This is a genomic window from Pseudonocardia sp. ICBG162 (assembly GCF_020496225.1).
Classification (GTDB): Bacteria; Actinomycetota; Actinomycetes; order Mycobacteriales; family Pseudonocardiaceae; genus Pseudonocardia; species Pseudonocardia alni.
In genome coordinates this window covers 1,889,866-1,947,536 of record NZ_JAHLJD010000013.1, presented here as the reverse complement: position 1 = coordinate 1,947,536, position 57,671 = coordinate 1,889,866, and the positions used below count along the sequence as shown (strand labels likewise).

The 57,671-nt window shown below is 74.5% G+C and carries 53 protein-coding genes and 2 pseudogenes (2 of these 55 only partly in view); 45 read left to right on the top strand and 10 right to left on the bottom strand.

Going from position 1 to position 57,671, the window contains the following annotated elements:
• Window positions 1-259, top strand: the 3' portion of a protein-coding gene (locus KPL60_RS12140) for a MaoC family dehydratase (protein ID WP_226355903.1). The gene continues 206 nt to the left of window position 1, outside the view; the window shows 259 of its 465 coding nt (coding positions 207-465); its start codon lies beyond the left edge, outside the window; its stop codon occupies window positions 257-259.
• A gap of 62 nt (window positions 260-321) precedes the next feature.
• On the opposite strand, the gene KPL60_RS12135 is transcribed toward KPL60_RS12140, so the two are convergent.
• On the bottom strand, window positions 322-1,716 hold the full coding sequence (locus KPL60_RS12135; RefSeq protein ID WP_255655850.1) for an aminomethyl transferase family protein: 1,395 nt from the start codon (window positions 1,714-1,716) through the stop codon (window positions 322-324).
• Window positions 1,717-1,973: 257 nt separating this feature from the next.
• Here KPL60_RS12135 and KPL60_RS12130 point away from each other — a divergent pair, with 257 nt between their 5' ends.
• The 4 genes and pseudogenes from KPL60_RS12130 (at window position 1,974) to purU (ending at window position 4,967) form a co-directional block, all read left to right on the top strand.
• Window positions 1,974-2,327: a protocatechuate 3,4-dioxygenase gene (locus KPL60_RS12130; RefSeq protein WP_226365874.1), complete on the top strand. Its 354-nt coding sequence runs from the start codon at window positions 1,974-1,976 to the stop codon at window positions 2,325-2,327.
• Window positions 2,320-3,171, top strand: coding sequence for a class III extradiol dioxygenase subunit beta (locus KPL60_RS12125; protein ID WP_226355906.1), 852 nt, complete (start codon window positions 2,320-2,322; stop codon window positions 3,169-3,171). Before KPL60_RS12130 ends, KPL60_RS12125 begins: the two co-directional genes overlap by 8 nt.
• On the top strand, window positions 3,168-4,058 hold the full coding sequence (locus KPL60_RS12120; protein WP_308016733.1) for a methylenetetrahydrofolate reductase: 891 nt from the start codon (window positions 3,168-3,170) through the stop codon (window positions 4,056-4,058). The genes KPL60_RS12125 and KPL60_RS12120 overlap by 4 nt, the downstream gene beginning before the upstream one ends.
• 31 nt (window positions 4,059-4,089) lie before the next feature.
• Window positions 4,090-4,967 (top strand): annotated as a pseudogene (purU, locus tag KPL60_RS12115) (formyltetrahydrofolate deformylase).
• A gap of 27 nt (window positions 4,968-4,994) precedes the next feature.
• On the opposite strand, the gene KPL60_RS12110 reads toward purU, so the two are convergent.
• Genes KPL60_RS12110 through KPL60_RS12095 form a run of 4 tightly spaced genes read right to left on the bottom strand, consistent with a single transcriptional unit; the run spans window position 4,995 to window position 7,397 of the window.
• Window positions 4,995-5,270 carry a muconolactone Delta-isomerase family protein gene (locus KPL60_RS12110; protein WP_062401312.1) on the bottom strand — a complete coding sequence of 92 codons (276 nt, stop codon included), beginning with the start codon at window positions 5,268-5,270 and terminating at the stop codon, window positions 4,995-4,997.
• Window positions 5,270-5,974 (bottom strand): alpha/beta fold hydrolase, encoded by a 705-nt coding sequence (locus tag KPL60_RS12105; protein WP_226355908.1) that lies wholly within the window; start codon window positions 5,972-5,974, stop codon window positions 5,270-5,272. The genes KPL60_RS12110 and KPL60_RS12105 overlap by 1 nt, the downstream gene beginning before the upstream one ends.
• Entirely contained in the window at window positions 5,971-6,672 is a 702-nt protein-coding gene (locus KPL60_RS12100) for a 4-carboxy-4-hydroxy-2-oxoadipate aldolase/oxaloacetate decarboxylase (protein ID WP_226365873.1), read from the bottom strand. Before KPL60_RS12100 ends, KPL60_RS12105 begins: the two co-directional genes overlap by 4 nt.
• Window positions 6,669-7,397: a PIG-L deacetylase family protein gene (locus KPL60_RS12095; protein ID WP_226355910.1), complete on the bottom strand. Its 729-nt coding sequence runs from the start codon at window positions 7,395-7,397 to the stop codon at window positions 6,669-6,671. Before KPL60_RS12095 ends, KPL60_RS12100 begins: the two co-directional genes overlap by 4 nt.
• A 190-nt stretch (window positions 7,398-7,587) precedes the next feature.
• Here KPL60_RS12095 and KPL60_RS12090 point away from each other — a divergent pair, with 190 nt between their 5' ends.
• From KPL60_RS12090 to KPL60_RS12000, 19 genes and pseudogenes are all read left to right on the top strand, one after another.
• Entirely contained in the window at window positions 7,588-8,169 is a 582-nt protein-coding gene (locus KPL60_RS12090; RefSeq protein ID WP_226365872.1) for a UGSC family (seleno)protein, read from the top strand.
• On the top strand, window positions 8,166-9,209 hold the full coding sequence (locus tag KPL60_RS12085; RefSeq protein ID WP_226355912.1) for a hypothetical protein: 1,044 nt from the start codon (window positions 8,166-8,168) through the stop codon (window positions 9,207-9,209). Before KPL60_RS12090 ends, KPL60_RS12085 begins: the two co-directional genes overlap by 4 nt.
• A complete protein-coding gene (locus tag KPL60_RS12080) occupies window positions 9,206-10,219 on the top strand; it encodes an ABC transporter ATP-binding protein (RefSeq protein WP_226365871.1) in 1,014 nt (337 codons plus the stop codon). The genes KPL60_RS12085 and KPL60_RS12080 overlap by 4 nt, the downstream gene beginning before the upstream one ends.
• A complete protein-coding gene (locus KPL60_RS12075; RefSeq protein WP_226365870.1) occupies window positions 10,216-11,193 on the top strand; it encodes an ABC transporter ATP-binding protein in 978 nt (325 codons plus the stop codon). The genes KPL60_RS12080 and KPL60_RS12075 overlap by 4 nt, the downstream gene beginning before the upstream one ends.
• On the top strand, window positions 11,190-12,152 hold the full coding sequence (locus KPL60_RS12070) for an ABC transporter permease (protein WP_226355915.1): 963 nt from the start codon (window positions 11,190-11,192) through the stop codon (window positions 12,150-12,152). Before KPL60_RS12075 ends, KPL60_RS12070 begins: the two co-directional genes overlap by 4 nt.
• A pseudogene (locus KPL60_RS12065) lies at window positions 12,149-13,000 on the top strand (ABC transporter permease); the annotation flags it as partial. The gene KPL60_RS12070 and the pseudogene KPL60_RS12065, both read left to right, overlap by 4 nt.
• A gap of 148 nt (window positions 13,001-13,148) precedes the next feature.
• The gene (locus KPL60_RS12060; protein WP_226365869.1) at window positions 13,149-14,075 is read left to right on the top strand and encodes an SDR family NAD(P)-dependent oxidoreductase; all 927 of its coding nucleotides are present in this window, start codon (window positions 13,149-13,151) and stop codon (window positions 14,073-14,075) included.
• Window positions 14,072-15,658, top strand: a complete 1,587-nt coding sequence (locus KPL60_RS12055) for an ABC transporter substrate-binding protein (protein ID WP_226365868.1) — start codon at window positions 14,072-14,074, stop codon at window positions 15,656-15,658. Before KPL60_RS12060 ends, KPL60_RS12055 begins: the two co-directional genes overlap by 4 nt.
• Window positions 15,655-16,605 carry a thioredoxin-disulfide reductase gene (gene trxB, locus KPL60_RS12050; RefSeq protein WP_226365867.1) on the top strand — a complete coding sequence of 317 codons (951 nt, stop codon included), beginning with the start codon at window positions 15,655-15,657 and terminating at the stop codon, window positions 16,603-16,605. The genes KPL60_RS12055 and trxB overlap by 4 nt, the downstream gene beginning before the upstream one ends.
• A gap of 136 nt (window positions 16,606-16,741) precedes the next feature.
• Window positions 16,742-17,851 carry an NDMA-dependent alcohol dehydrogenase gene (locus tag KPL60_RS12045; RefSeq protein ID WP_226355920.1) on the top strand — a complete coding sequence of 370 codons (1,110 nt, stop codon included), beginning with the start codon at window positions 16,742-16,744 and terminating at the stop codon, window positions 17,849-17,851.
• Between the two features lie 10 nt (window positions 17,852-17,861).
• On the top strand, window positions 17,862-19,340 hold the full coding sequence (locus KPL60_RS12040) for an aldehyde dehydrogenase (RefSeq protein ID WP_226365866.1): 1,479 nt from the start codon (window positions 17,862-17,864) through the stop codon (window positions 19,338-19,340).
• Window position 19,341: 1 nt separating this feature from the next.
• Window positions 19,342-20,289: a TIGR03560 family F420-dependent LLM class oxidoreductase gene (locus KPL60_RS12035; RefSeq protein ID WP_226366071.1), complete on the top strand. Its 948-nt coding sequence runs from the start codon at window positions 19,342-19,344 to the stop codon at window positions 20,287-20,289.
• Window positions 20,290-20,336: 47 nt separating this feature from the next.
• Window positions 20,337-21,461, top strand: a complete 1,125-nt coding sequence (locus KPL60_RS12030; protein WP_226366070.1) for an NDMA-dependent alcohol dehydrogenase — start codon at window positions 20,337-20,339, stop codon at window positions 21,459-21,461.
• 26 nt (window positions 21,462-21,487) lie between these two features.
• Window positions 21,488-22,786 (top strand): phenylacetate--CoA ligase family protein, encoded by a 1,299-nt coding sequence (locus KPL60_RS12025; RefSeq protein WP_226355922.1) that lies wholly within the window; start codon window positions 21,488-21,490, stop codon window positions 22,784-22,786.
• A gap of 18 nt (window positions 22,787-22,804) precedes the next feature.
• Window positions 22,805-23,365: a UGSC family (seleno)protein gene (locus KPL60_RS12020; RefSeq protein WP_226355923.1), complete on the top strand. Its 561-nt coding sequence runs from the start codon at window positions 22,805-22,807 to the stop codon at window positions 23,363-23,365.
• The gene (locus KPL60_RS12015; protein ID WP_226365865.1) at window positions 23,362-24,414 is read left to right on the top strand and encodes a hypothetical protein; all 1,053 of its coding nucleotides are present in this window, start codon (window positions 23,362-23,364) and stop codon (window positions 24,412-24,414) included. The genes KPL60_RS12020 and KPL60_RS12015 overlap by 4 nt, the downstream gene beginning before the upstream one ends.
• Window positions 24,411-25,277, top strand: coding sequence for an SDR family NAD(P)-dependent oxidoreductase (locus tag KPL60_RS12010; protein WP_226365864.1), 867 nt, complete (start codon window positions 24,411-24,413; stop codon window positions 25,275-25,277). The genes KPL60_RS12015 and KPL60_RS12010 overlap by 4 nt, the downstream gene beginning before the upstream one ends.
• Window positions 25,274-26,383, top strand: a complete 1,110-nt coding sequence (locus KPL60_RS12005) for a zinc-binding dehydrogenase (protein WP_226365863.1) — start codon at window positions 25,274-25,276, stop codon at window positions 26,381-26,383. The genes KPL60_RS12010 and KPL60_RS12005 overlap by 4 nt, the downstream gene beginning before the upstream one ends.
• 9 nt (window positions 26,384-26,392) lie before the next feature.
• Window positions 26,393-27,397 (top strand): amidohydrolase family protein, encoded by a 1,005-nt coding sequence (locus KPL60_RS12000; RefSeq protein WP_226365862.1) that lies wholly within the window; start codon window positions 26,393-26,395, stop codon window positions 27,395-27,397.
• A gap of 65 nt (window positions 27,398-27,462) precedes the next feature.
• Here the strand turns inward: KPL60_RS12000 and KPL60_RS11995 are convergent, their stop codons facing one another.
• Window positions 27,463-28,191, bottom strand: coding sequence for an IclR family transcriptional regulator (locus KPL60_RS11995; RefSeq protein WP_226356695.1), 729 nt, complete (start codon window positions 28,189-28,191; stop codon window positions 27,463-27,465).
• 468 nt (window positions 28,192-28,659) lie between these two features.
• Between KPL60_RS11995 and KPL60_RS11990 the strand changes: the two genes are divergently transcribed.
• From KPL60_RS11990 to KPL60_RS11930, 13 genes are all read left to right on the top strand, one after another.
• Window positions 28,660-30,276 (top strand): ABC transporter substrate-binding protein, encoded by a 1,617-nt coding sequence (locus tag KPL60_RS11990; protein WP_226365861.1) that lies wholly within the window; start codon window positions 28,660-28,662, stop codon window positions 30,274-30,276.
• A complete protein-coding gene (locus KPL60_RS11985; RefSeq protein WP_226355929.1) occupies window positions 30,273-31,289 on the top strand; it encodes an ABC transporter permease in 1,017 nt (338 codons plus the stop codon). Before KPL60_RS11990 ends, KPL60_RS11985 begins: the two co-directional genes overlap by 4 nt.
• Window positions 31,276-32,142, top strand: a complete 867-nt coding sequence (locus KPL60_RS11980; RefSeq protein ID WP_226365860.1) for an ABC transporter permease — start codon at window positions 31,276-31,278, stop codon at window positions 32,140-32,142. Before KPL60_RS11985 ends, KPL60_RS11980 begins: the two co-directional genes overlap by 14 nt.
• The gene (locus tag KPL60_RS11975; RefSeq protein WP_226365859.1) at window positions 32,139-33,188 is read left to right on the top strand and encodes an ABC transporter ATP-binding protein; all 1,050 of its coding nucleotides are present in this window, start codon (window positions 32,139-32,141) and stop codon (window positions 33,186-33,188) included. The genes KPL60_RS11980 and KPL60_RS11975 overlap by 4 nt, the downstream gene beginning before the upstream one ends.
• Entirely contained in the window at window positions 33,185-34,240 is a 1,056-nt protein-coding gene (locus KPL60_RS11970; RefSeq protein ID WP_226355931.1) for an ABC transporter ATP-binding protein, read from the top strand. Before KPL60_RS11975 ends, KPL60_RS11970 begins: the two co-directional genes overlap by 4 nt.
• Window positions 34,237-34,482, top strand: coding sequence for a hypothetical protein (locus KPL60_RS11965; protein ID WP_226365858.1), 246 nt, complete (start codon window positions 34,237-34,239; stop codon window positions 34,480-34,482). The genes KPL60_RS11970 and KPL60_RS11965 overlap by 4 nt, the downstream gene beginning before the upstream one ends.
• A 15-nt stretch (window positions 34,483-34,497) precedes the next feature.
• On the top strand, window positions 34,498-36,009 hold the full coding sequence (locus tag KPL60_RS34640; protein ID WP_226365857.1) for a sensor histidine kinase: 1,512 nt from the start codon (window positions 34,498-34,500) through the stop codon (window positions 36,007-36,009).
• Window position 36,010: 1 nt separating this feature from the next.
• Window positions 36,011-36,961 carry a LysR family transcriptional regulator gene (locus KPL60_RS11955; protein ID WP_226365856.1) on the top strand — a complete coding sequence of 317 codons (951 nt, stop codon included), beginning with the start codon at window positions 36,011-36,013 and terminating at the stop codon, window positions 36,959-36,961.
• Between the two features lie 70 nt (window positions 36,962-37,031).
• Window positions 37,032-37,526, top strand: coding sequence for a Rieske (2Fe-2S) protein (locus tag KPL60_RS11950; protein ID WP_226365855.1), 495 nt, complete (start codon window positions 37,032-37,034; stop codon window positions 37,524-37,526).
• Window positions 37,523-38,626, top strand: a complete 1,104-nt coding sequence (locus tag KPL60_RS11945) for an amidohydrolase family protein (protein ID WP_226365854.1) — start codon at window positions 37,523-37,525, stop codon at window positions 38,624-38,626. Before KPL60_RS11950 ends, KPL60_RS11945 begins: the two co-directional genes overlap by 4 nt.
• Window positions 38,623-39,663, top strand: a complete 1,041-nt coding sequence (locus tag KPL60_RS11940; RefSeq protein ID WP_226365853.1) for an amidohydrolase family protein — start codon at window positions 38,623-38,625, stop codon at window positions 39,661-39,663. The genes KPL60_RS11945 and KPL60_RS11940 overlap by 4 nt, the downstream gene beginning before the upstream one ends.
• Window positions 39,660-40,550 (top strand): alpha/beta fold hydrolase, encoded by an 891-nt coding sequence (locus tag KPL60_RS11935; protein WP_226365852.1) that lies wholly within the window; start codon window positions 39,660-39,662, stop codon window positions 40,548-40,550. Before KPL60_RS11940 ends, KPL60_RS11935 begins: the two co-directional genes overlap by 4 nt.
• 57 nt (window positions 40,551-40,607) lie before the next feature.
• Window positions 40,608-41,666, top strand: coding sequence for an ABC transporter substrate-binding protein (locus KPL60_RS11930; RefSeq protein ID WP_226355938.1), 1,059 nt, complete (start codon window positions 40,608-40,610; stop codon window positions 41,664-41,666).
• Window positions 41,667-41,987: 321 nt separating this feature from the next.
• Here the strand turns inward: KPL60_RS11930 and KPL60_RS11925 are convergent, their stop codons facing one another.
• Window positions 41,988-42,581 (bottom strand): hypothetical protein, encoded by a 594-nt coding sequence (locus KPL60_RS11925; protein ID WP_226365851.1) that lies wholly within the window; start codon window positions 42,579-42,581, stop codon window positions 41,988-41,990.
• A 171-nt stretch (window positions 42,582-42,752) separates the two neighbouring features.
• Entirely contained in the window at window positions 42,753-44,864 is a 2,112-nt protein-coding gene (locus KPL60_RS11920; RefSeq protein ID WP_226365850.1) for an ATP-dependent DNA helicase RecQ, read from the bottom strand.
• Window positions 44,865-44,963: 99 nt separating this feature from the next.
• Between KPL60_RS11920 and KPL60_RS11915 the strand changes: the two genes are divergently transcribed.
• Together KPL60_RS11915 and KPL60_RS11910 are read left to right on the top strand one after the other, a co-directional pair.
• Window positions 44,964-45,857 carry a MoxR family ATPase gene (locus tag KPL60_RS11915; RefSeq protein ID WP_226365849.1) on the top strand — a complete coding sequence of 298 codons (894 nt, stop codon included), beginning with the start codon at window positions 44,964-44,966 and terminating at the stop codon, window positions 45,855-45,857.
• A 146-nt stretch (window positions 45,858-46,003) separates the two neighbouring features.
• Window positions 46,004-46,876 carry a serine protease gene (locus KPL60_RS11910; RefSeq protein ID WP_226365848.1) on the top strand — a complete coding sequence of 291 codons (873 nt, stop codon included), beginning with the start codon at window positions 46,004-46,006 and terminating at the stop codon, window positions 46,874-46,876.
• Here the strand turns inward: KPL60_RS11910 and KPL60_RS11905 are convergent.
• Entirely contained in the window at window positions 46,873-47,883 is a 1,011-nt protein-coding gene (locus tag KPL60_RS11905; RefSeq protein ID WP_226365847.1) for an IS481 family transposase, read from the bottom strand. The genes KPL60_RS11910 and KPL60_RS11905 overlap by 4 nt on opposite strands.
• Window positions 47,884-48,292: 409 nt before the next feature.
• On the opposite strand from KPL60_RS11905, the gene KPL60_RS11900 reads away from it, so the two are divergent.
• The 5 genes from KPL60_RS11900 to KPL60_RS11880 all read left to right on the top strand — a co-directional run bounded on the left by KPL60_RS11900 (window position 48,293) and on the right by KPL60_RS11880 (window position 56,822).
• A complete protein-coding gene (locus tag KPL60_RS11900) occupies window positions 48,293-48,751 on the top strand; it encodes a hypothetical protein (RefSeq protein WP_226365846.1) in 459 nt (152 codons plus the stop codon).
• Complete coding sequence (locus KPL60_RS11895) at window positions 48,748-50,271, top strand: glycosyltransferase (RefSeq protein ID WP_226355944.1); 1,524 nt, start codon at window positions 48,748-48,750, stop codon at window positions 50,269-50,271. The genes KPL60_RS11900 and KPL60_RS11895 overlap by 4 nt, the downstream gene beginning before the upstream one ends.
• The gene (locus KPL60_RS11890; RefSeq protein WP_226365845.1) at window positions 50,268-51,869 is read left to right on the top strand and encodes a glycosyltransferase family 39 protein; all 1,602 of its coding nucleotides are present in this window, start codon (window positions 50,268-50,270) and stop codon (window positions 51,867-51,869) included. The genes KPL60_RS11895 and KPL60_RS11890 overlap by 4 nt, the downstream gene beginning before the upstream one ends.
• A gap of 41 nt (window positions 51,870-51,910) precedes the next feature.
• Entirely contained in the window at window positions 51,911-53,353 is a 1,443-nt protein-coding gene (locus KPL60_RS11885; RefSeq protein ID WP_226365844.1) for a VWA domain-containing protein, read from the top strand.
• A 61-nt stretch (window positions 53,354-53,414) separates the two neighbouring features.
• Window positions 53,415-56,822 carry a BTAD domain-containing putative transcriptional regulator gene (locus KPL60_RS11880; RefSeq protein WP_226365843.1) on the top strand — a complete coding sequence of 1,136 codons (3,408 nt, stop codon included), beginning with the start codon at window positions 53,415-53,417 and terminating at the stop codon, window positions 56,820-56,822.
• On the opposite strand, the gene KPL60_RS11875 is transcribed toward KPL60_RS11880, so the two are convergent.
• Window positions 56,783-57,457 carry a hemerythrin domain-containing protein gene (locus tag KPL60_RS11875; protein ID WP_226365842.1) on the bottom strand — a complete coding sequence of 225 codons (675 nt, stop codon included), beginning with the start codon at window positions 57,455-57,457 and terminating at the stop codon, window positions 56,783-56,785. The genes KPL60_RS11880 and KPL60_RS11875 overlap by 40 nt on opposite strands.
• Before the next feature lie 179 nt (window positions 57,458-57,636).
• On the opposite strand from KPL60_RS11875, the gene KPL60_RS11870 reads away from it, so the two are divergent.
• Window positions 57,637-57,671, top strand: partial view of an SPW repeat protein gene (locus KPL60_RS11870; protein ID WP_062401380.1) — the 5' portion only. The gene runs 334 nt beyond the window's last position; the window shows 35 of its 369 coding nt (coding positions 1-35); its start codon is at window positions 57,637-57,639; the stop codon falls past the right edge of the window.

The following is a 57,671-nucleotide window of genomic DNA, read 5'->3' as shown; positions in this document are numbered from 1 at the left end:
GACGTTGTCGCTGGTGCCGCGGCTGCTGCCGGACATCCTGCGGCTGGACGGCTTCTCGATGGTCGTGAACTACGGCTGCGAGAAGGTGCGGTTCCCGTCGCCGGTGCCGACCGGGTCGACGCTGCGGGCGACCGCGGTCCTCGACGACGTCACCGAGGTGACCGGGGGCCTGCAGGTCACGATCACGATGACGATGACCGTCGAGGGCGCCGCCAAACCCGCCTGCGTGGTCACCTTCCTGACCCGGCACCTGGCGTGAGAACGGGGCGGGCGCGCCGCCGGCGCGCCCGCCCCGTGACCGGGACCGGGACCGGGACCGGATCAGGAGGTCGCGGTCCGCCAGCCGGGCCGGTAGTCCTCGCGCGCCATCTCGCTGTACGGGGCGGGGCTGACGACCGCGCGCACCGCGAACTGCTGGTGCGGCTCGACGGTGGTCTTGCGGGTCCCGCCGTCCGGCTCGCCCCAGACGACCCGCACCTCGGCGCCGAGCGGGACGCCCGGGTCCACCGTGGCCAGCGACAGCGCCTTGCGCTCGTTCGCGCTGTACCCGGTGAACATCGACAGGCCGACCACGTTGTCGTCGGCGTCGACCACCGCGTCGAAGTTGGACGACCCGAAGTTCGCGTTGGGCAGGTCGAAGAACTGGTACTCCGGCCCGTCCGAGACGGGGGAGGCGAGCAGCGTCGCGACGTCCTCGGCGTTCCAGGCGAGGGTGACCTTGCGGCGCTCGGCCGCCGGGTCGATCCGCTCCAGCGCGGAACGGCCGACGAAGTCGTGGTCGAACTTCACGAAGCCGCCGTAGCCCAGCTCCCACGGGTTCGTGTAGTAGTCCTCGACGTCGGCGGACACGAAGCTGCCGGCGACCGCGTTGTTCGCCTCGTAGGAGTCGGCGCCCAGCCACTCCCGGTAGGCCTTCAGCTCGTCGCCGGTGTAGATCGCGGGCAGCGGCGACGGGATCCAGCCGGACTCCAGGGTGTTGCAGGAGTAGGCGCGCGCCCCGGCCGGTTCGATCCCGAACTCGCGGCCCGCCTCGAGGATCGTCTCGCGCACGGCGCCGTAGCTCTCGTACGGTCCCCAGATCTCCAGCCCGGGCGCGCCGGCCATGCCGTGCCGCAGCGTCCGGACCGCCACCCCGCCGACGTTCATGTGCCCCATCCGGAAGAACTTCACCTTCTCCAGCGGGCCGCCGTTGACCTTCTCGATGACCTCCCAGGCGCGCGGGCCCTGGATCTGGAACCGCCAGACGTCGCGGGTCACCTCGCGGCCGTACGGGCGCGACGGGGAGCGCTCGTCGCGGCGGATGTCGACGTCGTAGCCCTGGCCCTGGAAGGTCAGCCAGTTCGCCACCGGTGCGCGGCCGACGAAGACGAACCGGTCCTCGGCGAGCCGGAACAGGATGCCGTCACCGATCACCCCGCCGCCCGGCGCGACCGGCACGAACTGCTTCGCGGAGTCCACCGGGAAGTTCGCGGTGCTGTTGATCCCGGTGTCGGTGAACAGCTGCAGCGCACCCGACCCGGACACCCACAGGTTGACCATGTGGTGGGTCTGGTCGAACAGCACCGCGGTGCGCTGCCAGGCGCGCACCTCGCGCCGGAAGTTGCTGAACTCGGAGGGGACGACCGGGTAGATGTAGGCGCCGAGCTGGGCGTTCCGCAGCAGGTCGACGGTATCGCCGGCCCGGTCCAGCACGTCCTGCAGGTTCTTCGCGCTCATGGTGCTCCAGTCCTCGACGACGATCGGACCCACGCTAGGAACGCCGGGCTCGGTCACGGCAGCGCGGAACGACGGCAGCGGCCCTGCCACGGCGGCCGTACCGGGCGCGACGGATGACGTAGCGACCCGCCGCTACGTCATCCGTCGCGGGCCGGACGGGGCGCGGCGGCCGCGACCGGTCGGGACATCCGGGCGATGGCCGTGACCCGCCCGGCTCCTAGCGTCGGTGCCGAGAGCCGACCGCGGGGGGAACCAGCATGACCGGCAGGAGTGCCCCACGGGGGACCTACGTCTTCGACGGTCCGGCCGGGCGCCTCGGGCGGCCGCTGAACCGGATGCTGCAGTCGCTGTGCACCGAGGGGGCGCGGACGGACTTCCGCGCCGACGAGGCCGCGTACTGCCTGCGGTTCGCGCTGTCGGCGGAGCAGACCACGGCCGTCCTGGAACGCGACTGGCAGGCGATGCTCGACCTCGGAGGCAGCATCCTCTACGTCTACAAGCTGGCCATGATGGACGGACGTTCGATGCAGTACCTGGGCGGTGTGTTCACCGGCATGACCGAGGCGGAGTTCACGGCCGCGATGGCGGCGGGGGGACGGACCGATGTCTGAGGTCATCTGGGGCCTGGGGACCTCGCACGTGCCGTCGATCGGCGCCGCGATGGACCGTGACCTCACGGCCGACCCGCGGTGGGCGCCGCTGTTCGACGGCTACGCCCCGGCCCGGGCGTGGTTGGCCCAGCGGACCCCGGACGTCGCGATCCTGGTCTACAACGACCACGCCAACGGCGTCGACCTGGACATCGTGCCGACCTTCGCGATCGGGACGGCCGAGCGGTACCGGGTCGCCGACGAGGGGTACGGCCGGCGCGCGGTGCCGGACGTCACCGGGGACCCGGACCTGTCGTTCCACCTGCTGGAGCACCTGGTCGACGACGGGTTCGACCTCACCGTGTTCTCCGAGCTGGACGTCGACCACGGCTTCACCGTGCCGCTGTCGGTGTGGACGCCCGACCCCGGCGACGCCTGGCCCTGCCCGGTCGTCCCGATCATGGTCAACGTCATCCGCTACCCGCAGCCGACCGCGGCCCGCTGCTACGCGCTCGGGCAGGCGATCGGGCGCGCCCTGGCCTCCTACGACGGCGCACGCACCGTCGGCATCCTCGGCACCGGCGGGATGTCGCACCAGCTGGCCGGCACGCGGGCCGGGTTCGTCAACCCCGGCTTCGACCACATGTTCCTGGAGGCGATCGCGGACGACCCGCAGCGGCTCACCGCCCTGCACCGCGACGAGTACATCCGGCTCGCCGGGTCCGAGGGCATCGAGCTGATCATGTGGCTGGTCATGCGCGGGGCGATGAACGAGCGCGTCCGCACGGTGCACACCGCCTACCACGTCCCGGCGTCGAACACCGCCGCCGGGCTCGCCCTGCTGGACAACCGGAGCACCCCGTGACGTCGTTGCTCGATCCTCCCGACCGGGGCACCGGGCCCCGGCGCACCGACCGGCGGGCCGTGCTCGCCCGGGTGCTGCGCGAGGCCACCTACGAGGTCCTGCCGTTCCCGAGCGCCGCGGACAAGGTGCTCGCGCACGTGCCCACCGGCACCGGGCTGAGCGTGACGACGACCGAGGCGAAGGGCCTCGGACCGACCGTCGACCTCGCCGTCCGGCTGACCGGGCACGGCTACCGCGTCGCGCCGCACCTCGCGGCCCGGCTCGTCCGGGACCGGGCGCACCTCACCGACCTGGCCGACCGGCTCACCGGCGCGGGTGTCCGCACGCTGTTCGTCGTCGGCGGCGACGCCGCGGAGCCCGCGGGGCGCTACCCGGACTCCCTCGCCCTGCTCACCGACCTGCACGAGGTCGCGGGCGGCCGGTTCGACCACATCGGGATCGGCGGCTACCCGGAGGGGCACGGCGGCATCGCCGACGAGCTGATCGAGGGCGCGCTCACCGCGAAGGCGCCGTACGCCACGCAGATCGTCACCCAGCTGTGCTTCGACCCGTCCGCCACCGTGCGCTGGGCCCGCCGGATCGCCGCCGCCGGGGTGCGGCTGCCGGTCCGGGTCGGGGTCCCGGGGGCGGTCAGCAGGCAGAAGCTGATCCGGGTCTCCGCCGGGCTGGGGCTCGGTCAGTCGGCCCGCTTCCTGCGCAAGCAGCAGGGGATGGTCCGGCGGTTCTTCACCCCCGGCGGCTACCGGCCGGACCGGGTGCTCGACGGCATCGCCCCGGCGCTGGCCGCGGGGGACACCGGACTGGCCGGGATCCACGTGTTCACCTTCAACGACCTCGAGAGCACCGAGACGTGGCGACGTCGGCTGCTCGAGCGCCTCGGCCGATGACGGCGCCGCCGACCGGGCCGCGGGTCGCGTCGTGACCGGCTCGGCGCGGGGACCACGCGCGGTCCTGCTGCTCAGCTGCCCGGACGCCCCCGGCATCGTGCACGCCGTGACCGGCCTGCTCGCCGACGAGGGCTGCACCGTCGTGGAGAGCCACCAGTTCGGCAGCGCCACCACCGGCACCTTCTACCTGCGGGTCGAGTTCGCCCGGGTGGACGGCGACCGTCCCGACCTGGACCGGCTCGGTGCCGGTGTCGCGACGCTCGCCGCGCCCTTCGGGATGACCTGGAGCCTCGCCGACACCGGGCACCGCCCGCGCACCGTGATCATGGTCAGCCGGTTCGCGCACTGCCTCAACGACCTGCTGTTCCGGAACTCGACCGGTGAGCTGGCGCTCGACGTCGTCGCGGTGGTGTCGAACCATCCCGACCTCGGGCCGCTGGCCGAGGGGTTCGGGGTGCCGTTCCGGCACATCCCGGTCACCCGGGAGACCAAGCCGGCCGCCGAGGCGGAGCTGCTCGACCTGGTCCACGACCAGGGCGTCGAGCTGGTCGTGCTGGCCCGCTACATGCAGATCCTGTCCGACGACGCGTGCACGGCCCTGCGGGGGCGGGCGATCAACATCCACCACTCGATGCTGCCCAGCTTCAAGGGGGCGCGGCCCTACCACCAGGCGCACGAGCGCGGGGTGAAGTTCATCGGGGCCACCGCGCACTACGTGACCGCGGACCTCGACGAGGGCCCGATCATCGAGCAGGAGCTGCTGCGCGTCGACCACTCGCTGAGCCCCGAGCAACTCGCCGCCCGTGGCCGGGAGGCCGAGCGGCTCGCCCTGGCCCGGGCGGTGCGGTGCGGTGGCACAGCGAGCACCGGATCGCGGTGTCGGGCAACCGCACCGTCGTCTTCCCCTGACCCCCGTCCTCCTCCGGGCCTGCGGGGTCAGCGCTCCTGCGGGTGCGTGGCCAGCGCCTCGACGGTCACGTCCATCCACGGGAACATCGGCAGCGACGCCAGCGCGTCGTGCAGCGCCGCGGGGTCCTCGGCCTCGTACAGCCCGACGGTCGCGTTCCGCCCGGGGACCCGCCACAGCCGCTTGAGGATCCCGGCCTCGCGCAGCTCGACGGCGCGGGCACGCTCGCCGGCCCTCAGCTCGTCGCGGGTGGCGGCCGGGGTGTCGACCGGGAGCCGGTTCTCGGTGCGGACCAGGAACTCCATCAGCGGGTCTCCTCGAGCAGCAGCGTGGTGAGCTCGCCGGGCGCGGTCACCATCGCCTCGTGGCCGGTGGCGATGCCGTGCACCGGCCAGCCGCGTCCGGCGGCCCGCCCGGCGTGCTCCCGGAAGACCCGCATCCAGTCGGTGCACTCGACGAACGTCGCGGGCACGTCGTCGCCCTTCCCGGTCAGCCGCAGCGGCTCGGTGTAGGTGAGCCACGGGTGCGGGGTGAGCCGCGGGGTGAGCCAGTCCAGGTCGGCCTGCTCGGTGACGCCGAGCCGCTCCAGCGGGCGGACCGGGACCAGCCAGCCGAACCCGGGCCCGGCCACCGACTCCCGGTAGTGCCCGGCGACGGTCGGGGGGAGCAGGTCGATCGCGGCGTCGCCGTCGTCGCCGACGAAGGCGTCGAGGTACACCCGGCGGGCCACCCGGTCCGGGACACGGTCGGCGACCCCGGTGACGACCTGGCCCGCGTAGCTGTGCCCGACCAGCACGACGTCGCGGGCGTCGTGGGCCTCCAGCAGCGCGACGACGTCCTGGACGTGAGTGGACAGCCCCACCTGCGGGGTGAGCAGGTGGGCCCGGTCGCTGAGGCCGGTGAGCGTGGGGGTGTGCACGTCGTGGCCGGCGGCGCGCAGCCCGGGGACCACCCGTTGCCACGCCCATCCGCCGTGCCAGGCTCCGTGCAGCAGGACGACGGTGCTCATGTCCGGTCTCCCTCGGGGTCGTTGACGTAGCGCACGCCCAGCCGTTCCAGGGTGGGGCGCAGGTCGTAGTGGTCCAGGCCGAGGACGCCGTCGGCGAACCGGCGGCGCTTGTCCTCCTCGTCCGCGGCGCGGGCGGTGGCGGCCGCGGCGACGGCGGCCGCCTCGGCGCGGGGCACGCAGAGCACACCGTCGTCGTCGGCGACCACCGCGTCCCCGGGGTCGATCCGCTGCCCGGCGACGACGACCGGCACGTTCACCGAGCCGGGTACGGCCTTCGCGGTGCCCTGCGCGTGCACGGCACGCGACCAGGCGGGGAAGCCCATCGCGGCCAGCTCGGCGACGTCGCGGACGCCGGCGTCGCTGACCAGCCCGAGCACCCCGCGGTACCGCAGCTGGGTCGCGAACAGCTCGCCGAACATCCCGTCGGTGGAGCGCGAGGTGGTGGCGACGACGAGCACGTCGCCCGGCCCGCACTGCTCGATGCAGGCGTGGATCATGAGGTTGTCGCCGGGGTGCGACAGCACGGTGACCGCGCGGCCCGCGATCCGCGCCCCGCGCTGGACCGGCCGGATCTCCGGGGCGAGCAGGCCGCGGCGACCGTGCGCCTCGTGCACCGTCGCGACGCCGTGCCGGGCCAGCTCGGCCAGCACGCCGGGATCCGGGCCGCGCCGGGTCCGGACGATCACGTGCCCGCTCACCGCAGCACGTCCCCGACGACCGGGAAGACCCGCTGGTAGGCCTCGGCCTGCACGATCGACCGGTCACCGCCGTTGCGGACGGCCTGCACGCCGCGGCGCAGCCCGAGGTCGGTGTAGTACTGCACCAGGTGCGACTGCGCGCCCATGCACTCCATGGCCTTGCGCTTGCGTTCGAACACCGGGGTGATGTCGAGCAGCAGGTTCGGCACGAAGCCGCACTGCTCGGGCTGGTGCGGTTCGAACTGCAGCACCTGCGGCGCACCGATCGGCGGCGTCGAGGGATCGTGCCCGGCGGCCTGCGCGACCTGGCGGGCCAGCAGGGTCGCCTCGTGGGCGGCGTCGTGGTCGCGGTTGTACGGGTCGTGGGCGACGTGGGTGAGCAGCACCTCCGGCGCCGCGTCCCGCATCTCCGCGACGATCCGCGTCAGCGCGTCGTCGTCGATCCGCAGGGGATAGTCGCCGAGGTCGAGGAAGGTGACGCTCGCGCCGAGCGCGGCGGCGGCGGCCTCCGCCTCGTCGCGCCGGGCGGCCTTCGCGGCGTCGACGGTCATCCCGGGCCGTCGCCACAGGCCGGGGGACTCGCCGCGCTCGCCGTAGCTCAGGCAGACGATGCGCACGTCGTGGCCGCGCTCGGCGTAGAGCGCGAGTGCCCCGCCCGCCCGCCACACGAAGTCCCCGGAGTGCGCGCTGATCACCTGGACGGAAGGTCGGTCGTGCGACGTCATGGGCTCCGACGGTAGGCAGCGCCGCGGGACGGGGGTAATGCGCGAACGACCCGTGGCCGCTACGTCATCCGTCGCGCGGCGGGCAGCACCCTTTTACCTGGTGGAAGGTGGTCTGGCGGGTCCGGTGACGGGCTTCCTAGCGTGCCGGTGACCCTCAGTTCCGACGACGGGACCCGCCATGTTCGAGACCATGATCGATCCGACCGGGGCAGCCGATCCGGTCGCCCCGGCGGGCGCGGCGCTCGCTCCGCGCCCGGCGGACCTGGCGGGGCTGCGGCTCGGCTTGCTGCTCAACACCAAGCGCAACGCGGCGGAGCTGCTCGACGCCGTCGCGGAGCGGTGCGCACGGCAGCACGGCACGGTGCCCGCCGCCCGGCACGTCAAGCCGCACATCAACGACCCGGTCGCACCGGAGGTCCTCGCCGACCTGGTCGAGCGGTGCGACGTGGTGCTGGTCGGGGTCGGCGACTGCGGGTCGTGCAGCGCGTCCGCCGTCACCGACGGCATCGCGCTCGAGGCGGCCGGGGTCCCGGCCGCCGTGCTGGTCAGCGAGGCCTTCCGGACGACCGCGGACGCGATGGCCGGGCTGCGCGGCAGCCCCGGCTACGACTACGCGGTCGTGCCGCACCCGGTCGCCTCGCTGGACGTCGCCGGCATCGCGGCCCGGGCCGGCGAGGTGCTGCCCGGGCTGGTCCGGCTGCTGCGCGCGCCGGTGGGACCGGCCGGCCCGCCCGGGAACGGCGCGGACCACCCCGGGGCGGGTGCCCGGTGAGCGCCGCGACCTCCGTCGATCCGGTGGACATCGCCCGGGCCGCGGTCGAGCACGCCTACGACCAGGGCTGGACCGACGGGCTGCCGGTCGTCCCGGTGACCGCGGCGACCCGCGACGAGTTCCTCGCGGCGACCCCGCGCGATCCGGGCGAGGTGGTCGCGCACGCCGGGAGCCTGGGCCGGGAGTGCACCGTCGAGCGGGTCGCGGTGAACGCCGCGATGGCCGGCTGCCGACCGGAGTACCTGCCCGTCGTGCTGGCCGCGTGGGACGCGCTGATGGCCCAGCGGGTCGTCACCGGCGGCGGCTGGCAGAGCACCAGCGGCCCGGCCCCGCTGATCGTGGTGAACGGCGACGTCCGGGCCGAGCTGGGGATCAACTCGGCGGGCGGCTCGGTGGGGCCCGGCTTCCGGGCGAACGCGACGATCGCCCGCGCGATCGGGCTGACCGTGCGCAACGTGCTCGGCATCCGCCCGCACGAGCTGGACCAGGCCACCCAGGGGCTGCCCGGCCGGTTCGCGGTGTGCGTGGGGGAGAACGAGGAGGAGAGCCCCTGGGAGCCGCTCTCGGTGGAGCTCGGCGCCGCGCCCGGCGCCGGGTCGGTCTCGGCGATGCTGATCCGGACCTGCGAGTTCGTCGACAACCGGGACTCCACCGACCCGGAGGACCTGCTCCGCGACATCGCGGACACGGTGGCCCGGACCGGCACGGTGGTCGGCGGACGGTCGTCGGCGGGCCTGCTGCTCGGCGTCGAGCACGCCACGCTGCTGGCCGACGGCGGGTTCGGCAAGGCCGACGTCGCCGCCTGGATCAGCGAGCACGCCGTGCGGACCGCCGCCGACCTGCGGGCCGCCGGGAAGGGCCGCGCGGCCGGGGACGCCCCGGACGACGCCCCGTTCCCGATGGTGCCCGAGCCGGAGCACCTGCCGATCGTGGTCACCGGCGCCCGCAACGCCGGGATGTCGCTGGTGGTGCGGCCGTTCGGTTTCGGCGGGTGGTCGCGCACCACGCACCCGGTGCACGTCGGCGGGGCCGCGGCGTGAACCCGGTGCTGGACGTGCGGGACCTGCGTGTCGAGTTCCCGACGGCGGCCGGTGCGCTCGGGGTGGTCGACGGCGTCTCGTTCGACGTCGGGCCGGGCGAGACGGTCGCGCTGGTCGGGGAGTCCGGATCGGGCAAGAGCGTCAGCTCGCTGGCGGTGCTCGGGCTGCTCGGCAGGGGCCGGATCGCGGGCGGGTCGGTGTCGTTCCGGGGCGAGGAGATCGCCGGAGCCGGCCCCGAGCGGTTGCGCCGGCTGCGCGGCGCCGAGATCGCGATGGTGTTCCAGAACCCGATGAGCGCGCTGGACCCGCTGTTCAGCGTCGGTGACCAGGTCGTCGAGGCGATCCGGGTGCACCGGCCGGTCGGCCGGGCGCAGGCCCGGGAGCGCGCCGTCGAGCTGCTCCGCGAGGTGGGGCTGCCGGACCCGGAGCGCCGGATGCGGTCCTATCCGCACGAGCTGTCGGGCGGTCAGCAACAGCGGGTCGGGGTGGCGATGGCGCTGGCCTGCGACCCGGAGCTGCTGATCGCCGACGAGCCGACGACCGCGCTGGACGTGACCGTCGAGGCGCAGATCCTGGCCCTGATGCGACGGCTGCAACGCGAGCACGGCGCGGCACTGCTGCTCATCACGCACGACATGTCGGTGGTGGCCCGGATGGCCGACCGGGTGGTGGTGATGTACGCGGGCCAGGTCGTCGAGCGGGGCACCGTCGCCGAGGTGCTGAGCACGCCCACCCATCCCTACACCCGGGCGCTGATCGGCTCCGTCCCGACCGTCCACACCGGACGGGACGAGCTGCTGACGGTGATCCCGGGGAGCGTGCCGAACTCGGCCGACGTGCCGGACGGCTGCCGGTTCCATCCGCGCTGCCCGCAGGCGGTGCAGCGGTGCCGCACCGAGGTGCCACCGGTGGTCCGGACGGGGGAGGGCCGGATCAGCCGGTGCTGGCTGGCCGGGGACGCCGACCGGATCGGGTGCGGTCCCGCGGGCACCACGGCGGGTGCCCGGTGAACGGGCCGGCGCTGTTCGAGGCCCACGACCTGGTCAAGCACTTCCGGAGCCGGCGCGGGGTCGTGCAGGCCGTCAACGGCGTGTCGCTGAGCATCCCGCGCGGTCGCACGGTCGGCCTGGTCGGCGAGTCGGGTTCGGGCAAGTCCACGGTGGCCCGGCTCGCGCTGCGGCTGCTCGAACCGACCTCGGGGACGCTGTCGTTCGACGGCGACGATCTCGGCGCCGCCTCGGGCGCGGCGCTGCGCCGGCTGCGTCGCCGGATGCAGATCGTCTTCCAGGACCCGAACGGCTCGCTGAACCCCCGGATGACCGTCCTGCAGGCGGTCGGGGAGCCGCTCGTGGTGCACCGGATGGCCCGTGGGGCCGCGCTCGCCGACCGGGTCGTCGAGCTGCTCGAACGGGTCGGGCTGGGTGCCCGCGACCTGAACCGGTACGCCCACCAGTTCTCCGGCGGTCAGGCCCAGCGGATCGGGATCGCCCGCGCGCTCGCCACCGACCCGGACCTCATCGTGTGCGACGAGGCGGTCTCCGCGCTGGACGTCTCGGTGCAGGCCCAGGTGCTCAACCTGCTCCGCGGCCTGCAGGCCGAGCGCGGGCTGTCCTACCTGTTCATCGCCCACGACCTGAACGTCGTCCGCTACATGTCCGACGAGGTCTGCGTGATGTACCTCGGCGAGATCGTGGAACGCGGGGACGGCGACGCGGTGCTGCGGGACCCGCAGCACCCCTACACCCGGATGCTCGTGTCCGCCGTGCCGGACCTGGCCACCGCCGGACCGGCCGCGAAGGTCACGCCGGTCGGCGAGGTGCCCAGCCCGATCGACCCGCCGCCGGGGTGCCGGTTCCACACCCGCTGCCCGCAGGCCGAGGCCGGCTGCCGCGAGGAACGGCCCGCGCTGCGCAGGGTCGTCGCCGACCGCGACGTCGCCTGCCTGCTGGCCGGGGCACGGACCTCCGGGGCGGTGCGACCGTGACCCGCTACGTCCTGCGCAGACTCGCCTACGGCGGTGTGGTGATGGCGCTGGTGACCGCCCTGGTGTTCGTGCTCGTGCGGCTGGTCCCCGGCGACGCGGTGACGATGCAGCTCGCCGAGTCCGGCGCGAGCCCGGAGCAGGTCGCGGCGCTGCGCGCCGAGTTCGGCCTCGACGTGCCGGTCTGGACGCAGCTGGGGAACTGGCTCGCCGGTGTCGCACGCGGCGATCTCGGCCGGTCGTTCTACGGCGGCGGCGCACCGGTGACCGGGCTGTTCCTGGAACGGGTGCCGGTCACCGTCTCACTCGGCCTGCTGGCGATGCTGTTCGCGACCGTCGCCGGGATCACCCTCGGCGTGCTGGCCGCGGTCACCCGCGGCTCCGCGCTGGACGCCGCCGTGCGGAGCTTCGCGGTCGCGTTCCTGTCGGTACCCAACTTCGTCGTCGCGCTGCTGGCGCTGACCGCGTGCGCGGTCTGGCTCAACTGGTCGCCACCGCTGGCCTACCGGCCGCTGACCGAGGACCCGGTGAACTGGATCCAGCAGATGGCGATCCCGGTGATCGCGCTGGGCACCGCCGGGATGGCGGGGACCGCGCGGATGGCGCGGTCGTCGTTGCTGGAGTCGCTGGGGTCGGACTACGTGCGCACGGTCCGTGCGAAGGGCGCGCGGGAGCGCACCGTCGTCGGCAAGCACGCCGCCCGGAACTCCACCATCGCGGTGCTCACGCTGCTCGGCCTGGAGCTGGCGACGGTGCTCGGTGGCACCGTGATCCTGGAGCAGATGTTCGGGATCCCGGGGACCGGGCAGCTCATCTACTCCGCGGTGCTGGAGCGCGACTACCCGGTGGTCGTCGCCTGCACGATCTTCTACGCGGGGCTGTTCGTGGTGACGATCATCGTGATCGACCTGCTCTACGCGCTGGTCGACCCGCGGATCCGGACCGGAAGGGCACTCTCGTGAGCGCGCCGGCCACCCCCGCGCGGCTGCGCGCCGTCCCCGGCGCCGTCGCCCGGTTCGTCCGCGCCCAGCCCCTCGGCGGGATCGCGCTGACGGTACTGACGCTGTTCGTGCTGGCCGGGCTGCTGGCCCCGCTGGTGGCGCCGTACGACCCGCTGGAACAGTTCCGCCGCGACATCCTCGACGGCCCGTCCGCCCGGTTCCTGCTCGGCACCGACGACCTCGGCCGGGACGTGCTGAGCCGTTCGCTGCACGGCGCACGGACCTCGTTGCTGATCGGGGTGGTGACCACCGCGGTCAGCCTGGTTCTGGGCACCACGATCGGGGTGGTCTCCGGCTACGCGGGCCGGGGCGTCGACATCGTCCTGCAACGGGTGATGGACGCCGTCCAGGCGATCCCCGGCATCGTGCTGCTGCTGTTCATCGCGGTGATCCTCGGGCCCTCGGTGCGCAACACGATCATCGCGCTGACCGTGGTGATCACACCGTCGTTCAACCGGATCGCCCGCGGCGAGACGCTGCGGGTGCGCGAGGAGCGCTACGTCGAGGCGGCCCGGGCCACCGGTGCCGGGACCGGCCGGATCCTGCTCCGGCACGTCCTGCCGAACATCGTCGCCCCGGTGTTCACCCTGGCCAGCCTGATCTTCGCCGGGGTCGTCATCGCCGAGTCGGCGCTGAGCTTCCTCGGCATCGGCGCGCCGCCGCCGACCCCGTCCTGGGGGCTGATGCTCTCCGAGGGCGTCCGGTACGTGGAGCGCGCGCCGTGGCTGATCGTCGTGCCCGCGGTGCTGCTCTCGCTGGCCGTCTTCAGCCTCAACCTGCTCGGCGACGCGCTGCGCGACCACCTGGACCCGCGTCTGCAGCACGCCACCTTCGCCGAGTCCCGGCGGTGGTGGCGGCCCCGCCCGCCGGCCGCCTCGCCCCCGGCCTCGCCCGGGCGGCGGAGGAGCTCGACGCCACCGATCCCACCGACCGACGACCCGACTAGGAGCGTGCACAGTGGACATCTCACTCGCCGGGAAGGTGGCCCTGGTCACCGGAGCCGGTCCGAACATCGGCGGCGGGATCGGCCTGGCGCTCGCGCGCTACGGCGCGACCGTGGCCTGCAACGACATCGACCCGGACGCGGCGGCCGCCGCCGTCGAGCGGATCGAGCGCAACGGTGGCCGGGCCATCGCGGTCCCCGGTGACGTCACCGACGAGGACCAGGTGGCGGGCTACGTCGAACGGGTCGTCGGCGAGCTGGGCGGGATCGACATCCTGGTCAACAACGCCGCCCTGCTCGGCGGCAAGGGGGTGCTCGACGAGAGCGCCGAGTTCTTCGACCGCGCCGTGCGGGTCGCCGGGCTGGGCAGCTTCCTCAACACCCGGGCGGTCGGACGGCACATGGCCGAGCGCGGCACCCGTGGCTCGATCGTGCTGGTCTCGTCGTCGAACGGCTGGTCCGGCTCGGCCGGGGTGATCGCCTACGCCTTCCACAAGGGCGGGGTGAACAACTTCGTGCGGGCCGCGGCGATGGACCTCGCCCCCTACGGGATCCGGGTCAACTCCTTCACCCCGACCGCGCCGACCCCGGACAACCCGGCGCTGACCGGACCGGACGGGAAGTCGGTCATGGACCGGCCGCGGAACGGGATCGGCGGCGGCACCGGCGACGAGCCGTGGCGGCGGCCCGCCCGCTGGAGCGGCGACCGGGTGCCCATGGTGCCGATGGGCACCACCGGCACCCCGACCGACATCGGGCACTGCGTCGCCTGGATGTGCTCCGACCAGGCCCGGCTGATCACCGGCCAGGACTTCGTCGTCGACGGCGGGGCCCGGGCGAAGAACTTCGCCTACGTCCCGGCGGCGGCCGCCGACCTCGCCGGCCCGGTGCCGCTGGTCGGGCTGGACGTGACCGGCGAGCTCGACCGGGAGACGGTGTGAGACGGGGTCGCGCCGCGGCGCTGCTGCTGGCCGCAGCGCTCGTGCTGTCGTCGTGCGGGGCCGGTGGCGGTGGCGGCAGCGACGAGCCGGTCGGGGACCCGCGTCCCGGCGGCTCGCTGGTGTGGCAGCTGCCGGCCGAGGTGTCCACCGACCTGAACCCGCTCGAGAGCTCCGACCCGAGCGCCACCGGGCTGATCTCCGGCTCGGTCTACGGGAAGCTGCTCGACTGGCGCACCGGACCCGACGTCACGGAGATGGAGCTGGAGGGCGACCTGGCCGAGTCGTGGGAGGTCTCCGAGGACGGTCTGACCTACACCTTCCGCCTGCGCCGGGACGTCACCTGGCACGACGTCGAGCCGGTGAACGGCCGGCCCTTCGTCGCCGACGACGTCGTCGCGACGATCACCGCGATGAAGGAGCGCGGCCTGCAGGCCTACATGCTCGAGGCGGTGCGGACCGTGCAGGCGCCGGACGAGCACACCGTCGTCCTGACCCTGGACCGGCCCTTCGCCCCGCTGCTGGAGTACGTGGCCTACCACACCTTCCTGATCGTTCCCCGGGAAGGGATCGAGGGGCGCTACGACCTGGACACGGTGGCGATCGGCACCGGGCCGTTCCTGCTCGCCGAGCACACCCCGGACGTCGAGTGGGTGCTCCGGCGCAATCCCGACTACCACGTCCCCGACCGTCCGTACCTCGACGAGGTCCGGCGACCGGTCATCAACGACACGGCGGCGACCACCGCGGCCCTGCGGAGCGGCCGCCTCGACGTCGGCACCACCAGCGACGTCACCGTGGCCGACGAGTTCCGCGACGGCGACCACACCGTGGTCGAGACACCGGGCGCGCCGGTGAGCTTCTACCTCAACCCGCGCGTGGAGCCGTTCGACGACGTGCGGGTGCGCCGCGCGGTGTCCCTCGCGATCGACTGGGAGGGGATGGGGGAGACCATCCGCGGCTCGTTCAACCTCACCTCCATCCTGCGTCCCGACATCTCCGACGCCGCGCTGTCCGAGGACGAGGTACGCGAGATCCGCCCGTTCGACCCCGAGCAGGCCCGCCGGCTCCTCGCCGAGGCGGGCCTCCCGGACGGCTTCGCGACCACGCTGCTCGTCCAGCGAGTCGACGACGAGGACGTCCGCGAGGCCCAGTGGATGCAGGCCGACCTGGCCGAGGTCGGGATCGACGTCACGATCGAGACCGTCGACCCCGGGACCGGGATCGAACGCCGGCGCACCCACGAGTTCGCCATGACGAAGGCACTCCGGACCGTGCACCTGCCCGACCAGACCTGGCGCGACTTCATGCCGGGCTACATCGAGAACTACGCGCTCGTCGACGACCGGGAGCTGGTCGAGGGCTACGCCCGGACCCGGACCACCACCGACGACGCCGAGCGGCGCGAGCTGCACCGCGCCATGCAGAGGCGGATGGAGACCGAGATCGTGCAGGGCCTGTTCCCGATCCAGAAGTTCGACTACACGATCTTCTCCTCGCGGACCCAGGACCTGTTCCCGGTGCCGATCCACCAGGGCCGCCGGCTCGCCGACGTGTGGCTCAGCGACCAGCCGGCGTCGCCGTGAACGACCCGGTACACGATCTCGTCGTCGTCGGGTCCGGCCCGGCCGGGTACACCGCGGCGGTCTACGCCGCCCGGGCCCGGCTGGCCCCGCTGGTGTTCGAGGGTTCCAGCCACGGCGGCGCCCTGATGACCACCACCGACGTGGAGAACTACCCCGGCTTCCCCGACGGCGTCGACGGGCCCGGCCTGATGGGACGGATGCGGGCGCAGGCCGAGCGGTTCGGCGCCGACCTGCGGCCCCGCGACGTCGGGGAGATCCGGCTGGACGGCTCGGTCAAGGAGATCGTGACCGACGGGGAGGTGCACCGGGCCCGTGCGGTGGTGCTCGCGATGGGCGCCGCGCCGCGCTACCTCGGCGTGCCGGGGGAGCAGGAGCTGCTCGGACGCGGGGTCTCGTCCTGCGCGACCTGCGACGGGTTCTTCTTCCGGGACCGGGACGTCGCCGTCGTCGGTGGCGGGGACTCCGCGATGGAGGAGGCGCAGTTCCTCACCCGGTTCGCCCGCAGCGTCACGGTCGTGCACCGCCGGGACACCTTCCGGGCGTCGCGGATCATGCTGGAGCGGGCACGGGCGAACCCGGCGATCCGCTGGGCGACCCGTCGCGAGGTCGTCGCGGTGACCGGCGACGGCGCGGTCGGCGGGCTGCGCCTGCGCGACGTCCGGGACGGCTCCGAGTCCGGGCTGGACGTCGCCGGGGTGTTCGTCGCGATCGGCCACGACCCGCGCAGCGGGCTGGTCGCCGACCGGCTCGACCTGGACCCCGACGGCTACGTCCGCACGCTCGACGGGACCACCCGGACCGCCGTCGACGGGGTGTTCGCCTGCGGCGACCTGGTGGACCGGCACTACCGGCAGGCGGTCACCGCCGCCGGGTCGGGCTGCGCCGCGGCGATCGACGCCGAGCGTTGGCTGGCCGGGGCTCGCGTGGACCGTCCTTCCACGACGTGAAAGCGCCCTCCCGGCACCCGCCGGGAGGGCGGCATCGTGAGGTCACGAGCCGGTGACCCGGCCCACATCCCCTTCCGGGCCGGGCCCCGGACCTCCGCCGAGGCGGCCGTATCCGTTCCCATACAGAGGAGCCGACATGGGTATGACGACCCGAGCCGCGATCTGCCGCGAACCGGGGACGCCGTGGGAGACCACCGACGTCGAGCTGGACGACCCGCGCGCCAACGAGGTCCGCATCCGGTTCCACGCGGCGGGGCTCTGCCACTCCGACGACCACATCCAGAAGGGCGACGCCCGGATGCGGATGCCCGTCGTCGGCGGGCACGAGGGTGCCGGGGTGGTCGAGGCGGTCGGTCCCGGTGTCACCCGGGTGCAGGTCGGGGACCACGTCGTGTGCTCCTTCATCCCGGCCTGCGGCTCCTGCCGGTACTGCTCCACCGGCCGGCAGAACCTGTGCGACGCCGGGAAGAACGCCGCCACCGGTGAGTTCCCGGACGGGACGTTCCGGTTCCACCTCGACGGCGAGGACCTCGGCGGACTCTGCGTGCTCGGCACGTTCTCCCAGTACGCGGTGGTCTCCGAGTTCTCCTGCATCCCGATCGCCGACGACATCCCGTTCGACGTCGCCTCCCTGGTCGGCTGCGGCGTCCCGACCGGCTGGGGCTCGGCGGTGCACGCCGCCGGGGTCCGTGCCGGGCAGACGGTCGTCGTCTACGGCTGCGGCGGGGTCGGCGCGAACGCGGTGCAGGGGGCCCGGCTCGCCGGTGCCCGCACCGTGGTGGTCGTCGACCCGGTGCCGTTCAAGCGGGACATGGCGAAGGTGTTCGGTGCCACCCACACCTTCGCCGACGCCGAGGAGGCCCATCGGTTCGTCGTCGAGACCACCTGGGGCGAGCTCGCCGACCACGCGATCATCACCGTCGGCGTGCTGCACGACGAGGTGATCGGCCGCGCGCTGGCGATCATCGGGAAGTCCGGCCAGGTCACCGTCACCGCGGTCGGCAACGGCTCGGTCCGGGCGCCGTCCGGGATGCTGATCGGCTACCAGCGCCGGGTGCAGGGCGCGATCTTCGGCGCCTGCAACCCGCTGCACGACGTGCCCCGGCTGCTCGACCTGTACCGCTCCGGCGATCTGAAGCTGGACGAGCTGATCACCAGGCGGTACCGCCTGGAGGAGGTCAACCAGGGCTACGCGGACATGGCGGACGGCCGGAACGTCCGCGGCGTGATCGTCCACGAGCACTGAGGCGGTGACCATGACGACCGACACGACAACCGGCACGGACGCCGGTACCGGCACCGCACCGCCCGCCGGGGCCACCCACCTGATCGGCGACGCCTGGGTGCCCGCCGCCGACGGCCGCACGATCGACGTGCTCGACCCCGCCACCGGCGAGGTCGTCGGCCGGGTGCCGCGCGGCACCGCCGCCGACGTCGACGCCGCCGTCGCGGCCGCCCGGGAGGCGTTCCCGGCCTGGCGCGACACCAGTGCCACCGAGCGCGGGCGGCTGCTGCTGCGCTGGGCCGAGCTGGTCGAGCGGCACGCCGACGAGCTGGACCGGCTGGAGTCCCGCGAGGTGGGGCGGCCGCACTGGGGCCCGCCGCCGATGGCCCGGATGCTCACCTTCCTGGCCGGGCAGGCCGACAAGGTGCAGGGGCTCTCGCTGCCCACGCACACCCCGGACGTCCTGGGGCTCACCCTGCGCGAGCCCTACGGCGTCGTCGCCTCGATCATCCCGTGGAACGCCCCGGGCCCGATGTTCGCCAACGACACCGGCGCCGCGATCGCCGCGGGCAACACCGTCGTCGTCAAACCGGCCGAGGACGCCCCGCTGACCCCGCTCGCACTGGCCCGGCTCGCCCGCGAGGCGGGGATCCCGCCGGGGGTGGTCAACGTCGTCACCGGCTACGGCCACGAGGCCGGCGCCGCGCTGCCCGCGCACCCCGACGTCGCCCGGGTCGGGTTCACCGGCTCCCCGGAGACCGGGTCCGCGGTGATGGCGACCTGCGCACGCCGGCTGGTCCCGCTGCACCTGGAGCTGGGCGGCAAGTCCCCGCAGGTGGTGTTCCCCGACGCCGACCTGGACCGGGCGATCCCGGCGATCGTCGCGGGCATCACGCTCAACACCGGACAGATCTGCGCCGCCGGGTCCCGGGTCGTGGTGGACCGGTCGATCCGCGCCGAGGTGGTGGAACGGCTCGCCGCCGAGATGGCGGCGGTCACCGTCGGCCCCTGGCACGAACGCGCCCGGATGGGCCCGCTGATCAACGCCCGGCAGCGGGACCGGGTGCTCGGCTACGTCCGCACCGGACGCGAGGAGGGCGCCCGGCTGGTCACCGGCGGCGGCACACCGACCGGGAACGGCCTGGACCGCGGGTTCTTCGTCGAACCGACGCTGTTCGACGACGTCGATCCCGGCATGACGATCGCCCGCGAGGAGATCTTCGGCCCGGTCCTGTCGGTGCTCGCGGTGGACGACGAGGCGCAGGCCCTCGCCGTCGCGAACGGCACCGACTACGGGCTGGTCGCGTCGGTCTGGACCCGCGACGTCGGCCGCGCCGTGCGGATGTCGCGCGGGCTGGCCGCCGGGCAGGTCGCGGTCAACGCCGCCCTCGGAGCCGGGGTGATCGGCGGGCCGTTCGGCGGGTACCGGCGCAGCGGCTTCGGCCGCACCATGGGCGCCGACGCCGTGCTGGAGCACACGCAGGTGAAGACGGTGTCGATCCGTGGGTGACGTGCGGATGCGGGTGCTGATGGAACCCCGCCACGGCGCCCGCTACGACGAGATCCTCGCGCTGGCCCGGGCGACCGAGGCTGCCGGGTTCGACGCGTTCTTCCGCTCCGACCATCTGATGGGCGTCGACCCGCACGACCGCACCTACCGCCCCACCGACTGCTGGACGACGCTCGGCGGGCTGGCCCGCGAGACCCGCCGGGTCCGGCTCGGCGCCCTGGTCGGCGCCGCCACGTTCCGCGAGGCCGGCCTGCTCGCGACGATCGTCGCCTCCGTCGACGAGATGAGCGGCGGCCGGGTCGAGCTGGGACTGGGCACCGGCTGGTACGAGCGCGAGCACGCCGCGTTCGGGATCCCGTTCCCGCCGACCCGCGACCGGTTCGACCGGCTGGAGGAGCAGCTGACGGTCGTCACCGGCCTGTGGCGGGCCGCCCGGGACGGCACGTCGTTCTCGCACGAGGGCAGCCACCACCGGATCGCGGACAACCACACCCCGCCGCAGCCGGCACAGGACCCGTACCCACCGGTGATCGTCGGCGGGACCGGTCCGCGGCGCACCCCGGCGATCGCCGCCCGCTTCGCCGACGAGTTCAACGGTGCCCTCGGCGGCGACCTGGCCGAGCGCTACGCGGTGTTCGACCGCGCGTGCGAGGCGATTGGCCGGGACCCGGCGACCGCACGCCGCTCCGCGGTACTGCCGGTGGCCTGCGGCGCCGACCCGGCGCAGGTCGCCCGCCGCGGCGCGGTCATCGGGTCCGACCTCATGCGCGACAACGCCGCCATCGGGTCTCCGGAGCAGGTCACCGACCGGATCGGACGGCTGGCGCAGGCCGGCGCGGACACCGTCTACCTGCACGTCTACGACATCGCCGATCTCGACCACATCGCCCTGATCGGGGCGGAGGTGCTGCCGCACGTCGCGGCGCGACCGGAGGGGGCCCTGCAGTGAGCACAGCAGAGACGACGGCCGGACCGTCCACCACGGACTCCGGTGTCATCACCACCCGGGCGGCGGTGGCCCGCGGCCCGCACACCGGCTGGGAGCCGACCGACCTGCGGCTCGAACCGCCCCGCGCGCACGAGGTGCGGGTCCGGTTCCACGCCGCCGGCCTCTGCCACTCCGACGACCACATCACCGCGGGCGACGCGCCCGTGCGGTTCCCGGTCGTCGGTGGCCACGAGGGCGCCGGGATCGTCGAGTCGGTCGGCCCGGACGTGCGCCGGGTCCGCCCCGGCGACCGGATCGTCTGCTCCTACATCCCCGCCTGCGGTGCCTGCCGTCCCTGCTCGACCGGGCACCAGAACATGTGCGTGAAGGGCCTCAACGCCGGCACCGGGATGTTCCTCGACGGGTCGTTCCGGTTCCACGAGGGCACCGGCGACGACCGCGTGGACTTCGGCGGCTTCTGCACGCTCGGCACGTTCTCGCAGTACGCGGTGGTGTCGGAGTGGGCGTGCGTCCCGCTGCCCGAGGACATCCCGTTCGAGATCGGCGCGCTGGTCGGCTGCGGCGTCCCCACCGGCTGGGGCTCCGCGGTGTACGCCGCCGGCGTCCGGGCGGGGGAGACCGTGGTGATCTACGGCGCGGGCGGGGTCGGCTCGAACGCCGTGCAGGGCGCTCGCTACGCCGGCGCGAAGAACGTGGTCGTCGTCGATCCGGTCACGTTCAAGCGTGAGTCCGCCGAGATGTTCGGGGCGACGCACACCTTCGCCGACGCGGCGAGCGCGCACGAGTTCGTCGTCGAGACCACCTGGGGCCAGCTCGCCGACCACGCGATCTGCACCCCGGGCGTGCTCACCCCGGAGATCGTGAACGACGCCGTCGCGGTCGTCGGCAAGGGCGGCAGGGTCACCCTGACCGCGGTCGGGCGGCTCGGCGAGAACACCGTCGACGTGCACGCCGGGATGATGATCAGCTACCAGCGCCAGATCCGTGGCGCTCTGTTCGGCGGCTGCAACCCGCTGTACGACATCCCCCGCCTGCTCGGCCTCTACCGGGCCGGCGACCTCAAGCTCGACGAGCTGATCACCCGCCGGTACCGGCTGGACGAGATCGACCGGGGCTACGCCGACATGACCGCCGGCCGCACCATCCGCGGCGTGATCGTCCACGACGTCTGACGCCCGCCGCGATCCGAGGAGCCACCGTGTCCCCTGCACCCGTGCCCGGGTTCGTCGCGTCCGCCGACGCCGAGGCCGTCACCGACCTGTTGCGGGCCCAGCTCGAGGGCCTGCCCGCCCGCTCACCGTTCTACGCCGACCTGTTCGCCGAGCACGGGATCGACGCGTCGGCGTTCGGCTCGCTCGCCGACCTGGCCCGGTTCCCCTTCACCGGCAAGCAGATGCTGCGCGACTCCCAGGCCGCGCAGCCGCCGCTGGGCCGGCACGCCGGCGTCGCGATGTCGGAGGTCGTGCGGGTGCACGCCTCCACCGGCACGACCGGACGCCCCAGCTGGGTCGGGGTGACCCGGCGCGACGCGGGCGCCTGGACCGAGCTGGTCGCACGGGCGTTCCGCACCATGGGGGCCACCCGCGACGACGTCGTCCTGCACGGCGCCGGGCTCACCCTGTTCGTCGGCGGCCTCCCGATCCGCGACGCGCTGGAACGCATCGGCAGCACGATGGTCCCGATCGGGACCGGGGCGTCGGAGAAGGCGGTGCTGGCGCTGGAGTCGCTCGGAGTCACGGCGCTGCACTCGACGCCGTCCTACGCCCGCTACCTGGCCGAGTACCTGAGGGCGGCCGGCCGCGACCCGCGCGAGTTCGGGCTGCGGAAGATCTTCGTCGGAGGCGAGCCCGGCGGCGGGGAACCCGCGTTCCGCAGGCAGGTCGAGCAGGAGTGGGGCGCCCCGGTCACCGAGGGTCTCGGCAACGCCGACATGGCCCCGGTGCTGTTCGCCGAGCAGCCCGGCAGCGGTGGGATGCGCTTCACCGGCGGCCGGCACGTGGTCGCCGAGCTGATCGACCCGGAGTCCGGCGAGCCGGTGGGCGCCGAACCCGGCGCCCAGGGCGAGCTCGTCTACACCTCGGTGGACCGCGAGTGCTGCCCGCTCGTGCGCTTCCGCACCCGGGACCGGGTGGTCGTCACCGGCCGGGCGGCCGACGACGCCCCGCTGATCCGCTGCATCGGCCGGACCGACGACATGCTGATCGTGCTCGGCGTCAACGTCTTCCCGTCCGCGGTGCGCGACCTCGTCGTCGCGCTGCATCCGCGCACCACCGGCGCCGTGCAGATCGTGCTGCCCGAGCACGGCCCGCGGGTCGACCCGCCGCTGCGGGTCGAGGCCGAGTGGGGCGACGCGGCCGGGGACACCGAGCAGCTCGGCCGGGAGATCGAGACCGCGATCCGGACCCGGCTGTCGGTCAGGGCCACGGTGACGCTGGTGCCGCCCGGCTCGCTGGAACGCGCCGAGATGAAGTCCCGGCTGACCCGGCTCACGGGCTGAGCGGGAAGGAGACGAGACGTGTCCGAGAAGCCCAACCCCATACTCGATCCGACCGGCCGGGGCGCCGATCCCTCCCCGGAGCCCGGGGCGGCATTGCTCGCACCGCGCCGCCCGGACCTGACCGGCCTCCGGATCGGGGTCCTGGAGAACACCAAGAAGAACGCCGACCTGCTGCTCAGCGAACTGGCCCGGCTGCTCGTCGACGAGCACGGCGCCGCCGGGGTCACGGTGGCCCGCACGAAACGGCAGTTCGCCGTCCCCGCGCCCGACGAGCTGATCGAGGAGTACGCCCGCGGCTGCGACGTCGTCGTCACCGGGGTCGGTGACTGCGGATCGTGCAGCGCCTCCGCCGTCGCCGACGGGGTGCTGTTCGAACAGGCGGGGGTGCCCGCCGCGGTGATCTGCAGCGACGCGTTCGCCGCCACCGCCGACACGATGGCCGCGCTGCGCGGCGCCACCGGCTACCGCTACCTGACCACCCCGCACCCGGTCGCGATCCTCGAACCGGACCAGGTCCGGGACCGTGCCGCGCGGCTCGCCGGCGACGTCGCCGCTCTGCTCACCGGGGCGCAGCGGTGACCGCCGGGACCGACCCGGACCCGGATCTCGCCGCCGCCGCGGTCGAGCACTGCTTCGAGCAGGGCTGGACCGACGGGCTGCCGGTGGTGCCCGCGTCGCGCGCGCTGGTCGACCGCTTCCTCGCCACCACCGATCTGGCCCCGGAGACCGAGATCGGCAGGCTGCCGCAGCTGGACCGGGCGGTCACCGTCGAGCTGGCCGCGATCAACGCGGTGATGGCGGGCTGCCGCCCGGAGTACTTCCCCGTCGTGCTCGCGGCCTGGGCCGCACTGACCGCGGAACGTGCCACCGGCGGCGGGGGCTGGCAGTCGACCAGCGGCCCGGCACCGCTGATCGTGGTCAACGGCCCGGTCCGCGACGCGCTCGGGTTCAACTCCACCGGCGGCGTGTTCGGGCCGGGGTTCCGGCCGAACGCCACCGTCGCCCGGTCGATCGGGCTGATCGTGCGCAACGTCTACGGCGTGCACCCGCACGCCCTGGAGCAGGCCACCCAGGGGCTGCCCGGGCGCTGGCAGATCTGCATCGCCGAGAACGAGGAGGAGAGCCCCTGGGAGCCGCTGTCGGTCGGGGCCGGCGTCGCGCCGGGGGAGTCCGCCGTGTCCGCGACACTGCTGCGGACCTGCGAGTACGTCGACAACCGGCACACCGGCTCGGCCGAGCAGCTGCTCGCCGACGTCGCCGACACGCTCTCCCGCACCGGGGCCTGGATCTTCCGGCACGCGAGCGCCGGGGTCGTGTTCTGTCCCGAGCACGCCCAGCAGCTCGCCGCCGCCGGGTTCGGCCGTGCCGAGGTGCGGGCCTGGCTGGCGCAGCGGTGCGGCCGCAGCGTCACCGACCTCGCCCGGGCCGGGAAGGACGGCCTGGACGGCCAGGTCCGGTTCGCCGACGGCACCCGCGGCGACGGCTTCGACCCGCTGCTCGCCGGCTCCGGCCGGGAGAACCTGCTGCTGGCCGTCGCCGGGGCCCGCAACGCCGGCATTTCGATGGTGGTGCGGCTGTTCTCCGACTGGTCGGGCACCTCGGTCCCGGTGGCGGGGGTGACCCGGTGAGCGCCCGGGTCGCACTGGTCACCGGCTGCGGCAAGCCGGACGGCGCCGGCCAGGGGATCGCCCGCCGGCTAGCCGCGGCCGGGTACGCCGTCGTCGTCACCGACCGGGTGCCCGGCGGCGTGCCCAACGCCCGGCAGGCGGCGCAGACCGGGACCGGGACGCACGACGGGCTCACGACGCTGACCGCGGAGCTCACCGGCACCGGGGCCCGGGCCGTCGCCGTGCTCGGCGACATCGGCCGGCCCGAGGACGCCGCCCGCATGGTCGGCACCGCCGTCGAGGAGTTCGGCCGGCTCGACGTCCTGGTCAACAACGCCGCCGCACCACAGGGCGCCGACCGGGCCGACATCGGCGAGACCTCGCTGCAGGTGTGGCAGGAGCTGCTGCACACCAACCTGACCGGCACCTTCCTGATGTGCCGGGAGGCGGTGCCGGTGATGCGCGGGCAGCGCTACGGCCGCATCGTCAACATCTCCTCGATGGCCGGGCTGTCCGCGGCCCCGCGCTCGGCCGCCTACTCGGCGTCCAAGGCCGGGGTGGTCGGGCTGACCCGCGCGCTCGCGATGGACGTCGCCGGGTGGGGGATCACGGTCAACGCGATCTGTCCCGGCCTGCTCGCCACCAGCCGGGCGGTGCTCGATCCGACGCTGGACGACGAGGCCGCCGTCGCGGCGGTCGCCGCCCGCGGGCGGTCCATCGCGGTCGGGCGGGCCGGACGGCCCGACGACGTCGCCGCGGCGGTCGCCTACCTCGCCGCAGAGGACGCCGGCTACGTCACCGCCCAGACCCTCGTCCTCGACGGCGGCGGGCTCAGCCCGTTCCCGCTGCCCCGACCCGCCGACCACGCAGGAGACACACCATGAGCGACCAGGTACGCGCGGCCGTCCAGACCGCACCCGGGACGATCGAGCTGCGCGAGTTCCCGCGCCCCGCGATCGGTGCCGACGACGGGCTGCTGCGGGTCGAGGCGAACGGGATCTGCGGCAGCGACGTCGAGATGTTCCGCGGCCACATGCGGATGGGCTCGGGCAAGCCGGTGATCCCCGGGCACGAGCCGCTCGGGATCGTCGAGGAGGTCGGCGAGCGCGCGGCCGCCCGGTGGGGCGTCGAGCCGGGTGACCGGGTCGCCCTCGAGGTCATCGTGCCGTGCCGGGCCTGCCACGACTGCCTCACCGGCCGCTACCAGTCCTGCCGCCACCGCGGGAACGCACACGGCGTGACCGGGACCGACGTCGCGCCGTCTCTCTGGGGCGGCATGGCCGAGCACCTCTACCTGGCCCCGAACGCGGTGCTGCACAAGGTCGACCGGGACCTGCCCGCCGAGCTGGCGGTGATGTTCAACCCGCTCGGCGCCGGCGTCCGGTGGGCGGTGCACCTGGGCGGCGTCGGGCTCGGCGACACCGTGCTGGTGCTGGGTGCGGGCCAGCGCGGGATCGCCTCGGTGATCGCCGCCCGTGCGGCCGGGGCCGGGACGATCGTCGTCACCGGACTGGAGTCCGACGTGCACAAGCTGGAGCTGGCCAGGGAGTTCGGCGCCGACCACACCGTCGTCGTCGACGGGGAGGGCGCCGAGGACCCGGTCGAGACGGTGCTCGACCTGACCGGCGGGGCCGGGGCCGACGTCGTCCTGGAGCTGACCCCGATGGCCGCCGCCCCGCTCACCCAGGCGCTGCGCGCCGCGAAGCACGGCGGCACCGTCGTGCTCGCCGGGCTCAAGGGCGGCCGGGAGAACCCGCTGAACACCGACCTGATCATCAACCGGGCGCTGACCGTGCGCGGTGCCTACGGCGTCGACGCCCGCGGCTACGCCGAGGCCATCGCGATCATCGAGTCCGGCCGCTTCCCGCTGGAGAAGCTGCACACCCACACCTTCGGGCTCGACGACACCGCGCTGGCACTGCGGACCCTCGGCGGGGACGAGCCCGGCGAGCGCGCGGTGCACGTGTCGGTCCATCCCCACCTGCGCTGAGGAGTCGCCGTGCTGATCGACGCACACGCCCACCTGCTGCCCCACGACTACCCCGACGACGCCCCCGGGTGCTTCCCGCGGATGGAGGCGATCGACGGCACCGACGCCCGGCTGCTGGTGTTCGGGTCGGTGCGGTTCACCGCGAAGGCCGCGTTCTTCGACGCCGAACGGCGGATCGAGGCCCAGGACGCGTCCGGTGTGGACGCCGAGGTGATCACCCCGATGCCGCCGCTGCTGCGCTACGACCTCCCGGTCGCCGACGGGCTGTCACTGGCCCGGCACGTCAACGAGTTCACCGCGACGCTGAGCGCGGCCGCCCCGGGCAGGCTCTACGGCTTCGGCATCGTCCCGATGCAGGACCCGGACACCGCGACCGCGGAGCTGAAGCAGATCCGCGACGCCGGCCTGCACGGTGTCGAGATCGCCTCCGGAGTGCTCGGCAGGCCGATCGGGGACGAGCGGTTCCGGCCGTTCTTCGCCGAGGCGGAACGGCTCGGGCTGCCGGTGTTCGTGCACGCGATGCCCGCCCCGACCGACCAGCTCCCGGCCTCGGCGATGGGCACCCACGTGGTCGGCCTGCAGGGCGCGACCGCCGCCGCGTCGATGGTCACCGGCGGGACCGCGGCCGGGTGCCCGGACCTGCGGCTGTCGTTCAGCCACGCGGCCGGCGGGTTCCCGCTCGTCCTGCCGCGGGCGCAGTACTTCTGGAGCAGCACCTGGAACGAGGAGCCCGCGGTGCCCGAGCGCGCGTTCGCGCACGACGACGGCCCGTCCCCGTCGGAGCTCGCCCGGCGCTTCTACTACGACACGATGGTCTTCGACCACCGCGCCCTGCGCTACCTCGTCGACCTGCTCGGCCACGACCGGCTGCTGGCGGGCTCGGACTTCCCGGCGATGCCGCGCGAGGAGCCCTGCGGCCGGACCCTGCGGTCGCTGGACCTGTCCGCGGCCGAGCTGGACGACATCCTGTGGCACAACACCTTCCGCTGGCTCGGGGTCGACCCACCGGTCTGACCCGGTATCGCCGCACGCTTGCTCCCCCGGGCCCGGTGCCCGGGGGAGCGGCGTGTGCCGGACGCTCAGAGGCCGGTCACCGGGCGTGGCCCCAGGGTCCGGGAGATCGCCCGGGACGCCTGCGTCAACACCCCCGCGAGCTCGCGGGTCCGCGCGTCGGTCGCCTCCACGACCACGCTGACGGCCGCGGCGACCCGTCCGCCGGCGTCGAGCACCGGCACCGCGACCACCATGTCGGGCACCGTGATCTGCCCGCGCGCCACCGCCACCCCGGTCTGCCGGATCGAGGCCAGGGTGCGGCGCAGCTCGTCCGGGTCGATCACCGTCAGCGGGCTGAAGCGTTCCAGCGGCGCGCTCAGCACCTGTTCCTGGAACTCCGGTTCGGCGTGCGCGAGCAGCACCAGCCCGGTGCCGGTGGCGTGCATCGGCCAGCGGTCCCCGACCCGGCTGTTCACCGGGTTGCGGACGCGGGCACGGATCGCCTCCACGTAGACCACGCCGGTGCCGTCCCGCACCCCCAGGTGGACGTTGCCGCGGGTGGCCCGGTGGAGGTCTTCGAGGTGCGGGTAGGCGGCCTCGCGCAGGCCGAGACCGCGCGGTGCCAGCGCCGACAGCTCCAGCAGCCGCAGCCCGACCGAGTAGCGGCCCTCGCCGTCGCGCTCCAGCGCACCCCAGGCCACCAGCTCGTGCACCAGCCGGTGCGCGGTCGACAGGCTCAGCCCGGCACGCCGCGCGATGTCGCTGAGCGTGAGCGACCGGTGCCGGGGCCCGAAGGCGTCGAGCACCGCCAGCATCCGGCCCGCGGCCGTGACCCGCCGGCCGGGATCCGGTTCGTGGGCCCACCCCGGGCCGCGCTCCGCCGTGACCGTCATCGACCGGCCCTCGTGCCCGTCGTACCGCAGGGTTCCACCACGCCCGACCCCCTTGTCCAGCGTCCACGTCGTGCGGCGGCCGGAGCCGGCGCCCGGCCAGTCTCCGCAGGCCACACGCTGCGTCACAAGGGCAGCACGGACGAACGGGTCGGATGGGACAGAGCTGCCTACGTCATTCGTCGTGGTCGGGCCGGGCGGGGCGCCAAGTTGTCTTCCGCCGGGCGGAAGCGCCCTCCACCGCGACCGTGGGGCTGTCCGACGCTGGTCGACATCACAGTGAGCCCGATCACGTTCCCGGCCGCCCCGACCGCCGGTCCCCGGGTCCCACCACCGACCGGACGCCCCGCCGCAGCGCGGGCCGGCCGGTCCCGAACCGAACGGGAGTGCCCCGTGAGACGACGGATGCACCTGCCGGCCCTGCTGCTGGCCACGGCCATGGTCGTGGCCGGTTGCGGAGGTGGGGCGACGACGAACGCGGGCGGCGCTCCCGCGGAGCCGACCGGTCCACCCCAGCGGGGCGGTGAGCTGACGGTGCTGGAGAACGCGTCGTTCGCCGGCGGCTGGCCGACCGGCCTGGATCCGGCGACCAACACCACCGGCGGGGCGAACGTGCCGCAGATGAGCGCGATCTACGGCGGGCTGTTCCGGCTCGTCGCCGACGACGACGGCAGCAACGCCCGGGTGGAGCCGCACCAGGCGGAGAGCAGCTCGGTCGAGAACGGGGGCCGGACGGTCCGGATCACCCTGCGTGAGGGGCTCCGGTTCACCGACGGCACGCCGTTCGACGCCGAGGCGGTCGCCGCCAACTTCCGCCGCGCCGTGGACTCGCCCTGCACCTGCTCGCCGAACTGGCCACTGGCCGACGGCGGGATCACCACGGACGGGCCGCTGACCGTCGTCCTGGAGTTCACCCGGCCCTACGCCGGGGTGATCAACGCGATGCCGGTGACGAACGTGAACTGGATCGCCTCGCCCTCCGCGCTCGCGACGAAGGGCGAGGACGCGTTCGCGATCGAGCCGGTCGGCGCCGGGCCCTTCACCGTGGTGTCGAACCAGCTCAGCTCCGAGCTGGTGCTGGAACGCAACCCGGACTACTTCAAGGAGGGTCTGCCCTACCTGGACCGGCTGACCTTCCAGTCGATCGGCGGCGACCAGCCCGCCTACCAGGCGCTGCTGGCGGGGCAGGCGCAGGCGTACGAGGGGCTGACCACGACGCCGCTGCTGGAGCAGGCGCAGTCCCAGGGGCGGCTCGCCGTGACCGTGCAGCCCGCGACGTCGCCCTACGTCGTCCAGCTCAACACCCGGGCCGCGCCGTTCGACGACCCGCGGGCCCGGGAGGCGATCTACGCCGCCACCGACTTCGACGCGATCGGGCAGGGCCTGTTCCGCGGCCTCTACCCGGTCAGCCAGAGCTTCACCGGTCCGGGCGGGCTGTTCCACACCGAGTCGACCCCCGGCTACACCGGCCACGACCCGGAGCGGGCGCGGCAGCTCGTCGCGGAGCTCGGCGGGCTGGAGGTCGACCTCGGGACACTCGGGTCCTACGTGGCCGAGCAGGTCATGACCGCGCTGCAGACGCAGTGGCAGGAGGCGGGAATCACCGTCCGGACCGAGACCTACGAGCTGTCCACACTGGTCCAGGAGTTCAACGGGGGCGGCTGGCAGGCGATGCTGCAGACCGCCGGCTCGTGGGACCCGGCCGCCGGGGTCGGCGTCAACTTCCGGTTCGACTCGGACAGCCCGTTCTCCGGGGTCGCCGACCCCGCGCTGGACGCACTGTTCGACCAGGCCGCCGCCTCGGTCGATCCCGCGCAGCGCCAGGAGCTCTACGACCGGGCGGGCGGCCTGATCGCCGAGAACCACTACGGCCCGTTCGGCCTCGCGTTCGCTCCGGCCAACCTCGCGGTCCCGGGGGTGTACGGACCGGGCCTGACCAGCCGGATCCCGCCGATCGTCGTCAACACCGGCGTGCACTGGGACGAGGTCTGGCGGGAGTCGCAGCAGTGACCGCGGGCGTACCGGTCCGCGACCGTTCCGCGCGCCTCGCGGCGCTGCGCGGGTCACCGGCGCTGCGGATGGTCGGCAAGCGGACGCTGGTGGCGGTCCCCATCGTGCTCGGGGCCAGCGTCCTGACCTTCTGGGTGCTCAGCCTGATCCCGGGCGGGGCGGCGCAGCAGCTGCTCGGACCGGAGGCGACCGCCGAGCAGATCGCCGCGCTGGAACAGCGGCTCGGGCTCGACCGGTCCGGGCCGGTGCGCTACCTGCAGTGGCTCGGCGGCGCCGTGACCGGTGACCTCGGCAACTCGGTGGTCAGCGGCCAGCCGGTCACCCCGGTGCTCGCGGAGCGACTGGCCGTCACCGGACAGCTGGTGGGGATGGCCTTCGTCCTGTCGCTCGGACTGGCGATCCCGGTCGCGCTGCTGGCGGCCTACCGGCCGAACCGCCTGTTCGACCGGCTCAGCATGCTCGTCAGCATCACCGGGCTGTCGGTGGCGAACTACGTGCTGGCCCTGCTGCTGGTGCTGCTGTTCGCGGTGCAGTTCTCGATCTTCCCGGCGATCGGCTTCGTACCGCTCTCGGAGAGCGTGACCGGCAACCTGCACTCGCTGGCGCTGCCCGCGGTGGCGATCGCGTTCCCGCTGTTCTGCTTCTACACCCGGTTCCTGCGCGGGGACCTGGTGGACCAGCTGCAGGGCGAGGACTACATCACCACGGCCCGGGCCAAGGGCGTCGGGCCGTGGCGGGTACTGGTGCGGCACGCGTTCCGGAACTCGTCGTTCGGGCTGATCACCGTGGTCGGGCTGAACCTGGGGACGCTGATCGGCGCGACCGTGATCATCGAGCAGATCTTCGCGCTGCCCGGCCTCGGGCAGCTGCTCCTGCAGGCGATCAACACCCGGGACTTCGTGGTGGTGCAGGCCTGCGTCGTCGTGTTCGCCGTGATCGCGGTGCTGGCCAACCTGCTCGCCGACCTGCTCTACGCCGTGCTCGACCCGAGGATCCGCTATGGCAGTCGCTGAGCCCGTCACCGCCGTCGTCCCCACCGCGCCGCCGGGCAGGCGCGGCCTGCTCCGGAGCCCGGCGGTCGTCCTGCCGGGCGGGCTGCTCGCCCTGATCACCGCGGCCTGCTTCGTCGGACCGGTGGTGCTGCCGCTGCCGCCGCCGGTCGGCGGGAGCGTGCTGTCGAGCTACCTCCCGGCGCTCTCACCGGGGCACCTGCTCGGCACCGACCCGAACGGCAACGACATCCTGTCCCGGGTGCTGCACGGCGGGCGCTCGTCGCTGATCGTCGCGGTGTCGGTGAACCTGCTCGGGCTGCTCGTGGGCGGCACCCTCGGCGCGGTGTCGGGCTTCCTCGGCGGGATCGTCGACACCGTCATCATGCGGGTGCTGGACGTGCTGATCGCGTTCCCGTCGCTGGTGCTGACCCTGGCGGTGGCCCAGAGCCTCGGCCCGAGCCGGACCAACACCGTCCTCGCGCTGGCGTTCTTCAGCGTGCCGGCGTTCGCCCGGATCGCCAGGGCCGCCACCCTGCGGCTGCGCGAGCAGCCGTTCATGGCCGCGGCCGAGCTGTGCGGGACGCCCGGCCACCGGACGCTGCTGCGCCACGTCGCGCCCAACATCGCACCCCAGCTGATCACCTTCGGGATGCTCGGCATGGGCATCGTGATGGTGATCGAGGGGGCGCTGTCGTTCCTCGGGCTCGGCATCCCGCCACCCACCCCCAGCTGGGGAAACATGATCGCCCAGGGCCAGCAGAGCCTGTCCGCGACGCCGATGCTGGTCGTCTGGCCGTGCCTGGTGCTCTTCGTGACCGTCCTGACCTTCAACCTGCTCGGCGAGACCCTGCGCGCACGATGGAGCGGCCGATGACCATCTCCGGCACCGACACCGCGCCGGCCCGTACCGACCCGGCGCCGGTCGGAGATCCGCTGCTCGTGGTGCGGGACCTGCGGGTCCGGTTCACCCGCGAGGGCGTTCCCGTGCACGCGGTCAACGGGCTGTCCTACAGCGTCGCCCCCGGACGGACGCTGGCGGTGATCGGCGAGTCCGGGTCCGGCAAGAGCGTGAGCTCCCGGGCGCTGCTCGGGCTGCTGCCCGGCTCCGCCCGGGTCACCGGCTCGGCGACGTTCGACGGCACCGAGCTGATCGGCATGCCGGAGCGGCGGATGCGCAGGCGGCGCGGCTCGGACATCGCCATGGTCTTCCAGGACCCGGCCCGCTCGCTCAACCCGACGATGCGGATCGGCAACCAGATCACCGAGGCCGTCCGGGTGCACGCCGACGTCGACGCCCGGTCGGCGCGGGAGCGTGCCGTCGAGCTGCTCACGATGGTCCGGCTGCCGGCACCGGAGCGGCGCTTCTTCGAGTACCCGCACCAGCTCTCCGGAGGGATGCGGCAGCGGGTCATGATCGCGATCGCGCTGGCCGGGCAGCCCCGGCTGCTGATCGCCGACGAGGCGACGACCGCGCTCGACGTGACCACCCAGGCCCAGATCATGGAGCTGCTGGCCGAACTGCAGCAGCGGCTCGGCACCGCCGTCGTCATGATCAGCCACGACCTCGGGCTGGCCGCCAGCTACGCCGACGACGTGCTGGTCATGTACGCGGGCCGGGCCGTCGAGTACGCGCCCGCGCCGACCCTGTTCGGTGCCGTCCGGATGCCCTACACCGCGGCACTGCTCGGCGCGATCCCGCTGCTCGACCGGCCGTCGCACACCCTGCTGCCGGTGATCCCCGGCCAGCCGCCCGACCTGCGGGCGCTGCCCGAGGGCTGCCCGTTCCGCCCACGGTGCGCCTCGGCCGACGAGCAGTGCCTGACCGAGCCGCCACTGACCGAACACGAGCCCGGCCACCGCTGGGCCTGCTGGCATCCCGAACCCGGCCGGGGCACCGAACCCGAGGAGGACCGGCGATGACCGTCACCGACCACCGGGGGGCCGGGTCGCGGGCCGCTCCGGTCGCCCCGCTGCTGGCCGCCCGCGACGTCGTCCAGGAGTTCCCGGTCCGGGCCGCGGGCGGGGTGAAGGGCGGCGTGGTGCACGCCGTCTCGAACGTGTCGCTGGAGGTCCACCCGGGGGAGACGCTGGGGGTGGTCGGCGAGACCGGTTCCGGCAAGTCCACGCTGGCCCGGTCGCTGATCCAGGCGCCGCGGCCGCAGTCGGGCGAGATCGAGTTCCAGGGTGTCGACCTGATGGGTCTGCGGCGGCGCGACCTGGTGCGGGCCCGGCGGTCGCTGCAGATGGTCTACCAGGATCCGTTCGGCTCGCTGAACCCGCGCTGGCGGGTCGCCGAGCTGGTCGCCGAGCCGCTGGTCGGCTACCGGGAGGGCACCGCCGCCTCGCGTGCCCGCCGCGTCGACGAGCTGCTGGACATGGTCGGGCTGGACCCGTCGCTGTACGGGCGGCGGCGCCCGCACGAGCTGTCCGGCGGGCAGTGCCAGCGGGTCGCGATCGCCCGGGCGATCGCGCTGGACCCGGCGCTGCTCATCTGCGACGAGGCGGTGTCCTCGCTGGACGTGCTGATCCAGGCACAGGTGCTCAACCTGTTCGAACGCCTGCGCTCCGAGCTCGGCCTGTCCTACCTGTTCATCGCGCACGATCTCGCGCTGGTCAAACAGGTCAGCGACCGGGTCGCGGTGATGCACCTCGGGCAGCTCGCCGAGATCGGCCCCGCGACCGCGCTCTACCGCGCGCCCCGGCACCCCTACACCTCGGCGCTGCTCGACTCGATCCCCGGCCTGGACCCGGCGACCGGACGGGTGCGGCGGCCCACGGCGCCCCCCGGCGAGCCGCCGTCGCCGCTGGACCCGCCCAGCGGCTGCCGCTACCGCACCCGCTGCCCGCGCGCGCAGCAGCGCTGCGCCGAGGAGGAACCGGTGCTCGTCGAACTGGCGCCGGGGCACCGGGCCGCCTGCCACTTCCCGCTCGACCCACCCGGACGCACCGACGACGAAGGGACCCGCACATGACGATCGACCACGCCGCTCTGGACGGACTGTGCGCCGGTCTGGAGGCCGACGACTACGCGATGGAGGTGACCGAGTCCGGCGACCGGCTGCAGGTCCGGATCAGCGCCGGACCGGACGCCTGCGCGGACTGTCTCGTCCCGAAGGACATGATGCGAGCCGTGCTGCACTCGGCCCTGGGCGTCCCCGAGGAGCGGATCGAGATCGGCTACCCCGGCGAAACGCTCGAACCGGGCGGCGAGTGACCGCATGATGGTGCGGTGCACACCGATGTGACGACCGTTCCCGACCGGGACGAGCCGGGAGCGGCCGCGCTCGTCGCGGTGTGTGCGGACGGCCTGGTCCTGCTCGACGCCGACGGCCGGTTCCGTTCGCTGAACCCGGCCGCCCTCCGGCTGCTCGGCCGCCCGGCCGACGAGCTCGTGGGCGTCCTAGCGCCGTTCGTCCCCGGCCCGGTGGGCCCGTCCGGGACCCGGACGGTGCGCTGGACCGGGGCCGACGGGTCGGCCCGCGAGCTCCGCTACCGGGCCGCGCCGGACGGCACCGGCGGCCTGGCCGTGTGGTTCAGCGACGTCACCGACCGGCTGGCCCGGCAGGAGCGGCTGACCGCGATCGTCCGGGCCGCCGCTGGGGTCGCCGAGGCGGGGTCGCTGGCCGGCACGCTGGACGCCATCGCCCGCGAGATCATCGGCACCGCGCACATCGCGGCCGCCCAGATCCTGGCGGTCGACGACCCGGCGGCCGACCTGCAGGTGCTCGGGATGGCCGGGTTCGGCGCGGCACCCGACTTCGTCCGGCGGCTGCGGGCCTGCCGGGAGGGCGGCGCGGACATCCGGTTCCTGGAGGCGCACGCGCGGGGCGAGGCGGTCGTCGTCCCGCACCGCCGGGCGGCGATCATGGCGGACCCGGCGTGGGAGCCGCTGCACGAGATCATGGACCGGCCGGACTGGGACGGGTTCGTCGCGATGCCGATGGTCGTCCGTGGCACCACCGTCGGCGTGATCAACGCCTACTACGAGCCGGACGAGGCGCCGGACCCGTCGTCGCTGGCGTTCCTGGAGGCGATGGCCGCGCACGCCGCCGTCGCCGTGGACACCGCCCGGCTGGTGGCCCGTTCCCGATCCGACGCCCGCACGGCGGAGCGCCGCAGGCTGGCCCGGGACCTGCACGACTCGGTGGTGCAGCAGCTGTTCTCGATCCGCATGCAGGTCTCGGCACTGCAGGGCCGGCTGGACCGCTCCGACCCGGACCCGGCCCGCGTGCTGGGCGCGGCGACCGAGCTGTCCGCGATGTCCGCCGACGCACTGGACGACCTGCGGCTGCTGGTGCGCGAGATGCACCCGGCCGCACCGCGTGGCGGTGACCTGGTGGAGGCGGTCCGCACGCACGCCTCCGAGGTGCAGTCCCGGACGGGCCTGCGGGTGGACGTCGTCGCCCCGGTGGACCCGCGGCTGGGCCCCGGGGTCACCGACGACCTCTACCGGACCGTCCGGGAGGCCCTGCACAACGCCGTCAAGCACGCCGGGGCGGACACGGTGCGGGTACGGATCGAACGCAGCGACGGCGACCTGGTGGTCGAGGTCGCCGACGACGGGTCCGGGACCCGGCCCGCGGATCCGCCGGCCAGCGTGCCCGGCGGCCTGGGGCTGGTGTCGATGCGTGAGCGGGCCGAACGGTGGGGCGGTACCTGCTCGGCGGGCCCGCGCCCGGACGGCGGTTGGACGGTCCGGACCGTGCTCCCGGTCTCGGGCCTGGACGAGCAGGAGACCTGAGGTGCCCCGTTCCGCGACGGCCGCGCTGGCCAACGTCGACCTGAACCTGCTGGTGATCCTGCGGGAGCTGCTGCGCGAACAGAACGTCACCCGGGCGGCCGAGCGGGTCGGGGTGACCCAGCCCGCGGCGAGCGCCGCGCTCGCCCGGCTGCGCAGGCACTTCGACGACGACCTGCTCGAACGCACCCGCGGCCGCTACGTGCTGTCCCCGCTGGGGCGCCGGCTCGCCCTCCAGGTCGAGCCGCTCTGCCTCGGCCTGGAGCGGTTGTTCGCACCGGAGGAGCCGTTCCGGCCGGAGGTCTCCGAGCACGAGTTCACGGTGATGACCACCGACTACGTGCTGGCGGCGATGGGCGAGTCGCTGTCGCGCGTGGTGCACGAGGCCGCACCCGGCGTGCGGCTGCATGTCCCGGTCGTGAAGGGCAGGCTGCCCGGCGACCTGCCGGAGACGCTGCGCACGCTGGACGGGATCATCTCCGCGCCGAAGGCCGAGTTCAAGGTCGACGAGCTGTGCGGCCAGGAGCTGTTCCGGGACCGCTGGGTGTGCGTCGTCGACGCGGAGAACCCGGTGCGGGACCGGATCGAGCTGGCCGACCTCGAACGTCTGCCGTGGGTGATCCCGAACCAGCCCGACCCGCAGTACCCGGCGAGCTCCCCGCTCGCGCCCCTGCTGGCTATGCTCGGCACCCGGCCGCGGGTGGCGGTGCGGGTCGACAGCTACGCGGCCACCCCGTGGTTCGTCGCCGGGACCGATCGGGTCGCGGTCATGCAGGGTCGGCTCGCCGCCGGTTTCGCCGACCGTCCCGACCTGCGGATCCTTCCCTGCCCGGGGGACCCGCCGCCGATCGTGGAGATCTTCTGGTGGCACCGGCTGCGCTCCGACGACGCCGCGCACACCTGGCTGCGCGCGATGCTGGACACCGCCTCGCGCTCGTTGCGCCCCGGCCCATAGACGCGGTGGATGACCCGCATCCGAACTTCCTCTTTCCGTCCGGGGTGACCTGCGACATAGCGTCGGGTGCATGCGGATCGTGGTGGCCCGGGTGGACGACTTCCCGCCCGGCGAACGAAGGATCGTGACCCATGGACGGCGCTCCATCGGGGTCTTCCGGGTCGGTGACCGGTTCTACGCGCTCAACAACCACTGCCCCCACCTGGGCGGACCGTTGTGCCAGGGCCGTACGCAGGCGTGGGTCCGGTCGAGCACACCCGGACGGTACGAGCGCGACGACGAGCACGCCCTGATCGCCTGCCCCTGGCACGGCTGGGAGTACGACCTGGCCACCGGGCAGTCGTTCCTCGGCCCGGGGGAGCCGCCGGCCCGGAGCTACGAGGTGAGCGTCGAGCCCGCCGACGTGTCCACTGCGGATCCCGCGCCCGGGGAGCGCAGGCCCGGCCCGTTCCTCGCCGAGACCTTCGACGTGACGGTGGAGCGGTTCGGCTCGGGCGACCACGTCGTCGTCGACACCACGCCGCGGCCCGCCCGCACCGTTCCGAGCCAGGGGGAGAGCCCGTGACCACCGCACCCGAGGCGCCCGCGGCGCCGGCCCGCCGGCGTACCGGCTTCACGATCGTCGACACCGACATCCACCCGGCCTGCCCGCCCGCCGAGCTGATGCCGCGCCTGGACCCGGCCGCCCGGCGCCGCTACGAGCTGTTCGGCAGCCGTGTCCCCGCCCCGCCGGACGTCTACCCGCGGGTGCGCAACTCCGGCTACCGGCTGGACGCCTGGCCGGAGGGCGCCTTCCCGGGCAGCGACCTGCAGCTCGTCCGCGACCAGCTGCTCGACGAGTTCGACATCGACCACGGCGTGCTCATCCCGCTGCAGTCGCACAGCTGGGGCGCCGAGACCCCCGAGTTCGCCGCGTCGCTGTGCCGGGCGCTCAACGACTGGGTCGCCGAGTGCTGGCTCGACCGCGAGCCGCGGCTGCGGTCGTCGATCGCGGTGTCGCTGGAGTCCCCGGAGCTGGCCGCGGAGGAGATCCGCAGGCGCTCGGGCGACCCGCGGTTCTGCCAGGTGCTGCTGGCCACCGGCGGCGAGTCCGGGTTCGGCAGGCGCCGGTACTGGCCGATCTACGCGGCCGCCGCCGAGGCCGGCCTGCCGATCGCCGCGCACACCGGCGGGCTGGAGCAGCACCGCGGCGCCGGCTGGCCGTCGTTCTACCTCGAGGAGCACGTCTGGAACGGCAACATGATGGGCGCGCTGGTCACCAGCCTGCTCTGCGAGGGCGTGCTCACCGAGTTCCCCGAGCTGCAGGTGGTCTGTGTGGAGGGCGGGCTGGCCTGGGCGGCGCCGTTGATCTGGTCGCTGGACGACGGGTGGGCGGCGCTGCGGGAGGACGTCCCGCACCTGGACCGGCCGCCGTCGGAGATCCTGCGTGAGCACCTGTGGTTCACCACGCAGCCGATCGAGGAGCCGCGCGACCCGGCGGACCTGGCCACGGTGATCCGGCATCTCGGCCTGGGCGAGCGGATCATGTTCGCCTCGGACTACCCGCACTGGGACTTCGACTCGCCGACATCGGCGCCGCGGCTGTTCCCGGCCGACCTGCGCGAGCCGATCATGGGGTCGAACGCCTGCCGGCTCTACGGCCTGCCCGAGCGGGTGGCGGCATGAGCGCCCCGGCGGTGGGGGTGGTGAAGGTCGACACCGACGTCCACTGTGTCCCGTCGAGTCTGTCCGACGTGGTCGCGCACATGGACCCGTACTGGCGCGACTACACCACCGACGGCGGGGTGTCGCTGTCGCCGACCCAGGGCGGCGCCTACCCGCCCGGCATCGGCCCGGGTGGCCGGCCGCTGTCCGACGTCGGCGCGCTGGGGGAGCGCGTGCTCTCCCCGGACGGCACGGACCTCGCGATCCTGACCTGCACCAGCACCTTCCAGACCAACCGCAACCCGTACTACGAGGCGGCGCTCTGCCGGGCGCTCAACGACTGGCTCCTGGAGCGGTGGCAGGCCCACGACCCGCGGCTGCGGGTGGCGATGGTCGTGCCGACCCTCGACGTCGACGCCGCGGTCGCCGAGATCCACCGGATCGGCGACCGGCCAGAGGTCGTCACCGCACTGCTGCCGGTCCGCAACGACACCCGCTGGGGCAACATCGGGAACCGGCCGGTGCTGCGTGCCGCCGCGGAGCACGGTCTCGTCGTCACCCTGCACGCGTGGGGGCGTGCAGGGCAGGCGCCGACGTCGAGCGGGATGACCCACAGCTACCTGGAGGACTACCTGGCCAACGGGCACGTCGTCGCGCAGGGGCAGCTGGTGAGCCTGGTGACCGAGGGCGTGTTCGCCGAGCTCCCCGGACTCCGGGTGACGGTCGCCGAGTGCGGCTCGACCTGGCTGCCGACGCTGCTGTGGCGGTTCGACAAGGACTGGAAGGGCGTCTGGCGGGAGGTGCCGTGGGTGGACCGGCCGCCGTCGGAGATCGTCCGTGAGCACGTCCGGTTCACCACGGCGCCGATCCACCTGCCGTCCGACCCGGTGCAGGCCCGGGAGGCGGTCGACCTGCTCGGCCCGGAGCTGCTGATGCACGCCGGGGACCACCCGCACGACCACGGTCCCGGTGCCGACCGGCTCGCGGCCGTGCTGGACGGCGACGAGCTGGCCGCCGTGCGCGGCGGGACGGCCGCCGAGTGGTACCGGCTCGGGTGAGCGGGATCGGGCTGCCGGGGAGCCCGCAGGACGTCCCGACGCCGTCCGGGGGGACCGTGCGGGTCCGGCAGGCGGGGGAGGGCCCGCCGGTGCTGCTGCTGCACGGGTGGCCGCAGACCTCGGTGATGTGGCACCGGGTGGCCCCCGGCCTGCTCGACGGCCGCACCGTGGTGCTGGCGGACCTGCCCGGCTACGGCGGCAGCGCGCTCCCGGCGGGCGCCGCCGTCACGGTGTCGGGCAAGCGGACGATGGCCGCCGACCTGGTGGCGGTGATGGCGGCGCTCGGGCACGAGCGGTTCGCCGTCGTCGGGCACGACCGGGGCGCCCGCTGCGCGTACCGGATGGCGCTGGACCATCCCGGCGCGGTGAGCGCGCTGGCGGTACTGGACGTCCTCCCGACGGCCGACGTGCTGGCCCGCGCCGACGCCGGGTTCGCACGGGGGGCGTTCCACTGGTTCCTGCTGTCGCAGCCGGCGGACCTGGCGGAGCGGCTGGTGGCCGCGGAGCCCGACGCGATCCTCGGACGGGGTCTGGCCGAGGTCTGCGACCCGGCCGCGCTCGCCGCGTACGCGTCGGCGTGGGCGCGCCCGGAGGTGGTGCACGGGATGTGCCAGGACTACCGGGCCGGGTTCGACGTCGACGCCGCCGACGACGAGGCCGACCGCGGCCGGCGCACGATCACCGCGCCGACACTCGTCCTGTGGGGGCGCCGCGGTCCGCTCGGGCGGGCACCGGCGGTGCTGGACGACTGGCGGGTCTGGGCCCCGGCCGCGACCGGGCGGGCACTGGACGCCGGGCACCTGCTCGCCGAGGAGGCACCCGACGAGGTACGGGCGGAGCTGGCCGCCTTCCTCCCCACAGCCAGCCGGTATCGACTCCATCGATGACCAACCGGGGGAACCCGGGACCGCCACGGATCGCAACGACGCGAGGAGACGTGAGCCATGACCACCACATCCACCAGGAGCGTCCGGGGAGCCCGCCGCGTGGGCCGGACCTGCGCCGCGGTGCTGGCCGTCTGTGCGGTGCTGGCCGCCTGCGGCGGGAACGACGGGGGTGACGGCGGCGGCGAGCCGGTCACCTTCCTCAACGTACTGCCGATGGAGAGCCTGTCGTTCGCCCCGGAGATGATCGCCGACACCCGGGGACTGTTCGAGGCACGCGGGCTGGACGTCACGTTCGAGGCCACCCAGGGCTCCGCCCCGGCGATCCAGACGGTGCTCGCCGGCGGCGCGCAGCTGACCCGGATCGGCGACATCGAGACGATGATCGCCGCCGGTGAACGCAACGCCCCGCTGCTCGCGTTCGGCGAGCCGATCCACACCGGCACCATCCGGATGATCTCCACCGAGGCCGCTCCGGTCACCCGGGCCGAGCAGTTCCGCGGCCGGCTCGTCGGGACCCCGTCGGAGGGCGGCACCAGCTCGATCACCCTGGACCTGGTGGCCGGGTCCGCCGGGGTGCCGCCGGAGGAGGTGTCGCGTCAGGTCGTCGGGCTGAGCCCCGGCGTGTTCGACCTCCTGACCTCGGGCCGGGTCGACTCCTACATCGTGTCGCTGGACACCTCCGTGCTGCTCGACCACACCCGCCCCGAGACGGTCGTCTACGACCCGAACCAGGACATCGACGCCGGCGCCCAGATGTACGTCACCTCCGCCGCGCAGATGGCCGACCCGCAGACCCGCGACCGGCTGGAGCGCTACGCCTCCGCCGTCGAGGAGGCCATGCAGTTCATCGTCGACGACGAGGCCAACGGGTTCGCCGAGACGATGCGGCTGATCGACTCCGAGTACCAGGTCCCCGCGCTGGGCGACCCGGAGGTGGCGAAGGCCGCGCTGGCCGCCTACGTCGACGCCTACACCGCCGGTGACACGTTGCTGGGGATCTCGCCGCAGCGCTGGCAGGCCGCCTACGACGAGATCGTCGGGATCGGTCAGCTCCCGCCCGGCCTCGACCCGGCCGCCTGGCTGGACACGAGCCTGACCCCGGCTCCCGCCCGCTGACCGCGGACCACCGCCCGCTCCCGCCGCCCGCCCGCCGTCCCGGCCGCGGTGTCCGGGCGCCGAGATGCAGCTCAGCGGGCTCCGGGGGGCCGGGGACCCCGCTGAGCTGCATCTCGGCGGTGCCGAGCCGAGCCGAGCCGGGGCGGGCCGAGCCGGGCCGAGCTAGGCCGAGCTGCGCCGGGCAGAGCCGGGCCGGGCCGAGCTAGGCCGAGCTAGGCCGAGCTGCGCCGGGCAGAGCCGGGCCGGGCCTAGCCGGGCCTAGCTGGGTCGGGCCGAGCCGGGCCTAGCTGGGCCGGGCCGAGCGGGGCCGGCCCGGTCCGGTCAGCAGGCGGCGGCGCGGGCGCGGGCCTCGGTGATCTCCGCGGCGGTGAGCAGCGGCAGCCAGGCCGACTCGCGGGCCGAGCCGACCAGGTTCTGCCGCACCCGCATCAGCGCCACCGGCGGCCCGTCGGGCGCGATCCGCAGGTAGGGCCTCGGGTCGGCGACGCCGAGCGGGCTCCACCCCCGCAGCAGGACGACGTCGCCCGCCGCGATCCGGCTGCGGCGCAGCACCTCGGCCCGGTCACGCTCGGAGTGCTCGGTGAGCGTCCCACCTCCGGCGAGGACCACCCACGCGGTGCAGCCCAGGTAGAAGCGCCGGTCCCGGCGGGGCTCCGTGGCGTGCCGGGTCACCCAGCCGACCTCGGTCGGGGCGAACGGTGAGGCGAGGTGGCGGGACTCCGCCAGCCGTGAGAGGCGCTGTGCGACGTCCGAGGTCACCGGGCGGTGCGCCGGTACGAGGCCGCTGATCCGCCCGTCCGCCGCGGCCTCGGCGCCCAGCGCACGGAGGTCGTCGTCGCCGACGGTCCCGGGCACCACGACGAACCGGCGGCCGAACAGCGAGCCGGGAACCGGGTCCGTGGAGGAGCGGCTCATGGGTGCTCCTCCTCCGGCGGAACGGCGACGGCGCCGAGCCTAGGAGCGGCCTCCGGACCGGGTGAGCCGCTGCTGACCCGGTCCGGCTACGTCGTTCGTCGCGGTGGCCGCATCCTCCGGCGGACGGAGCACCGCCCGGGACGGCCCGGCCGGGGAGGTTCCGGCCGCCGATCACCCGGCGACGGCCAGCACGAGCGGCAGCACCTCCGGGGCCCCGGCCCGGCGCAGCGCCCGCGCGGCGACCGTCATCGTCCAGCCCGAGTCGACGACGTCGTCGACCAGCAGCAGCGGCCCGTCCACCCCGGACAGGTCCGGCACGGTCGCGCTGTCGAGCCCCTCCCACACCGCGGCCAGGCGCTGGGCGGAGTTCTCCGTCGCCGCGGGGCGCTCGCCGGCGGGGGACAGGGTGCCGAGCAGCGGCAGCCTGCCGATCTCGGCGATCCGCCGGGCGAGGTGGTCGAGCTGGTGCGGGCGGGTGCGCGAGCCGATCCCGACCACGCCCACCGGGCGCTGCTCCCAGCCCCACCCGGCGAGCACCCGGACCAACGCGTCGAGCACGTCGGCCGGCACCGGGTCGTCGCCGCCGGTCACGAGCTCGCGCAGCCGGGTGCCCCACCCGATGTCGGACAGCCGCCCGATCGCCCGGCCGGACGCGGCCTGCTCGCCCGCGGCGATCCTCCCGGACAGCGGGACCCCGATGTCCTTCATCCCGGACGGCCACATCTTCCGTGGCGCGACCTCGATCCCGGGCCGGGTCAGGCGCTCGGCGGCGGCCTGCTCGCCGTCGGCGGACACCTCGTCGGACCAGACGGTGCCGGTGCAGGTGTCGCAGCGCCCGCACGGCGTCGGGTCCGGGTCGTCGAGCTGGCGGCGCAGGAACACCAGCCGGCACTCGGTGGTCGCGATGTAGTCGAGCATCGCCTGCTGCTCGGAGCGCCGGGCCTCGTTCACGCGCTCGTGCCGCTCGGTGTCGTAGACCCACTCCTGGCCGGTCGCGACCCAGCCGCCCTTGACCCGCTTCGCGGCGCCGTCGGCGTCGAGGACCTTGAGCAGCATCTCCAGCCGGGTGCGGGACAGGTCGACCCGGGTCTCGATCGAGGCGGTGGACTGCGGCCGGTCCGACAGCACGGCGAGGGTCTGGCGGACCAGCGGTTCGGGCGGGAACGCCAGCGACGCGAAGTAGGCCCAGATGTCGCGGTCCTCGCGGCCGGGCAGCAGCACCACCTCGGCCCGGTCCAGCGCACGCCCGGCACGGCCGATCTGCTGGTAGTAGGCGACCGGCGAGGCGGGCGCGCCCAGGTGCACGACGAACCCGAGGTCGGGCTTGTCGAAGCCCATCCCCAGCGCGGAGGTCGCGACCAGGGCCTTCACCCGGTTCTCCATCAGGTCGGACTCGGCGGCCAGGCGGTCCTCGGGGTCTGTGCGCCCGGAGTAGGAGCGCACGGCGACGCCGCGCTCGCGCAGGAACTCGGCGACGTCGTCGGCCGCCTGGACGGTGAGCGTGTACACGATCCCGGCGCCGGGCATCTCGTCGAGCTTGGCCGCGAGCCAGGCCAGCCGCCGCGCCGGGCTCGGGAGCCGGACCACCGCCAGGCGCAGCGACTCGCGGTCCAGCGACCCGCGCAGCACCAGCGTGTCCTGCTGGTCACGGCCCATCCCCAGCTGCTCGGAGACGTCGGTGACGACCCGGTCGTTCGCCGTCGCCGTGGTCGCCAGCACCGGGATCCCCGACGGCAGCTCGGCGATCAGCGTGCGCAGCCGCCGGTAGTCCGGGCGGAAGTCGTGGCCCCAGTCGGAGACGCAGTGCGCCTCGTCGACCACCAGCATCCCGGCGCTCGCCGCCAGCTTCGGCAGCACCCGGTCGCGGAAGTCGGGGTTGTTGAGCCGCTCCGGGGACACGAGCAGCACGTCGACGTCACCGTTGGCGATGTCGGCGTAGACCGCGTCCCACTCGTCGGCGTTCGCCGAGTTCACCGTGACCGCGACGATCCCGGAGCGGATCGCGGCGTCGATCTGGTTGCGCATCAGCGCCAGCAGCGGCGACACGATCACCGTCGGCCCGGCGCCCTGCTCGCGCAGCAGCGCGGTCGCCACGAAGTAGACCGCGGACTTGCCCCAGCCGGTCCGCTGCACGACCAGCGCGCGGCGGTGCTGGGCGACGAGCGCCTCGATCGCCGTCCACTGGTCCTCGCGCAGCCGGGCCTGCGGGCCGGCCAGCTGCTGCAGGACGGTCTCGGCGCGCTCGCGCAGGTCGGTGCTCGATGCGGTGGTCACGACACCCATGGTGGACCCGACCCCTGACAACGACCCGACGCGGGCCGCCGGGGTGTGAACCGGGCCACCCGTCCGACGCGCGGCGGGCCGGGCGTGCAGGATGATCGCGTGTCGTCCGACAGCCCCGCCCACCGCCCGGTCTTCGGCTCCGTGGCGGACGTGACCGCCCGGCTCGCCGACGCCGGCTACCTGGCCTCGACCGCCGTCGCGACGACGGTGTTCCTCGCGGACCGGCTCGGCAAGCCGCTGCTGGTCGAGGGCCCCGCCGGGGTCGGGAAGACCGAGCTGGCCAAGGCCGTCGCCGCGGCGACGGCGTCCGGGCTGGTGCGCCTGCAGTGCTACGAGGGCATCGACGAGGCCCGCGCGCTCTACGAGTGGAACCACGCCAAGCAGCTGCTGCGGATCACCGCCGGGCAGCGCGGCGAGGACGGCGCGGACTGGGACTCCACCCGCGACGACGTGTTCTCCGAGGAGTTCCTGCTCCCGCGCCCGCTGCTCACCGCGATCCGGCGCACCGACCCGACCGTGCTGCTGATCGACGAGATCGACAAGGCCGACGTCGAGGTCGAGGGCCTGCTGCTGGAGGTCCTGTCCGACTTCCAGGTCTCCATCCCCGAGCTGGGCACCGTCACCGCGAACCGGCGTCCGTTCGTGCTGCTGACCTCGAACTCCACCCGGGAGCTGTCCGAGGCGCTCAAGCGCCGCTGCCTGTTCCTGCACCTGGACTTCCCCGACGTCGACCTGGAGCGCCGGATCGTGCTCACCCGCGTCCCGGAGCTGACCGAGCAGCTCACCGACGCGCTGGTGCGCACCGTGCGGGTGCTGCGCGCGATGGAGCTGCGCAAGGCCCCCAGCGTCGCCGAGACGATCGACTGGGGCCGCACCCTGCTCGCCCTGGGCCTGGACACCCTCGACGACGACGCCGTCCGCGCCACCCTCGGTGTGGTGCTGAAGCACCGCTCGGACGCCGACAAGGCCGCCGCCGAGCTGCGGCTGAACTGAACGGCCCAGTCACGCACCGCTGATCGGCTGTCAAGATCTGCACCCCTATGGAGTGAAGATCGGATCGATCGGGGCACCGGGCGTAACCGGGACGAGTGGCGCGAGTTGTTCCGGTTACACGCTCCCCAGCGACCGGAGGCCCACCGATGACCGCCCTCCCGGAACTGCCCCGCACCGCCCGCCGCCTGCTGCGCGCCGGACTGGCCGCCGGCGCCGTGCTCGCGCTCGGGCTCGCCGCCGCCGGCACCGCGTCGGCGCAGGACGGCGCCCCGGACGCCGGCGTGCACCCGGGGGTCATGACCCGTACCGGACCCGAGAGTGCGCAGTGCACCGCGAACTTCGTCTTCACCGACGGGTCCGCGATCTACCTCGGACAGGCCGCACACTGTGCGGGCACCGGGGGGTCCACCGAGGTGGACGGGTGCGAGGCCGGGTCGCTGCCGCTCGGCACCCCGGTCGAGGTCGAGGGCGCCGCCGCACCGGGCCGGCTCGTGTACTCCTCCTGGCTGAGCATGCAGGAGCGGGGCGAGACCGACCCGGACACCTGCCGGTTCAACGACTTCGCGCTGGTCGAGCTCAGCCCGGACGACGCCGCTCGCACCAGCCCCGCGGTGCCGTTCTACGGCGGCCCGACCGGGGTGGCCACCGACGGCGTCGCGACCGGCGGGATCGTCTACGGCTACGGCAACTCCTCGCTGCGCCAGGGCGTGCGCGCGCTGAAGCCCAAGACCGGCACCTCGACCGGTACCGGGGGCGGCGGCTGGACGCACACCGTCGTCACCGTCCCGCCCGGCGTGCCCGGTGACTCCGGCTCGGGCTACCTGACCGCCGACGGCCGCGCCCTCGGCGTCCTCTCGACGCTGAACCTGGCTCCGGCTCCCGGCACGAACGGCATCAGCGACCTGCGGAAGATGCTCGACTACGCCAACGGCCCCGGCGGCCACGGCGGAGCACTGCGTCTGGTCGAGGGCGACCGTCCCTTCACCCCGCAGCCGGTGCCGATCGACCCCGCCTTCTAGGTGTGATGCCCAGCCAGGTTGTTCAACCTGGTGATGGGTGTGGCCTTTCCGATTGCCGAGTGGGGCCTGTGGTGGTTGTAGTCGTGGACCCATGCTGGCAGAGCCGCGAGTCGGGCTGACTCGGAGTTGTAGAGCTTCTTGAAGGCCCAGCCCTCGGCCAGGGTCCTGTGGAAGCGCTCGATCTTCCCGTTCGTCTGCGGCCGGTAGGGCCGTGTCTTTTTCGGGGTGATGCCCAGCTCGGCACAGGTGTCGCGCCAGAGATGAGACTTGTAGCAGCCGCCGTTGTCGCTGAGCACGCGTTTGACCGTGACACCGCGGCAGGCGAACCAGGCGACCGCGTTACGCAGGACCGCGGCCGCGGTCTGCTTGGTCTCGTCCTCGTGTGCTTCGACATAGGCGACTCGAGAGTGATCGTCGATGACGGTGTGCAGGTAGCAGGTGCCCAGCAGAGGCTGGTGGTACCGACTCCTGGGCAGACCGGTTCGTGTCGAGGTCACCGCACGGTTCTTCTCGCCTTGTCGACGACCGACGTAGCGCCATCCGCCTCCGTCGGGGACCTTGCCGAGCTTCTTGACATCGACGTGGATCAAGTCGCCGGGCGCCTCGTGCTCGTAGCGGCGGATCGGCTCGCCAGTAGCCCGGTCGATGTGGGTGAGCCGGTTGATGCGACAGCGCACGAGCACGGCGTGCACGGTCGAGGACGCCATGTCGAGCCGGTCGCCGATCTCGACCGGTCCCAGGCGCTGCTTCCAGCGCAGGTGCACGATCTTGCGGACCACCGGCGCCGGCGTGCGGTTCGGCTGGTGACGGGGGGCCGAGGACCGGTCGTGCATCCCGGCCGGGCCTTCATCGCGGTAGCGCTGGGCCCACTTGTTCGCAGTCCGCCACGAGACGTCGTAGCGCTCGGCGGCGCGGGCCACAGACCAGCCTAGATCGACGACCAAGCGAGCGAGTCGGAGTCGGGCACGACAGGTGAGCGCGGCATTGGAGTGGGTAGCGTGGGACACGAAGGCCTCCTGGGTGCGGAGCGGTTCCTCGACAGCTCCACTCCACACCCGGGAGGCCTTCGCCCATCTACAGATCAGACCGTGTCGTCACACGATCTCGACCAACGTGCCTGGGCATCACATCTAGGCGGAGGACCCCCGCGGTGTGGGACCGCGGTGCACCCCGGCGCTCCGGTCGTGGCTCGGCGGCTCGACCGGAGCGCCGGTGTATTTACGGAGAGTCACTCCGTTGACGGAAGTGGTGACGTGATCGACGTCGCGCTCCGTGAAATGGTTGAGCGCGTAACAACCGGTCGCGGGCAACCGAACTACAGGCGTGACCATCGATATGGGCAGGTCGGCACCGGTCGAGCCGCTGCGTGCGTGGCGGCTCGCGACGCTCCCGCGGCCGTCGCAGGCGGTCGTAGCGATGTCACTGCGTGTGACACCGCCGGTCATGCTCGGCGCCCTGGCTGTGACACTGAGTGTTCTGAATCTCGCGGCGGGGGAGCTCGCCGTCGGGCTCCTGCCGATCGTCGCCGCGGTGGCGGCGGTGCCGCGGACACTCGGTGCGCTGCCCGGTCCCGACATCCACGACCGGGAGCTGGACCTGATCGTCACCGGCGCGGCGGTCCTCGCGGCCGTCGCCCTGCTCGTGGTCGGCACACCCGGCCTGGCGCTCGCGCCCGTGTCGGTCGCGGTGCTCGCCGCGCTGACGGGCACCCGGCGCCTGTGGCACCTGCGGGCGTTCCCCGCCGTGCTCGTCCTCGCGTGGCCGGGCTGGTGGTCGGCGCTGCCGGCGGCCCGTGAGGTCCAGCTGCCGCTGGCGGCGGCGCTGGCGGTGCTCGCCGTGCTCGGTGTGCGCGCCGGCGACCGGCGGGGGCGGTGACCGTGCCCCGCCTGCTGCCCGTCGCGCCGCTGCCCGCGTCCGTGGCGCACGCCCGCGACGGCCGCGACCTGGAGCTCCGCAGCCGGCTCGCCACCGACGGGCTCGCCGACCTCGACGACGCGCTGTCGGCCCGACCGCGCCGCCGCCGCCCCGCGCGGGTCGTGGCGGGAGTGGTGCTGCTCATGGTGGTCGCCGGGCTCGTGCTCGCCCCGCGCGCCACCGGCGTCCTGCTGGTCGGGGCGGTCGTGCTGATTTACGCCGCCTCCACGGTGCACCGGCTGCTGCTGGTCCGCCGTGCCGTCGCCGACGACCCCACGATCCAGGTGTCCGACGCCGAAGCCCGCGCCGTCCCGGACGCCGACCTGCCCGTCTACACGGTCCTGGTGCCCGCCTACGGCGAGCCCGCCGTCGTCGCACGGCTGGTCGACGGGCTGACCGCGCTGGAGTACCCGGCGGACAAGCTGGAGATCCTGCTGCTGCTCGAGGCCGACGACGCCCCGACGATCGCCGCGGCCCGCCGGGTCTGCCCCGGCACCGGGATCCGGATCGTGGTCGTGCCGCCGTCGTCGCCGCGGACCAAGCCCAAGGCCTGCAACTTCGGGCTCACCGAGGCCACCGGCGAGCTCGTCACCATCTACGACGCCGAGGACCGCCCGGAGCCGCTGCAGCTGCGCCGCGCCGTCGTCGCCTTCCACCGGGCGGCCGCCGCGGGCCGCGAGGACCTGGCCTGCCTGCAGGCCCGGCTCAGCTACCACAACGCCGAGCAGAATCTGCTGACCCGCTGGTTCACCCTGGAGTACGACCTCTGGTTCCGCTGGCTGCTGCCCGGGCTGATGGCGGGCCGCACCCCGATCCCGCTGGGCGGGACGTCGAACCACATCCGCCGCGACGTGCTCGTCGGCCTCGGCGGCTGGGACGCCTGGAACGTCACCGAGGACGCCGACCTCGGCATCCGCCTCGCCCGCCACGGCTGGACCACCGCGATGCTCGGATCCACCACGCTGGAGGAGGCCAACAGCGACGCGATCAACTGGGTCAAGCAGCGTTCCCGCTGGTACAAGGGCTATCTGCAGAGCGTCCTGGTCGCGTTGCGCGCCCCCGGCGAGCTGCGCCGCGCGGTCGGCCTGCGCGGGATCGCCGGGCTGCTGCTGTTCGTGTGGGCGACCCCGGTGCTCGCGCTGCTCAACCCGGTGTTCTGGGCGATGGCGCTGCTCTGGTTCCTCGCCGAACCCGCCGCCGTCGCGGCGCTGTTCCCGCCTCCGACCTTCTACGTCGGCAGCGCCGTGTGGATGGTCGGCACGTTCGCCGCGGTGTACTGCGGCCTGGCGATCGCCCGGGTCGGCGGGCGGCCGTGGCTGGCGCCCGCGGCGCTCGTCGTCCCCGCGTACTGGGTGCTGATGTCGGCCGCCGCGGCGAAGGCGGTGCTGCAGCTCGCGCTGCGCCCGTCGTACTGGGAGAAGACCACGCACGGCCTGGACACCACGTCGGCGGCCCCGGCGGAACCGGAGCTCGTCCGATGACCGCGCTGCTCGACCGCCCCGTGCCCGCGGCCGCGGCCGCCCCGGTGGCCCGCCCCGCGACCCGGGCCGTGTTCCTCGCCGCGCTCGCCTGCTACCTGCTGCTCGGCGCGGTCCTCGTGTTCGGCTACGACTCGGTCATGGAGGACGCGCTGGCCCGGGTGTCGGCGGCGGCGACCGTGACCGCGGCCGCCGACCCGAAGCTCGCCGCGGTCGGCTTCGTCTGGACCCCGCTGCCCGCGCTGCTCATGGTGCCGTTCGCGCCGCTGCGAGCGGTGTGGCCCGGCCTGGTCTCGACCGGGTTCCTCGCCGTGCTGGTGTCGGCCCCGGCGATGGCCGGCGTCGTTGCCACGGTGCACGGCATCGCCCACGACCTGCGGGTGCGCCGTTCCGCCCGGACCGTGCTGACGGTGGGGACCGCGGCGGCACCGCTGCTCGTGGTCTACGCGACCAACGGGATGACCGAGGCGCTGCTGCTGCTGTTCCTGCTGCTCACGGTGCGCCGGCTGCTGCGCTGGACGGCCGGTCCCGGGCGGCTCACCGACCTCGTCGCCGCAGGTCTGTTCCTGGGCCTGGGCTACCTGGCCCGCTACGAGGCGGTCGTCGCCGCCGCGGCGGCCACCGTGCTGGTCGCCGTCGTGACCCTGCGCCGCACCCGGCACCGGCGGTGGGCCGCGGTGCGGGCCGACGTGCTGCTCGTCGGCGGGCCCGCGGTCGTCGCGTTCGTGCTGTGGGCGGGCCTGAGCCGGCTGACCGTCGGCTCGCCGTTCGAGCAGTTCACCTCCGCCTACGGCAACGCCGCCCTCACCGCGGGCGGGGCGCGGGCATCGGGCGGGCTCGCCGACGTCGGCGTCCAGCTGTGGGCACTGGCGCCGCTCGGCCCGCTCGTCGCCGTCGCCGCTGCCGTGGTGGCGCTGCGCCGCCGCGACCCGGCGGTCGCGGTGCCGGTCGCCGTGCTCGGCTCGGTGCTCGCGTTCGAGTGGGTGCTGCGTGCCGCGGGGGAGCTGTTCGGGTTCCTGCGCTACCAGATCGCGGTCCTGCCGCTGGTCACGGTGCTGCTGGCGCTGCTGCTCGCGCGCGGTGCGACCCGGCCCGGGCGGCGGCGCGCGGCCGGGGCCTGCCTGCTCGCGGTCGCCGTGCTCGGTTCGTCGGCGTGGGGGTCGGCCGCGTTGATCCTCACCGACCCGGTGCGGGCGACCCAGGAGTACCACCGGATCGCCCCGGTCGTCGCCGCCCTGACCGGCGGGCCGCCGGTGGCGGGCGACGCGAACGGCATGTGGGCCCAGGACCGGGAGATCGCCCGCCGGATCGACGCCCTGCACCTGCCCGACGGCAGCGTGCTGGCCGACTCCGGTGCCGCGTTCGCCGTGCTCGCCGCGTCGGCGCACCCGTCGACGTTCCTGGTGACCTCCGACGACGGCTTCGACGCCGCGCTGGCCGACCCGGCCGGGCACGGGATCCGCTACGTGCTGCGCAACGACTCCGGCGGGGTCGACGCCGTCCGCACCCGGTACCCGGACCCGACCGGCTGGACCCGGGTGGGCTCCTGGCCCGGCGCGACCACCGCGTCCTACGCCTGGAGCCTGTGGAAGGTGGGCTGACCACCCTCGCTGATCACGCCCGCGTCACGCATGATGGACCGGTGACGATCCCGCCCGCCACCGCGCTCGCCCCGGAGCACGGCCTGCCCGGGCACCTCGTCGACTTCGTCTCCGCGCTGCGCCGCCACCACGTCGCGGTCGGCCCGGGGGAGACCGTCGACGCGGCCCGCGTGCTCGGCGCCCTGGACCTGCTGCACCGCGACCAGCTGCGGGAGGGGCTCGCCGCGGCGCTGCTGCGCCGCTCCGGGCAGCGCGGCACCTTCGACGCGCTGTTCGACCTGTGGTTCCCGCCCGCGCTGGGCGCCGGGTCGTCCGACGTCGACGTCCCGCGGATCGACGACGACTCCGGGGAGGGCACCGGCCCGGTCGACGTCGACGCGCTGCGCGAGATCCTCGCCGACCTGCTCCGCGACGGCGACGAGGAGACCCTGCGCGAGCTCGCCCGCGCCGCCGTCGACGCGATCGGGACCTCCGGTGCCGCCGGGCAGGGCGTCCGTGGGCAGACCGCGAAGCCGAACTGGTCGGCCTACCAGGCGCTCAACGCGCTGTCCCCGGACACGCTGCTCGCCCGGATCCTCGACGGGCTGCGGGAGGAGGGCGACACCGACTTCGTGTCCGAGGTCCGCCGCCGCGAGATCCGCGACCGCATCGCCCGCTTCCGCGACGTCGTCCGCGAGGAGGTCCGCCGCCGCACCGCCGAGCAACGCGGCCGCGAGCAGATCGCCCGCACCACCACCCCCACCCAGACCGACCAGGTCGACTTCCTCACCGCGAACGCCACCCAGCTCGCCGACCTGCGCCGCACCGTGCAGCCGCTGGCCCGGCGGCTCGCGTCGCGGCTGTCGGCGCGGCGGCGCCGCTCGAACCGCGGCCGGCTCGACCTGCGGCGCACGCTGCGTCGGTCGATGTCCACCGGCGGCGTGCCGATGGACCCGGCGCACAAGGTGCGCCGCCCCGGCCGCCCCGAGCTGGTGCTGCTGTGCGACGTGTCCGGGTCCGTCGCCGGGTTCAGCCACTTCACGTTGCTGCTGGTCCAGGCGCTGCGCGAGCAGTTCTCGAAGGTGCGGGTGTTCGCGTTCATCGAGCGCACCGACGAGGTCACGCACCTGTTCGAACCCGGCGCGGAGCTGTCCGGGGTGATGCAGCGGGTGCTGCGCGAGGCCACACTCACTGCGTTCGACGGGCACTCCGACTACGGCAGCGCGTTCGGCGACTTCCTGGAGCACCACGGCGACGCGCTCACCCCGAAGACGTCGCTGCTGGTGCTCGGCGACGGCCGCACCAACTACCGCGACCCCAACCTGCGGGCGCTGGCGATGATGGCCGGGCGGGTCCGGCACGCGCACTGGCTCAACCCGGAGCCCGAGCGCTGCTGGGGCTCCGGCGACTCGGCCGCCACCCGTTACGGCGAGGTCCTCCCGATGCACGAGTGCCGTACCGCCGCGCAGCTCACCGACGTCGTCCAGGCGCTGCTGCCGGTCTGACCTTCCGGACGATCACCCCGGAAGGGCTGACACCGGCGTCGCCGCGTCCTAGATTGCCGGGGTGCAGGAGATCACGGTCCGGGTCCTCGGCCCGCTCCGTGTGACGGCCGGCGGCGCGGCGGTCGAGGTCGGCTCCGGCCGCCGCCGCGAGCTGCTCGCCCGGCTCGCCGCGGCCGGCGGCGAGGTCGTCGCCGTCGACACGCTGGTGGAGGACCTGTGGCAGGGCGCCCCGCCCGCGCAGGCGCACGGCGGGCTGCAGGTCCACGTCTCCCGGCTGCGACGGGTGCTCGAACCCGACCGGTCCCCGCGGGCGGTCCCGACGGTGCTGGTCAGCCGCCCACCCGGCTACGCCCTGGCACTCGGCCCCGACGGGCTCGACGCGCGCGCCTTCACCGACCTCCTCGACCGCGCCGCCGCGGCCGCACCGGACCGGGCCGACGCCCTGCTCGGCGAGGCCCTGGCGCTGTGGGACGGTCCCGCCTACGCCGAGTTCGCCGACGCCGCCTGGGCGCGCGCCGAGGCCGAACGCCTCGACGAGCTGCGTCAGGTCGCGCTCGAGCGCCGGGCCCGCGCGCGGCTGCGGCTGGGCCGGGCCGACGCCGTCGTCCCCGACCTGACGGCGCTGGTGGGGGAGCACCCGCTGCGCGAGGACGCGGTCGGGCTGCTGGCCGTCGCGCTGTACCGCACCGGCAGGCAGGCCGACGCACTGGCCGTGCTGGCCCGCACCCGACGTCTGCTCGCCGACGAGCTGGGCGTCGACCCCGGCCCCGGGCTGCGTGCGATCGAGGCGGACGTGCTCGCCCACCGCGACCCCGGCGGCGACCCCGGCGTCGGTCCCGCCGGTCGCGCCGACGCGACCGGGACCGGGAGCGGAACAGGGCCGCGCCCGGTCGCACCGGCACCGGCCGACCCGTCCCCGCGGACCCCGGCCCTGCTCGGGCGGGCGGCCGAGCTCGGCAGGCTCACCGCCGCCGCGGAGCGGGCCCGCGGCGGTGGGCAGCTGGTGCTCGTCGCCGCCGACGCGGGCGCGGGCAAGTCCACGCTGCTCGCCGCGTTCGCCGCCGCCGCGACCGCCGACGGCTGGACGGCCGTCACCGGCCGCTGCCCGGAGATCGACGGCGCCCCGCCGGCCTGGGCGTGGCGGGAGATCGTCGACGCGCTCGTCACGGCGCACGACCCGCCCGCCGACCTCGTCGAGCGGCTCGCCCCGCTGCGCTCCCCGGCCGGGCCCGGCGGCGCCGAGGTCACGTTCTGGCTGGCCCGGGCGGTGGTGGAGCTGCTCGCCGTCGCGGGGCGGGAGCGGCCGCTGCTGCTGGTCCTCGACGACCTGCACCGCGCCGAGTCCGAGACCCTCGCCCTGCTGCGCGCGGTCGTCGCCGGGGCCGCGGAGCTGCCCGTGCTCGTCGCCGCGGGCCTGCGACCGGCCGAGGCGGGCGCCGAGCTGCAGGCCGCGCTCGCCGCCCTCGCCGAGCCCACGGCGGACCGCATCGAGCCGGCGCCGATGACCGCGGGCGACGTCGCCGGGATGCTGGACCGGCACGGCGTGCCCGCCGCCGCGCCCGAGCTGGTCGCCCGGATCACCGAACGGACCGGCGGGAACCCGCTGTTCGTCCGCGAGCTGGCCCGCCTCGTCGCCGCCGAGGGCCCCTCCGCCGCGGCCGACGCCGTCCCGGCCGGGGTCCGTGAGGTCCTGCGGCGGCGCCTGGCCCGGTTGCCCGCGACCACCCGCACCGCGCTGGCCCGGGTCTCGGTGCTCGGCCGCGACCTGGACACCGACGACGCCCTCGACCTCGCCGCCTCCGCCGACGGCGCCGACCCGCTGGACGCCCTGGAGCCCGCGGTGCTCGGCGGGATGCTGCTCGAACCCGAGCCGGGACGGCTGCGGTTCTCCCACGACCTGGTCCGCGACACCCTCTACGGCGACATCCCGCAGCTGCGTCGCGCCCGGCTGCACGCCGCGGCCCACGCGATCCTCGCCCGCAGGCGGCCCGACGACCCGGTCCCGCTGGCCCACCACGCACTCGCCGCCGGGTCCGCCGTCGAGCCGGACCGTGCCCTGGCCGCGGTCCGTGCCGCCGCCGCGGCCGCCGCCGGGTTCGGCTCGCACCGCGAGGCCGCCCGGTTCTACGGCCGCGCCGTCGAGCTCGCCGGACGGGCCGGGACCGGCGTCGACGACGAGCTGGCCCTGCGCTGCGCGCTGGTCGCCGAGCTCGCCCGCGGCGGCGACGGCCACACCGCCCTCACCGAGCGCCGGACCGCCGTCGAACAGGCGACGGCCACCGCACCGCAGTGGCTCGGCGCCGCCCTGACCAGCTACGACACCCCGGTCAGCTGGACCATCCGGCCGGGCCAGAACATCGACGCCGAGCTGATCGACCTCATCGAGACCGAGCTCGCGGCGACCCCGCCCGACGCCGTCGACCGGCGGGTGCGGCTGCTCGCCGCCCTGGTGTTCGAGATCGAGGGGCACGACGACGACCGGGTCCGCTCCGCCTCGGCGGAGGCCATGGCGCTCACCGGGCGCGGGGTCGATCCGCTGCTGCGCTGCCGGGCGCTCAACGCCCGGTTCTTCGCCGTCCTCGCCCCGGACCTGTGGCACGAGCTGGCCCCGGTGGGGGAGGAGCTGGCCGAGCTCGGCGGCCGGGCCGGGCACGCCGGCTACAGCACGCAGGCCCACCACCTGCAGCTCATGGTCGCTGCCGGCAGCCACGACCTCGACGCGGCGACACGGCACGCGGAGGCCGCCGTCGCCGGGGCCCCGGGCGGGCAGCTGGAGTTCACGCTCGGCTGGGCCTACATCTTCTCGGCGCTGCGCGCACTCGTCGCCGGGGAGCTGGACACCGCCGAGGAGCGCTACACCGAGCTCGCGACCCGGCTGGTCGGCGCCGGCCAGGTCAACGGGGCGCTGATGGGGCTGCTGGGGCGGTTCGTCGTGCGGCACGACCAGGGCCGCCTCGGCGAGCTGGCCCCCGAGCTCGAGGCGCTCCGCGACGCGCTGCCTCCGCCCTTCGGGGACTTCCTCGCGCTGGCCCACCTGCACGCGGGCAACCCCGTCCGGGCCCGCGAGGTGTGGGTGCCGGACGCGGAGCTGGCCCGCAGCTACTACTGGCTGATCTGGACCTGCGTGCGCGCCGAGGTGGCGGTCGGACTGGCCGACCGGGACGTCGCCGCGCGGTGCCGGGAGCAGCTGCGCCCGTGGACGGGCACGGTGGCCGGGTTGTCGTCGGGCACGATCGCGCTCGGCCCCACCGACCTGGTGCTCGCCGGTCTGGAGGGGCTGCTCGACCCGGCGGGCGGCGGCCGGGTCCACCACCTGCGCGAGGCCGAGCGGGTCGCGGCGGAGCTGGGTGCCCCGGTGTGGCGCGACCGCGCCCGGCGGCTGCTCTCGGCGGCTGGTGCCGACTCCTCGACGGCACCGGTCCCCGGGGCTCAGGACGTGCCGAACACCAGCGCACAGCGCCTGCGGTAGCCGCCGCGCAGCAGCCGCTCCATCAGCACGACCACCGGCCCGGCCTCGCGGCGCATCCCGGCCCACTCCTGCGGGGTGGTCACGGCGACGATCCGCGGCAGCATGAACCGCAGGCCCGGCCCGGACTTCTGCACCTGCGCGACGACGGCGTCCCAGTCGTCGGCGGGCACGTGGCGCTCGATCACCGGGAACAGGTCGCGCTCCTCGGCTTCGAGGTGCTCGTCGATCTCGTCGCGGACGACGGCGAGCCGGTCCGCGAGCACGCCCGCCGCCCGCGCCCGGGCCGGTCCCTGCGACGCGGCGACGACGGCGGTTGCGGCCTCCCGCACCGCGGCGAGCAGCGGGTCGAGGCGGCCGTGGTCGTCGCTGAGCTCGTCCAGGTCGACGGCGTGCCCGGCGTGCCGGGCGATCACCGGCCAGGCGATGTCGTCCTCGGCGGTGTGGTGGCCGTGGATCTCGTGCTCCAGGTGCTCCAGCCAGGTCCGCAGCGCGCGGGCGCGCCGGTCCGGGCAGGGTGCGCCGTCGGCGATCGCGCGGGCGGCGTCGGCGAGCCGGTGCAGGTCGACCCGCATGACGCGGTGGGCGAGGGTGATGCCGACCAGGTCGGCGGTACGGGTGTCGCGGGCGGTGGTCACCGGGGTCTCCTACGGGTTCGGGGCGGTCGGTCTCTCGACACCGCAGACCGTGCGCCCACCCGCTGGCCGGGGACTTGCACCTCACTTGTGCCACCGTTCGCCGGGTCTTGACCGGCCGGCCAACCAAGAGTAGACCTGAGGTATCCCCACAGGGACCTCACAGGAGAAGGTGACTGACGATGGCTGGGACCACTGGTCGTACCTGGCAGCGGTG

Coding starts and splice junctions, on each gene's coding strand:
- KPL60_RS11920 (WP_226365850.1), bottom strand. CDS start 44,864: ATGGGTGTCGTGACCACCGCATCGAGCACCGACCTGCGCGAGCGCGCC.
- KPL60_RS11940 (WP_226365853.1), top strand. CDS start 38,623: ATGAGCGCCCCGGCGGTGGGGGTGGTGAAGGTCGACACCGACGTCCAC.
- KPL60_RS12095 (WP_226355910.1), bottom strand. CDS start 7,397: ATGACGTCGCACGACCGACCTTCCGTCCAGGTGATCAGCGCGCACTCC.
- KPL60_RS11970 (WP_226355931.1), top strand. CDS start 33,185: ATGACCGTCACCGACCACCGGGGGGCCGGGTCGCGGGCCGCTCCGGTC.
- KPL60_RS12135 (WP_255655850.1), bottom strand. CDS start 1,716: ATGAGCGCGAAGAACCTGCAGGACGTGCTGGACCGGGCCGGCGATACC.
- KPL60_RS12105 (WP_226355908.1), bottom strand. CDS start 5,974: ATGAGCACCGTCGTCCTGCTGCACGGAGCCTGGCACGGCGGATGGGCG.
- KPL60_RS12130 (WP_226365874.1), top strand. CDS start 1,974: ATGACCGGCAGGAGTGCCCCACGGGGGACCTACGTCTTCGACGGTCCG.
- KPL60_RS11925 (WP_226365851.1), bottom strand. CDS start 42,581: ATGAGCCGCTCCTCCACGGACCCGGTTCCCGGCTCGCTGTTCGGCCGC.
- KPL60_RS12125 (WP_226355906.1), top strand. CDS start 2,320: ATGTCTGAGGTCATCTGGGGCCTGGGGACCTCGCACGTGCCGTCGATC.
- KPL60_RS12090 (WP_226365872.1), top strand. CDS start 7,588: ATGATCGATCCGACCGGGGCAGCCGATCCGGTCGCCCCGGCGGGCGCG.
- KPL60_RS11965 (WP_226365858.1), top strand. CDS start 34,237: ATGACGATCGACCACGCCGCTCTGGACGGACTGTGCGCCGGTCTGGAG.
- KPL60_RS11950 (WP_226365855.1), top strand. CDS start 37,032: ATGCGGATCGTGGTGGCCCGGGTGGACGACTTCCCGCCCGGCGAACGA.
- KPL60_RS11910 (WP_226365848.1), top strand. CDS start 46,004: ATGACCGCCCTCCCGGAACTGCCCCGCACCGCCCGCCGCCTGCTGCGC.
- KPL60_RS11995 (WP_226356695.1), bottom strand. CDS start 28,191: ATGCTGGCGGTGCTCGACGCCTTCGGGCCCCGGCACCGGTCGCTCACG.
- KPL60_RS11930 (WP_226355938.1), top strand. CDS start 40,608: ATGACCACCACATCCACCAGGAGCGTCCGGGGAGCCCGCCGCGTGGGC.
- KPL60_RS12110 (WP_062401312.1), bottom strand. CDS start 5,270: ATGGAGTTCCTGGTCCGCACCGAGAACCGGCTCCCGGTCGACACCCCG.
- KPL60_RS12005 (WP_226365863.1), top strand. CDS start 25,274: ATGAGCGACCAGGTACGCGCGGCCGTCCAGACCGCACCCGGGACGATC.
- KPL60_RS12045 (WP_226355920.1), top strand. CDS start 16,742: ATGGGTATGACGACCCGAGCCGCGATCTGCCGCGAACCGGGGACGCCG.
- KPL60_RS11980 (WP_226365860.1), top strand. CDS start 31,276: ATGGCAGTCGCTGAGCCCGTCACCGCCGTCGTCCCCACCGCGCCGCCG.
- KPL60_RS11900 (WP_226365846.1), top strand. CDS start 48,293: ATGTCACTGCGTGTGACACCGCCGGTCATGCTCGGCGCCCTGGCTGTG.
- KPL60_RS11890 (WP_226365845.1), top strand. CDS start 50,268: ATGACCGCGCTGCTCGACCGCCCCGTGCCCGCGGCCGCGGCCGCCCCG.
- KPL60_RS12040 (WP_226365866.1), top strand. CDS start 17,862: ATGACGACCGACACGACAACCGGCACGGACGCCGGTACCGGCACCGCA.
- KPL60_RS11975 (WP_226365859.1), top strand. CDS start 32,139: ATGACCATCTCCGGCACCGACACCGCGCCGGCCCGTACCGACCCGGCG.